Source organism: Flavobacterium sp., assembly GCF_044341185.1.
Classification (GTDB): domain Bacteria; phylum Bacteroidota; class Bacteroidia; order Flavobacteriales; family Flavobacteriaceae; genus Flavobacterium.
The window spans coordinates 57,672-115,342 of the sequence record NZ_JBIISE010000001.1 but is presented as its reverse complement, the minus strand read 5'-3'; the positions used below and the strand labels follow the sequence as shown (position 1 = coordinate 115,342).

54 protein-coding genes and 1 tRNA gene (2 of these 55 cut by a window edge) are annotated in these 57,671 nt (G+C 31.6%); 24 read left to right on the top strand and 31 right to left on the bottom strand.

The features are described 5' to 3' along the window. Positions 1-2,740 carry the 3' portion of a PD-(D/E)XK nuclease family protein gene (locus tag ACIQZ1_RS00490; protein WP_396158011.1) on the top strand. 47 nt of this gene lie to the left of the window's left edge, so the window shows 2,740 of its 2,787 coding nt (coding positions 48-2,787); the start codon falls outside the window, past its left edge; it ends in the stop codon at positions 2,738-2,740. A gap of 26 nt (positions 2,741-2,766) precedes the next feature. On the opposite strand, the gene ACIQZ1_RS00485 is transcribed toward ACIQZ1_RS00490, so the two are convergent. The 3 genes from ACIQZ1_RS00485 to ACIQZ1_RS00475 all read right to left on the bottom strand — a co-directional run bounded on the left by ACIQZ1_RS00485 (position 2,767) and on the right by ACIQZ1_RS00475 (position 5,715). Then, positions 2,767-3,579, bottom strand: a complete 813-nt coding sequence (locus tag ACIQZ1_RS00485; protein WP_396158009.1) for an alpha/beta fold hydrolase — start codon at positions 3,577-3,579, stop codon at positions 2,767-2,769. Between the two features lie 250 nt (positions 3,580-3,829). Next, positions 3,830-5,122 carry an aminopeptidase P family protein gene (locus tag ACIQZ1_RS00480; RefSeq protein ID WP_396158007.1) on the bottom strand — a complete coding sequence of 431 codons (1,293 nt, stop codon included), beginning with the start codon at positions 5,120-5,122 and terminating at the stop codon, positions 3,830-3,832. A 65-nt stretch (positions 5,123-5,187) separates the two neighbouring features. After that, positions 5,188-5,715 (bottom strand): Crp/Fnr family transcriptional regulator, encoded by a 528-nt coding sequence (locus tag ACIQZ1_RS00475; protein ID WP_396158005.1) that lies wholly within the window; start codon positions 5,713-5,715, stop codon positions 5,188-5,190. A 95-nt stretch (positions 5,716-5,810) separates the two neighbouring features. On the opposite strand from ACIQZ1_RS00475, the gene ACIQZ1_RS00470 reads away from it, so the two are divergent. The 4 genes from ACIQZ1_RS00470 to ACIQZ1_RS00455 all read left to right on the top strand — a co-directional run bounded on the left by ACIQZ1_RS00470 (position 5,811) and on the right by ACIQZ1_RS00455 (position 12,287). Continuing rightward, positions 5,811-8,429 carry a WD40/YVTN/BNR-like repeat-containing protein gene (locus tag ACIQZ1_RS00470; RefSeq protein ID WP_396158003.1) on the top strand — a complete coding sequence of 873 codons (2,619 nt, stop codon included), beginning with the start codon at positions 5,811-5,813 and terminating at the stop codon, positions 8,427-8,429. 156 nt (positions 8,430-8,585) lie between these two features. Beyond that, a complete protein-coding gene (locus tag ACIQZ1_RS00465) occupies positions 8,586-9,503 on the top strand; it encodes a succinate dehydrogenase cytochrome b subunit (RefSeq protein WP_396158000.1) in 918 nt (305 codons plus the stop codon). A gap of 6 nt (positions 9,504-9,509) precedes the next feature. Continuing rightward, positions 9,510-11,519 carry a fumarate reductase/succinate dehydrogenase flavoprotein subunit gene (locus tag ACIQZ1_RS00460; RefSeq protein ID WP_396157998.1) on the top strand — a complete coding sequence of 670 codons (2,010 nt, stop codon included), beginning with the start codon at positions 9,510-9,512 and terminating at the stop codon, positions 11,517-11,519. 6 nt (positions 11,520-11,525) lie between these two features. After that, entirely contained in the window at positions 11,526-12,287 is a 762-nt protein-coding gene (locus ACIQZ1_RS00455; RefSeq protein ID WP_396157995.1) for a succinate dehydrogenase/fumarate reductase iron-sulfur subunit, read from the top strand. A 59-nt stretch (positions 12,288-12,346) separates the two neighbouring features. Here ACIQZ1_RS00455 and ACIQZ1_RS00450 read toward each other — a convergent pair whose 3' ends face one another. Continuing rightward, positions 12,347-13,945 (bottom strand): Ig-like domain-containing protein, encoded by a 1,599-nt coding sequence (locus tag ACIQZ1_RS00450; RefSeq protein ID WP_396157993.1) that lies wholly within the window; start codon positions 13,943-13,945, stop codon positions 12,347-12,349. A gap of 70 nt (positions 13,946-14,015) precedes the next feature. Beyond that, on the bottom strand, positions 14,016-14,720 hold the full coding sequence (locus ACIQZ1_RS00445; protein WP_396157990.1) for a ComF family protein: 705 nt from the start codon (positions 14,718-14,720) through the stop codon (positions 14,016-14,018). Positions 14,721-14,758: 38 nt separating this feature from the next. Between ACIQZ1_RS00445 and ACIQZ1_RS00440 the strand changes: the two genes are divergently transcribed. Together ACIQZ1_RS00440 and ACIQZ1_RS00435 are read left to right on the top strand one after the other, a co-directional pair. After that, positions 14,759-15,574 (top strand): hypothetical protein, encoded by an 816-nt coding sequence (locus tag ACIQZ1_RS00440; RefSeq protein ID WP_396157987.1) that lies wholly within the window; start codon positions 14,759-14,761, stop codon positions 15,572-15,574. Positions 15,575-15,617: 43 nt separating this feature from the next. Beyond that, entirely contained in the window at positions 15,618-17,159 is a 1,542-nt protein-coding gene (locus ACIQZ1_RS00435; protein ID WP_396157985.1) for a glycine--tRNA ligase, read from the top strand. A 51-nt stretch (positions 17,160-17,210) separates the two neighbouring features. On the opposite strand, the gene ACIQZ1_RS00430 is transcribed toward ACIQZ1_RS00435, so the two are convergent. The 3 genes from ACIQZ1_RS00430 to ACIQZ1_RS00420 are packed head-to-tail and all read right to left on the bottom strand — an operon-like array spanning position 17,211 to position 19,609. After that, positions 17,211-17,540 (bottom strand): DUF4296 domain-containing protein, encoded by a 330-nt coding sequence (locus tag ACIQZ1_RS00430; protein ID WP_396157983.1) that lies wholly within the window; start codon positions 17,538-17,540, stop codon positions 17,211-17,213. Positions 17,541-17,542: 2 nt separating this feature from the next. Beyond that, positions 17,543-18,886 carry a dihydroorotase gene (locus tag ACIQZ1_RS00425; RefSeq protein WP_396157981.1) on the bottom strand — a complete coding sequence of 448 codons (1,344 nt, stop codon included), beginning with the start codon at positions 18,884-18,886 and terminating at the stop codon, positions 17,543-17,545. Continuing rightward, positions 18,887-19,609, bottom strand: coding sequence for a polyprenol monophosphomannose synthase (locus ACIQZ1_RS00420; protein WP_396157979.1), 723 nt, complete (start codon positions 19,607-19,609; stop codon positions 18,887-18,889). A gap of 106 nt (positions 19,610-19,715) precedes the next feature. Between ACIQZ1_RS00420 and ACIQZ1_RS00415 the strand changes: the two genes are divergently transcribed. The 3 genes from ACIQZ1_RS00415 to ACIQZ1_RS00405 are packed head-to-tail and all read left to right on the top strand — an operon-like array spanning position 19,716 to position 21,112. Further along, positions 19,716-20,147, top strand: coding sequence for a DUF4271 domain-containing protein (locus ACIQZ1_RS00415; RefSeq protein ID WP_396157977.1), 432 nt, complete (start codon positions 19,716-19,718; stop codon positions 20,145-20,147). A 10-nt stretch (positions 20,148-20,157) separates the two neighbouring features. Next, a complete protein-coding gene (locus ACIQZ1_RS00410; protein ID WP_396158039.1) occupies positions 20,158-20,340 on the top strand; it encodes a DUF4271 domain-containing protein in 183 nt (60 codons plus the stop codon). 22 nt (positions 20,341-20,362) lie between these two features. Further along, positions 20,363-21,112: a uroporphyrinogen-III synthase gene (locus ACIQZ1_RS00405; protein WP_396158037.1), complete on the top strand. Its 750-nt coding sequence runs from the start codon at positions 20,363-20,365 to the stop codon at positions 21,110-21,112. Positions 21,113-21,224: 112 nt separating this feature from the next. Here the strand turns inward: ACIQZ1_RS00405 and pckA are convergent, their stop codons facing one another. Together pckA and ACIQZ1_RS00395 are read right to left on the bottom strand one after the other, a co-directional pair. Continuing rightward, the gene (pckA, locus tag ACIQZ1_RS00400) at positions 21,225-22,850 is read right to left on the bottom strand and encodes a phosphoenolpyruvate carboxykinase (ATP) (protein WP_396157975.1); all 1,626 of its coding nucleotides are present in this window, start codon (positions 22,848-22,850) and stop codon (positions 21,225-21,227) included. 72 nt (positions 22,851-22,922) lie between these two features. Continuing rightward, a complete protein-coding gene (locus ACIQZ1_RS00395; RefSeq protein WP_396157973.1) occupies positions 22,923-23,306 on the bottom strand; it encodes a DUF423 domain-containing protein in 384 nt (127 codons plus the stop codon). Between the two features lie 120 nt (positions 23,307-23,426). Here ACIQZ1_RS00395 and ACIQZ1_RS00390 point away from each other — a divergent pair, with 120 nt between their 5' ends. Then, positions 23,427-24,788, top strand: coding sequence for a saccharopine dehydrogenase family protein (locus ACIQZ1_RS00390; protein WP_396157971.1), 1,362 nt, complete (start codon positions 23,427-23,429; stop codon positions 24,786-24,788). Between the two features lie 63 nt (positions 24,789-24,851). Here ACIQZ1_RS00390 and ACIQZ1_RS00385 read toward each other — a convergent pair whose 3' ends face one another. Both ACIQZ1_RS00385 and leuS read right to left on the bottom strand, forming a co-directional pair. Continuing rightward, on the bottom strand, positions 24,852-25,553 hold the full coding sequence (locus ACIQZ1_RS00385) for a zinc metallopeptidase (protein ID WP_396157969.1): 702 nt from the start codon (positions 25,551-25,553) through the stop codon (positions 24,852-24,854). A gap of 99 nt (positions 25,554-25,652) precedes the next feature. Next, entirely contained in the window at positions 25,653-28,520 is a 2,868-nt protein-coding gene (gene leuS, locus ACIQZ1_RS00380; protein ID WP_396157967.1) for a leucine--tRNA ligase, read from the bottom strand. 158 nt (positions 28,521-28,678) lie between these two features. On the opposite strand from leuS, the gene ACIQZ1_RS00375 reads away from it, so the two are divergent. The 4 genes from ACIQZ1_RS00375 (at position 28,679) to truB (ending at position 31,425) form a co-directional block, all read left to right on the top strand. Further along, positions 28,679-29,554 (top strand): cell division protein FtsX, encoded by an 876-nt coding sequence (locus ACIQZ1_RS00375; RefSeq protein WP_396157965.1) that lies wholly within the window; start codon positions 28,679-28,681, stop codon positions 29,552-29,554. A gap of 50 nt (positions 29,555-29,604) precedes the next feature. After that, the gene (locus tag ACIQZ1_RS00370) at positions 29,605-29,841 is read left to right on the top strand and encodes a DUF3098 domain-containing protein (RefSeq protein ID WP_396157964.1); all 237 of its coding nucleotides are present in this window, start codon (positions 29,605-29,607) and stop codon (positions 29,839-29,841) included. Between the two features lie 70 nt (positions 29,842-29,911). Continuing rightward, positions 29,912-30,721 carry an undecaprenyl-diphosphate phosphatase gene (locus ACIQZ1_RS00365; protein ID WP_396157963.1) on the top strand — a complete coding sequence of 270 codons (810 nt, stop codon included), beginning with the start codon at positions 29,912-29,914 and terminating at the stop codon, positions 30,719-30,721. Beyond that, positions 30,721-31,425, top strand: coding sequence for a tRNA pseudouridine(55) synthase TruB (gene truB, locus ACIQZ1_RS00360; RefSeq protein ID WP_396157961.1), 705 nt, complete (start codon positions 30,721-30,723; stop codon positions 31,423-31,425). The genes ACIQZ1_RS00365 and truB overlap by 1 nt, the downstream gene beginning before the upstream one ends. Here truB and ACIQZ1_RS00355 read toward each other — a convergent pair. After that, positions 31,391-31,981: a thioredoxin family protein gene (locus ACIQZ1_RS00355; RefSeq protein ID WP_396157959.1), complete on the bottom strand. Its 591-nt coding sequence runs from the start codon at positions 31,979-31,981 to the stop codon at positions 31,391-31,393. The two genes, truB and ACIQZ1_RS00355, sit on opposite strands and share 35 nt — an antisense overlap. A 141-nt stretch (positions 31,982-32,122) precedes the next feature. On the opposite strand from ACIQZ1_RS00355, the gene pyrH reads away from it, so the two are divergent. Both pyrH and frr read left to right on the top strand, forming a co-directional pair. Beyond that, on the top strand, positions 32,123-32,830 hold the full coding sequence (gene pyrH / locus ACIQZ1_RS00350) for a UMP kinase (protein WP_396157957.1): 708 nt from the start codon (positions 32,123-32,125) through the stop codon (positions 32,828-32,830). 45 nt (positions 32,831-32,875) lie between these two features. After that, a complete protein-coding gene (gene frr, locus ACIQZ1_RS00345) occupies positions 32,876-33,439 on the top strand; it encodes a ribosome recycling factor (protein WP_396157955.1) in 564 nt (187 codons plus the stop codon). A gap of 62 nt (positions 33,440-33,501) precedes the next feature. Here the strand turns inward: frr and ACIQZ1_RS00340 are convergent, their stop codons facing one another. Next, a complete protein-coding gene (locus tag ACIQZ1_RS00340) occupies positions 33,502-34,518 on the bottom strand; it encodes an NAD-dependent epimerase/dehydratase family protein (RefSeq protein ID WP_396157953.1) in 1,017 nt (338 codons plus the stop codon). Positions 34,519-34,654: 136 nt separating this feature from the next. On the opposite strand from ACIQZ1_RS00340, the gene asnS reads away from it, so the two are divergent. The 3 genes from asnS to ACIQZ1_RS00325 all read left to right on the top strand — a co-directional run bounded on the left by asnS (position 34,655) and on the right by ACIQZ1_RS00325 (position 38,315). After that, the gene (asnS, locus tag ACIQZ1_RS00335) at positions 34,655-36,103 is read left to right on the top strand and encodes an asparagine--tRNA ligase (RefSeq protein WP_396157951.1); all 1,449 of its coding nucleotides are present in this window, start codon (positions 34,655-34,657) and stop codon (positions 36,101-36,103) included. 99 nt (positions 36,104-36,202) lie between these two features. Next, a complete protein-coding gene (gene rpoN, locus ACIQZ1_RS00330) occupies positions 36,203-37,675 on the top strand; it encodes an RNA polymerase factor sigma-54 (protein WP_396157949.1) in 1,473 nt (490 codons plus the stop codon). Between the two features lie 145 nt (positions 37,676-37,820). After that, a complete protein-coding gene (locus tag ACIQZ1_RS00325; protein ID WP_396157946.1) occupies positions 37,821-38,315 on the top strand; it encodes a hypothetical protein in 495 nt (164 codons plus the stop codon). On the opposite strand, the gene ACIQZ1_RS00320 is transcribed toward ACIQZ1_RS00325, so the two are convergent. The 8 genes from ACIQZ1_RS00320 to ACIQZ1_RS00285 all read right to left on the bottom strand — a co-directional run bounded on the left by ACIQZ1_RS00320 (position 38,303) and on the right by ACIQZ1_RS00285 (position 45,501). Continuing rightward, positions 38,303-38,947: a porin family protein gene (locus tag ACIQZ1_RS00320; protein ID WP_396157943.1), complete on the bottom strand. Its 645-nt coding sequence runs from the start codon at positions 38,945-38,947 to the stop codon at positions 38,303-38,305. The genes ACIQZ1_RS00325 and ACIQZ1_RS00320 overlap by 13 nt on opposite strands. A gap of 47 nt (positions 38,948-38,994) precedes the next feature. Beyond that, a tRNA-Ser gene (locus tag ACIQZ1_RS00315) sits at positions 38,995-39,079 on the bottom strand. Between the two features lie 4 nt (positions 39,080-39,083). Next, positions 39,084-40,064 (bottom strand): asparaginase, encoded by a 981-nt coding sequence (locus ACIQZ1_RS00310; RefSeq protein ID WP_396158035.1) that lies wholly within the window; start codon positions 40,062-40,064, stop codon positions 39,084-39,086. 58 nt (positions 40,065-40,122) lie between these two features. Further along, complete coding sequence (locus ACIQZ1_RS00305) at positions 40,123-41,250, bottom strand: 1-acyl-sn-glycerol-3-phosphate acyltransferase (RefSeq protein ID WP_396157941.1); 1,128 nt, start codon at positions 41,248-41,250, stop codon at positions 40,123-40,125. 57 nt (positions 41,251-41,307) lie between these two features. Further along, entirely contained in the window at positions 41,308-42,075 is a 768-nt protein-coding gene (locus ACIQZ1_RS00300) for a TatD family hydrolase (RefSeq protein ID WP_396157939.1), read from the bottom strand. 8 nt (positions 42,076-42,083) lie between these two features. Beyond that, entirely contained in the window at positions 42,084-43,064 is a 981-nt protein-coding gene (locus ACIQZ1_RS00295; RefSeq protein WP_396157937.1) for an acyl transferase, read from the bottom strand. A 109-nt stretch (positions 43,065-43,173) separates the two neighbouring features. After that, the gene (locus ACIQZ1_RS00290; RefSeq protein WP_396157934.1) at positions 43,174-45,060 is read right to left on the bottom strand and encodes a T9SS type A sorting domain-containing protein; all 1,887 of its coding nucleotides are present in this window, start codon (positions 45,058-45,060) and stop codon (positions 43,174-43,176) included. Positions 45,061-45,162: 102 nt separating this feature from the next. Further along, positions 45,163-45,501: a T9SS type A sorting domain-containing protein gene (locus tag ACIQZ1_RS00285; RefSeq protein WP_396157932.1), complete on the bottom strand. Its 339-nt coding sequence runs from the start codon at positions 45,499-45,501 to the stop codon at positions 45,163-45,165. A 254-nt stretch (positions 45,502-45,755) separates the two neighbouring features. On the opposite strand from ACIQZ1_RS00285, the gene gdhA reads away from it, so the two are divergent. Further along, positions 45,756-47,099: an NADP-specific glutamate dehydrogenase gene (gdhA, locus tag ACIQZ1_RS00280; RefSeq protein ID WP_396157930.1), complete on the top strand. Its 1,344-nt coding sequence runs from the start codon at positions 45,756-45,758 to the stop codon at positions 47,097-47,099. A gap of 120 nt (positions 47,100-47,219) precedes the next feature. Here the strand turns inward: gdhA and ACIQZ1_RS00275 are convergent, their stop codons facing one another. The 4 genes from ACIQZ1_RS00275 to ACIQZ1_RS00260 form a co-directional block, all read right to left on the bottom strand. Next, positions 47,220-47,864, bottom strand: a complete 645-nt coding sequence (locus tag ACIQZ1_RS00275) for an HD domain-containing protein (RefSeq protein WP_396157927.1) — start codon at positions 47,862-47,864, stop codon at positions 47,220-47,222. 67 nt (positions 47,865-47,931) lie between these two features. Then, entirely contained in the window at positions 47,932-48,921 is a 990-nt protein-coding gene (locus tag ACIQZ1_RS00270) for an acyl-ACP desaturase (protein ID WP_396157925.1), read from the bottom strand. Positions 48,922-48,926: 5 nt separating this feature from the next. Beyond that, positions 48,927-49,658, bottom strand: coding sequence for a lysophospholipid acyltransferase family protein (locus ACIQZ1_RS00265; RefSeq protein ID WP_396157923.1), 732 nt, complete (start codon positions 49,656-49,658; stop codon positions 48,927-48,929). 91 nt (positions 49,659-49,749) lie between these two features. After that, positions 49,750-50,160: a BrxA/BrxB family bacilliredoxin gene (locus ACIQZ1_RS00260; protein ID WP_396157921.1), complete on the bottom strand. Its 411-nt coding sequence runs from the start codon at positions 50,158-50,160 to the stop codon at positions 49,750-49,752. 151 nt (positions 50,161-50,311) lie between these two features. Here ACIQZ1_RS00260 and ACIQZ1_RS00255 point away from each other — a divergent pair, with 151 nt between their 5' ends. Then, a complete protein-coding gene (locus ACIQZ1_RS00255; RefSeq protein ID WP_396157919.1) occupies positions 50,312-51,136 on the top strand; it encodes a hypothetical protein in 825 nt (274 codons plus the stop codon). Here the strand turns inward: ACIQZ1_RS00255 and ACIQZ1_RS00250 are convergent, their stop codons facing one another. Both ACIQZ1_RS00250 and ACIQZ1_RS00245 read right to left on the bottom strand, forming a co-directional pair. Further along, positions 51,137-52,273, bottom strand: coding sequence for a lycopene cyclase family protein (locus ACIQZ1_RS00250; RefSeq protein WP_396157917.1), 1,137 nt, complete (start codon positions 52,271-52,273; stop codon positions 51,137-51,139). A gap of 3 nt (positions 52,274-52,276) precedes the next feature. Next, the gene (locus ACIQZ1_RS00245; RefSeq protein WP_396157915.1) at positions 52,277-53,017 is read right to left on the bottom strand and encodes a transporter; all 741 of its coding nucleotides are present in this window, start codon (positions 53,015-53,017) and stop codon (positions 52,277-52,279) included. Between the two features lie 77 nt (positions 53,018-53,094). Between ACIQZ1_RS00245 and ACIQZ1_RS00240 the strand changes: the two genes are divergently transcribed. Both ACIQZ1_RS00240 and ACIQZ1_RS00235 read left to right on the top strand, forming a co-directional pair. Further along, positions 53,095-53,742: a metal-dependent transcriptional regulator gene (locus ACIQZ1_RS00240; protein ID WP_396157913.1), complete on the top strand. Its 648-nt coding sequence runs from the start codon at positions 53,095-53,097 to the stop codon at positions 53,740-53,742. A gap of 5 nt (positions 53,743-53,747) precedes the next feature. Then, positions 53,748-54,566 carry a ZIP family metal transporter gene (locus ACIQZ1_RS00235; protein ID WP_396157911.1) on the top strand — a complete coding sequence of 273 codons (819 nt, stop codon included), beginning with the start codon at positions 53,748-53,750 and terminating at the stop codon, positions 54,564-54,566. A 62-nt stretch (positions 54,567-54,628) separates the two neighbouring features. On the opposite strand, the gene ACIQZ1_RS00230 is transcribed toward ACIQZ1_RS00235, so the two are convergent. The 3 genes from ACIQZ1_RS00230 to feoB all read right to left on the bottom strand — a co-directional run. Beyond that, entirely contained in the window at positions 54,629-56,860 is a 2,232-nt protein-coding gene (locus ACIQZ1_RS00230) for a TonB-dependent receptor family protein (RefSeq protein WP_396157910.1), read from the bottom strand. A 231-nt stretch (positions 56,861-57,091) separates the two neighbouring features. Then, positions 57,092-57,217 (bottom strand): FeoB-associated Cys-rich membrane protein, encoded by a 126-nt coding sequence (locus ACIQZ1_RS00225; protein ID WP_396157908.1) that lies wholly within the window; start codon positions 57,215-57,217, stop codon positions 57,092-57,094. 44 nt (positions 57,218-57,261) lie between these two features. After that, positions 57,262-57,671 carry the 3' portion of a ferrous iron transport protein B gene (gene feoB / locus ACIQZ1_RS00220; protein WP_396157906.1) on the bottom strand. It continues 1,693 nt past the right edge of the window, so only the last 410 of its 2,103 coding nucleotides appear in the window; its start codon lies beyond the right edge, outside the window; the stop codon is at positions 57,262-57,264.

Below are 57,671 nucleotides of genomic sequence, written 5' to 3'. Positions count from 1 at the left end.
TAATTCTTTATCATTACACCTAACCAATATTGTTTTACCAAACAAAAGAGCCAAAATATTTTTAATTGAAGAATTAAAAAGACAATCTTCTACTACTTTTTTAGCGCCAAAAATTATTAGTATTGAAATGCTAATTGAGGAAATTTCGCAATTAAGAACTCTCGATAATATTGAGCTTTTGTTTGAGTTTTATATTGTTTATTTAGAAAATACCGAAAAATCAAAACAACAAGATTTTGAAAAATTTTCAAGCTGGGCGGTAACGTTGATTCAAGATTTTAATGAAATTGATAGGTATCTAATCAAACAGACTGAAATTTTTTCTTATTTATTAGATATTGAACGCATTAAACATTGGACTCCAAATGTAAATAATCAATCTAAATTAATTGAAAACCATTTAGATTTTTGGAAATTAATGCCATTCTATTATCAAAAGTTTACGGAACATTTACTAAATAAAAAAGTAGGTTATCAAGGTTTATTATATAGAAAAGCATCTGAAAATTGTTTAGCTTTTGCAAAAAAAACAGAAGTTACAACTTTTGTATTTGCTGGGTTTAATGCATTAAATGCTTCTGAAGAAACTATAATTAAATATTTAGTAGAACATAATAAAGCTTCTGTGTTTTGGGATATTGACGCTGTTTTTTTAAAAGATGAATTCCATGATGCCGGTTTGTTTTTACGAAGAATTAAAAACTCCTGGAAACATTTTGAAACCCATCCTTTTAATTGGATTACTGATGCTTTTTCAAGTGATAAAAACATTGAAGTTATCGGCACACCAAAATCTATTGGTCAGGCAAAAATTGCTGGAAAAATTATAGAAAAAATTGTATTTGAAAACAAATCATTAGAAAATACTGCGATTGTAATAAGTGAAGAAAATATCTTAATACCTGTTTTAAATGCTTTACCTGTTGAGGTTGAGAATTTAAATATTACAATGGGTTATCCGAGTAAGAACAATCCAGCGCAAATACTAATTTACAAATTATTTCAATTGCATTTAAATGCTCAAAATAGAAATAAAAAGCAAAGTGTATTTTACTATAAAGAAGTTTTAGAAATATTAAATAATCCACTAATTGTATCAAGTATTCAAGCGAATGAAGTTGTCAAAATTATAAAAAATTCTAATTTAACCTTTATTACCAGTAATCGACTAAGTGAATTATTTTTTAAATACGATTTATTAAATAATGAATTGGTGCAACATTTGTTTTTCGATTGGAATGTATCTGTAAATGAAATTTTAGAGAAATTAAAGTCCATTCTAATTTACATTAAAACACATTTAAGCAATCAAAACGAGCAGGACAAAGTTACCAAAGCATTCGTCTTTTCAATATATAATGTAGTTTTAAAAATCACAAATTATTATGAATCGTATAAAAATATTGAAAATTTAGAGATTTTATTTACCATTTATAAGCAAGTTATTGACCAAGCTCAAGTTTCCTTTGAAGGTGAACCACTCAAAGGTCTCCAAATTATGGGGATTTTAGAAAGTCGCGTTTTGGATTTCGAAAATGTAATTATTACTTCGTTAAATGAAGGTAAATTGCCAGGTGGAAAATCGAACAATTCCTTTATTCCATACGATGTAAAATTAGAAAAAGGTCTGCCAACCTATAAAGAACGTGATGCTATTTTTACCTATCATTTTTATCGTTTATTGCAACGTGCTAAAAATATTTATTTACTTTATAACACCCATTCAGAAGGCATCGACGCAGGCGAAAAAAGTCGATTTATTACTCAATTAGAAATTGAACATTTGCCAAATCATAATTTTAAAAAGGTATTTTATAATGCGATTAAACCCGATACAATTTATCAACCAATTGAGGTAATAAAAACACAACCAATTTTAGATAGATTAGAAGAAATTGCAACGGGCAAGGGATTTTCGCCTTCATCATTAACCAATTATTTACGAAATCCTATTCAGTTTTATTACCAACGAATATTAGGTGTTAGCGATAATGAAGAAGTGGAAGAAAATGTTGCTCTTAATACTTTAGGAACCATCATTCACGAAGTGTTAGAGAAAATGTATGCTCCTTTTGAAGGCAAAAATATTCAAATTCAAGTTTCAGATATTGATGTGATGATTCAAAATATTGAAGTCATTACAATAGAAAAATTTAAAGATGTATACAAAGAAGGCGAGATCAAAAAAGGTAAAAATTTAATTGCTTTTGAAGTAGCTAAACGTAATATTTATAACTTTTTAATTCAAGAAAAACAAAATATTGAAATCGGTGACGAACTTTTTATTTTGTCTTTAGAAAAAGAACATTCGGCTGAAATTGTTCATCCAAATTTACCATTTCCAATACGTATTGCTGGAAAAGTAGATAGAATTGAATTGCGAAATAACACCATTCGTATAATCGATTATAAAACTGGAAAGGTAGAAGGCAATAAACTTAAAATAGATACTTTTGAAGGTGTAACACTTGATTTAGCTAATGATAAAATCATTCAATTATTGTGTTATGCATTAATGTTTCAAGAAAATTCTTTAAAAGAAAATTATAATGTGGAAGTTGGAATTTTTTCTTTTAAGAATATGAAAGCTGGATTTTTACCTTTTACATTTGGTAAAGGCAGAGGTGTAATTGGTGAAACCGTAATTACAACTGATTTTTTAGAAAAATTTAAAGAAGAATTAGTCATTTTAATTCAAGAAATTTTAAATCCTGCGGTTCCTTTTAAAGAAGTAATATAATTTTGCCACGAATTATCGAATTTTAATTAATTTGTGGAATTAGTGAAATTCGTATTAAGCGATACTTTCAAAAATTTAATCAATACGTGCTCCAATTCTGTTTGATTTTCGAGATGACTCATATGTCCGTCATTGAAAGAAATTAGTTTTACATTTGTACCTTCAATTTGCTCTACATTTTCTTCGTAATTTAATACAGGATCTTTTTTTCCTAAAATTAATAAAATTGGATAGGTTGCAAAATGTAAAATTACTTCTCGGTCTTTTCTTAATTTCATGCCTTCCTGAGCGGCAATAATTCCTTGTAATGGCGTTTGAAGCGCTTCCTCTCGAACCCATTCAATTTGTTCAGAAAGTTTTGTTCTGTTTTCCTCTGAAAATAAATTGGCAATACTCATTCTAACAGCAGCTATGTAATTTTGTTTCACTGCTTTTATCGCACGGGTTCTATTAGCAATACGTTCATCGCTATCGGCTCGCGAAGTGGAATTTAACAACACTACACCTTTCATGAATTCTGGATATAATTCGGCAACAGCCAAAGCTACATAACCGCCCATAGAATGCCCAACAAAAACCGCTTTTCTGATTTTTAATTCGGATATTACATGATGAACAGCATCTGCCATATCTTCCATACTATGAATATATCCTAAACAATCCGTTTGCCCGTGACCTAATAAATCAATACAAATCACCCGGTTTTTTTTAGCTAAAACAGGCGCCAAATACTTCCACATGGTACTATTTTCCAAAAAACCATGTAACAAAATAACTACCGAGCCTTTTCCTTGGTCGGTATAACTGATTTTAGTATTTTTGAAATGGGTGGTTTTCATAAATACAAATGTAGAATTTAATCGCAAAGAGCGCAAAGTTTTTCCGTTTAGTTTGTCATGCTGAAAGCATCTCTAGGATTACTTTGGGAGTACAATATTGTCAGTAAATTAAAAACACACACATCAAGTTCTATAAAACACAGATTCGAGAAATTTTAGAAATTAATATAATTTCAGAAATCTTTGTTAAAAAAAACGGCCCACTATCGTAAACCGTCTATTTTCTATATTCTATTCTCTTTTTTCTAAACTAAGAATTCATTATCGATTCAATTTCATCTGCTTCGATAGGAATATTCTTCATTAAGTTGAAAGGTTCTCCATTTGATTGAATAACCACATCATCTTCTAAACGTATTCCAAAACCTTCTGCAGGAATATAAATTCCTGGTTCCACAGTGAAAACCATATTTGCTTGCATTGGTTCGTGTAATAAACCATAATCGTGTGTGTCTAAACCTAAATGGTGCGACGTTCCGTGCATGAAATATTTTTTATACGCTGGCCATTCTGGATTCTCATTCTGTACATCAGCTTTTGTAATTAAGCCCAAACCTAATAATTCTGAAGTCATTACTTTACCAACTTCTATGTGATATTGTTTCCATAAAGTTCCAGGTAAAAGCATTTTTGTAGCTTCGTTTTTTACATTTAAAACGGCGTTGTAAACTGCTTTTTGTCTGTCAGTAAATTTACCAGAAACAGGAATCATACGAGTCAAATCGGAAGAATAATTAGCATATTCTGCTCCAACATCTAATAAAATTAAATCGCCAGCATTACAAACCTGGTTGTTTTCAATATAATGTAAGACATTTGCGTTATTTCCTGAAGCAATAATTGGTGTATAAGCAAAACCTTTCGAACGATTGCGTAAAAATTCATGTGCCAATTCCGCTTCAATCTCATACTCGGTTACTCCCGGTTTTACAAAGTTTAATAATCTTCGCACGCCTTTTTCTGTGATATTACACGCATTTTGAATTAAATCTAATTCAATCTGGTCTTTTACTGAACGTAAACGCTGTAAAATTGGATTTGATTTTTCTACTTTATGCGCAGGATATTCGTTTTTCCACCATTTTATAAAACGATCTTCACGTGTTTCTGTTTCTACTGCTGCTCTATAATGTTCATTGGTATTTATGTACATCGTATCGGCATACATCATCACTTCTTTTAGTACTTTATGAAAATCTTGTAGCCAATATACCGATTTGATTCCTGCTACTTCAAAAGCACGTTCTTTAGTTAGTTTTTCGCCCTCCCAAATGGCTATGTGCTCGTTAGTTTCTTTTAAAAATAAAACTTCTTTCAGATGTTCGTATGGTGCACTTGGGAATAACATTAAAATACTTTCCTCTTGATCTACACCTGATAAGTAAAAAATATCTCGATGTTGTGCAAATGGCAATGTACTATCTGCAGAAACAGGATAAATATCATTAGAATTGAAAACCGCTACTCCGTTTGGCTTCATTTGTGCCATAAAGTTTTTGCGATTTTTAATAAAAAGTTCTCGATTAATTGGTAAATATTTCATCAGTGATAAATTTAAATTTTATCAAAATTAAGTATTACGAAATAAATAAAAGTAGCCAAATGGCGTTATTTTATATTTTTTCGAATTCTGCTCATATGACGAGACGAAATTCCTAAAAAAGAAGACAAATAATGTAGCGGTACTTCGTTTAATAATTTTGGTTCGTTTTCCAATAGCTTTTTGTAGCGTTCTTCTGGAGTTAATGTCAATAAATCGATACGATAATCGTCAATTAAACAAATTTGTTTTTCAATTAAAGAGTAATAAAACTCGTAAAAGGTTTTGTTTTCCTTCAATAATTTTTGAAAAGAATGTTGATCAATTATCCATAATTTGCAATCATGAATGGCTTTTACATGTTTTCGAGATGGAACACCTAATAAAAAACTCTTTAAGGAGGAAGTGAACGAATTTTTTAAAGATAAATAGGTGGTTTTTTCTTCATCATCCACTAATAAAGCATGTTGTAAAATACCTTCTTCAATGAAACAAAAGTATTTACACACTTCTTTTTCTCGCACTAAAAACTCATTTTTTTTTAATGTTAATGGTGTAAAAAACGATTTAAAATCTTCAAATGAGGTGGTATTCATTAGCTAATATGGTTATGAATTCAAAAATAATAACTTTCAAACAAATAGTTGTCAAATAATTCTATTAATTTTGAAACAAATCAAATTAAATAAAAATGAAAAAAGTTATATTTTTACTTTCTCTTCTTAACACGTTCGTTTCTTTGTCTCAAGACAATAGTTTTCAATCGGTAACTTTTCAGAATATTGGACCCACAATAATGAGTGGTAGGGTAGTTGATTTAGCTGTAAATCCTCAAAATCCTACTGAATTTTATGCGGCATACGCTTCTGGAGGTTTGTGGTATACTAATAATAACGGAACCAGTTTTGAACCTGTTATGGATACCGCGCCAACTCAGAACATAGGATGTGTTGTGGTGGATTGGAATTCGGGATTAATTTTGGTAGGAACAGGTGAAGTAAATTCTTCTCGTTCTTCTTATGCGGGAATTGGAGTTTTAAAATCTACAGATAAAGGTAAAACGTGGACTAATATTGGTTTGCCAGATAGTCATCATATTTCTAAAATTTGGATTAATCCGAAAGATAACAATGAAATTGTCGTAGGTGTTTTAGGACATTTGTATTCAAAAAACGAAGAACGAGGCGTTTTTAAAACTACAAATGGCGGAAAAAACTGGACTAAAACATTATATATAAATGATGAAACAGGAATTGTAGATATTAGTTTTGCACCAAACAATCCAAAAATTATGTTTGCTTCGGCATGGGAACGTGAGCGTAAAGCCTATAATTTTAAAGGAAATGGAATCCATTCAGGAATTTATAAAAGTGAAGACGCGGGAACAACTTGGACAAAAATCAATGCCAATTCTGGTTTTCCATCAAACATTGGTATTGGTAGAATTGGTTTAACTTCTTTTAATGAAAATATTGCTTATGCAATTGTAGATAATCAAAATTTACGACCAAATGCTTCAAGCGAAAAACCTAAAGATGCCAATGCGGCTTTGTTTGAAGTGGAAGTAATAGGTGCAGAAATTTATAAAACCGACGATTCTGGAAAAACGTGGACTAAAACAAATGACAAATTTATTGATGATGCCTTTTATTCTTACGGATATTATTTTGCAGATATTACTGTTGATGCCTCTAATGAAAATCGTTTATATATTTCTGCGGTTCCTTTATTATTCTCTAATGATGGAGGAAAATCTTTCGAATCAATTAGTAAAGATAATGTTCATGCTGATCATCATGTTTGTTGGGTGAATCCAAAAAATTCAAATCACCTAATAAACGGAAATGATGGTGGTGTGAATATTACATTCGACAATGGAAAGCATTGGGTAAAATGCAACAACCAGGCTGTTGGGCAATTTTATTCTGTAAACGTAGATGAAAAAGAAAATTACGAAGTGTATGGAGGTTTGCAAGATAACGGAGTTTGGGCGGGTCCAAATAATTATGAACATAATGTAGAATGGTTACAAGACGGTAAATATCCGTACGAATTTTTAAGCGGTGGAGATGGAATGCAAGTTCAAATTGATACTAGAACTAATAATTTGGTTTATACTGGATATCAATTTGGAAATTATACTAAAATAGATAGGATTTCAGGAGAAAGAAAATACATTACTCCACAAGCAGATAAAAAAGAAGAACCTTATAGATTTAACTGGCAAGCACCTATTTTGTTATCTTCTCATAATCAGGATGTTGTTTATTTTGGCGGACAATATGTGTTTCGTTCGATGAATCAAGGTAAAAACTGGGAAAAAATTTCTACCGATTTAACCAATGGAAAAGTGGAAGGAAATGTGCCTTTTGGGACTATAACATCTATAGCTGAAAGTAAATTTAAATTCGGAAAATTAGTTGTTGGAACAGATGATGGGAATGTATATTTAACTAAGGATAGTGGTGAAAATTGGACGAAAATTTCAAGTAGTTTGCCACAAAATTTATGGGTGTCTCGTGTGCGATTTTCTTATTTTAAATCCGACAGAATTTACATTACATTAAATGGTTATAGAAATGATAATTTTACTACTTATGCTTATGTTTCTGAAGATTTAGGTGCAAATTGGAAATTGTTAACAGAGAATTTCAATCAAAATGCCGCGAATGTAATTTTAGAAGATTCTGAAGATGAAAATATTTTATATTTAGGAACAGATAACGGTTTATTTATATCTATTGATAAAGGAATGAATTGGCAAGATTTTTCAACCGACATTCCAAATGTTGCTGTTCACGATTTGGTTATTCAAAAAAGAGAAAAAGATTTAATTGTAGCCACTCACGGTCGTTCATTGTACAAGGTAAATCTTTCGAACATTCAAAAAATTAATGAGAAAACACAGACAAACGGCCTAGCATTATTTCCTGTAAAGAACATTTCTTATTCTAAAAATTGGGGAAATAAGCGTTTTGCTTGGGGAACCGAAAACACACCAAACGTATTAATTTGGTATTATGTAAAAGAACTTTTAAATACAGGAATAACCATAAAAAATAAAGATGGAATTGTAGTTTTTAATCGTCAAAATAAATCAGAAAAAGGGCTACTTAAGGTAGATTATGATTTAAGTATTGATGAAAAAATAAAATTGGCAATTGAAAAGAAAGATAGTAAAGTAAAAATTAATCAATCAAGCAACAAAAAATACTATTTACCTGCGGGGAAATATACAATTGAATTAGAAAATAACGGAAAGAAGGAAACGCAATATTTAGATATTATAGAAAAAAATCAAATGAGATAGAATTTGTTTGTAAATTCTAGACTTAATATGTTGATATTCAACAAATGTTAAACTCATTTAAAATGATTATAAATTAACTTTCAAAGGTTGTAAGTCTTACTTATAACCTTTATTTTTGCTAACATTAAAATATTCAAATTAACATTAACTATAATTATGGCAAAATCAGCATTTTTAAAGTCATCTATTGCAAAAAAATATTGGATGGCACTTACGGGATTGTTCTTGTGCTTGTTTTTAGTTGGGCATTTATTAGGTAACTTACAATTGTTAGCTGGCGACACTATTGAAGCGGCGTTACAATTTAACAAGTATGCCCTTTTTATGACTACTAATCCAGCAGTAAAATTACTTTCTTATTTAACGTACATTTCTATTATTTTCCATGCTATTGATGGAATTTATTTAGCTATTCAAAACAAGAAAGCTCGTCCAGTAGCTTATGCGATGAGTAATCCTTCTAAAAATAGTAGTTTTTCTTCAAGAAATATGGCGGTTTTAGGAACAATTGTTTTGGTTTTTATCTCTACACATATGATTAACTTTTGGGCAAAAATGCATTTTGATGCTAATATGCCTTTAGTTACGAAAACACAAGGAAATCAAGGGCAATCTCAATCCATGCTTATTGGAACTCCAGATTCTAAAATTCAATCGATTCCTTTGCCTCCAGGCGGTTCTTTAAAATCATTAGTAGAACAAAATAACAATCAACCTGGAAATACAACAAAATTAGTTATTGAAGGTTCAAATGTTGTTAAAGATGCTAAAACAGGTGAAGTTTTATTTATTGGATTCAAAGATTTACACAAATTAACATATACTTTCTTTAAAAGTAAAGGAAAATTATTCAATGCAATTCCAAACGAAGGATTGTTTTTTGTAATATTTTACGTGTTATCTATGATGGCATTAGGTTTCCATTTATGGCATGGCTTTCAAAGTGCTTTCCAATCGTTAGGAGCAAATGGAAAATTTACACCAGCTATTAAATCATTTGGAAAAGCTTTTTCAGTATTAGTTGCTGTATTATTTGCTATTATTCCAATTTACATTCACTTTTTCACAAAATAAAAACATATGGCATTAGATTCTAAAATTCCTCAAGGTCATATTTCAGAAAAATGGACCAACCATAAGAATAATCTTAAATTGGTGGCTCCAAATAATAGACCAAAAATTGATGTAATCGTAGTAGGAACAGGTTTAGCAGGCGCTTCGGCAGCTGCTTCATTTGGAGAGATGGGTTACAATGTAAAAGCATTTTGCTTTCAAGATTCACCGCGTAGAGCACACTCAATTGCGGCGCAAGGTGGTATTAACGCTGCAAAAAACTATCAGAATGATGGTGACAGTACCTACAGATTATTTTATGATACGATTAAAGGTGGTGACTACCGAGCTCGTGAAGCAAACGTGCACCGTTTAGCAGAAGTATCTTCAAATATTATCGACCAATGTGTAGCACAAGGTGTTCCTTTTGCTAGAGATTATGGTGGATTATTAGATAACCGTTCGTTTGGTGGAACACAAGTACAACGTACTTTTTATGCCGCTGGACAAACAGGTCAACAACTATTATTAGGAGCGTATTCTGCATTATCTAGACAAATTGGTTTAGGGAATGTAAAAATGTATAACCGTCACGAAATGCTTGATATTGTAAAAGTTGATGGCAAAGCTCGTGGAATAATTGCTCGTAATTTAATTACTGGTGAGTTAGAACGTCATTCAGCTCACGCAGTTATTATTGCATCTGGAGGTTATGGAAATGTATATTTCTTATCTACTAATGCAATGGGAAGTAACGTTACAGCTTCTTGGAAAGTACACAAAAAAGGAGCACATTTTGCGAATCCTTGTTTTGTACAAATTCACCCAACATGTATTCCAGTTCATGGAACCAATCAAGCTAAATTAACGTTAATGTCAGAATCATTACGTAATTCAGGTCGTATTTGGGTACCTGCTAAAAAAGAAGATGCTGAAGCAATTAGAGCTGGTAAATTAAAACCAACTCAAATTGCAGAATCAGATAGAGATTATTTCTTAGAGAGAAAATACCCTGCTTTTGGTAACTTAGTACCTCGAGATGTAGCGTCTCGCGCAGCGAAAGATGTTTGTGATGCTGGTCACGGAATCGAATCTAACGATACTAACGAAGGTGTTTATTTAGATTTTGCTTCTGAAATTATTACTAAAGGAAAGCAAGCTGCCTTTACACAAGGAGATCATAACCCATCTGATGAAAAAATTCAAGAATTAGGAAAAAAATGGGTAGAATCTAAATATGGTAACCTTTTCACGATGTATGAAAAAATTACAGATGAAAATCCATACGAAACCCCTATGAAAATATATCCAGCCGTGCATTATACGATGGGTGGTGTTTGGGTTGACTATAACTTAATGTCATCAATTCCAGGATGTTTCGTAGCTGGTGAAGCCAATTTCTCAGACCACGGAGCAAACAGATTAGGAGCATCTGCTTTAATGCAAGGTTTAGCGGATGGTTATTTTGTATTGCCTTATACGGTTTCTAATTATTTAGCAGACGAAATTAGAACAGGTAAAATTGCAACGGATACTCCTGAATTTATTGAAGCTGAAAATGCAGTCCGTCAGTCTATTGAGCAATTAATTAATAATAACGGGACTAAATCTGTTGACTATTTCCACAAAAAATTAGGATTAATTATGTGGAATAAAGTTGGTATGGCAAGAAACGAAAAAGGATTAACGGAAGCAATAGAAGAAATTAGACAATTAAGAGAAGATTTCTATGCTGATGTTAGAGTTCCAGGTGCAGCAAACGAATTAAATCAAGAATTAGAAAAAGCACTTCGTGTAGCTGATTTTATCGAATTAGGCCAATTAATGGCAAAAGATGCTTTATTACGTAAAGAATCTTGTGGCGGACATTTCCGTGAAGAATATCAAGACGCTGAAGGAGAAACACTTCGTGACGATGAAAATTTCGCATATGTTGCAGCTTGGGAATATAACGGAAGCGATGCAAGTAAATCCGTACTTCATAAAGAAGAATTGAAATATGAGTTTATCAAAATTGCAGCTAGAAACTATAAATAAGATATTATGAGTGCTAAAAAAAATATAAATATTAACCTTAAAATTTGGCGTCAAAAAAATGCCGGAACTAAAGGTAAAATGGAAACATATAAATTAGATAATGTTTCTACAGACAGTTCTTTTTTAGAAATGTTAGACCAATTAAATGAGCAATTAATCAATAACCAACAAGAGCCAGTAGCTTTTGATCACGATTGTCGTGAAGGAATTTGCGGAATGTGTTCGTTATATATTAATGGTCGTGCACACGGGCCAGATACAGGAACAACTACGTGTCAATTACACATGCGTAAATTTAAAGATGGCGAAACTATTTTTATTGAACCATGGAGAAGTAAAGCGTTCCCAGTTGTAAAAGACTTAATGGTAGATAGAAGTGCTTTTGACAGAATTCAACAAGCGGGTGGATTCGTATCTGTAAATACTTCGGGTAGAACTATTGACGCTAATGCAACGCCAATTAACAAACAAGATGCAGACAAAGCTTTTATGGCAGCTGCATGTATCGGTTGTGGTGCTTGTGTGGCAACTTGTAAAAATGGTTCAGCAATGTTGTTTGTTGGAGCAAAAGTTTCTCAATATGCATTGTTACCACAAGGAAAAGTAGAAGCTACAGAAAGAGTATTAAATATGGTACGCCAAATGGACGAAGAAGGTTTCGGAAATTGTACCAATACAGGTGCGTGTGAAGTAGAATGTCCGAAAGGAATTTCTTTAGAAAACATCGCTCGTATGAATAGAGAATATTTAAAAGCAAGTGTGCTTTAATTAGAACACAACTTTTTTAAAATAAAAAACGCATTCAAATTTGAATGCGTTTTTTTATATTATTTTAACTCCAATTCCTGATCCACATCCCAATTGGCTCTTACGTCAATTAAACCGGGAAAATAAACCATTTCTTCGGGTTGTAATTTGGTTTTAAAGTTTCCTGAATCCCAAATTCTATTTTTGTTGTCATCGTAAAACAATCGCACTTGATAGTTGCTTGGCTGAATGGCTTCGAAATACAAATCGTTTTCTTTAGTACAGTATTTTTCGCTAACAATATCTCCAGAAGTATTTAAAATTTGTACTATATACGGAAATCTATTAATGTTTTTCAATCGCAATTTTAAATTTCCAAAGTCACTTATCGCACCTTTATCGAATGCAAATTTCAAACTGTCAGACTTAGTGTCGTATTCATCTTCTATAGCACCAGGCAGAAGTTCTAATTCGTATTTTTCGTTTTCTTCTTGCTTGAAATCAAAAGAAATCAATTGCTCAAAATCGTTAATTTCTGTTGTGAAGGAGACTAAAGTACTATCTTTTTTTCTCAAAAATATTTTTTCAGCATTTATTTTTTTAATCGGTGTGGTAGTTTCTAAACTAAGTTTTTCGCTAAAATGGAATTTTTTATTAGCAAAAAGTGTGACTTTTAATGAATCTGCTTCTTTTAGCTTTTTTAATTTTACCAAATAGTTTTTCACATAGTTTTCAGATTTCACAAGGATTTGTATAGAATCTTTAGCTTCTTTAGGCATAAAAACTTGTAAAGTATCCGATTTTCCATTTGCTGATTTCGCAAATCGTAAAGGCGTTTCAATGTTATTCTTTTTATAAAATAGTTTTACATTATTTGCATTGCCTTCGTACCCTAAAAACAATTTGTTGTTACTTTCTAATGTAGGTGTATATGTTTTAATTTCGTTTTTCTCTGCAAATAGTTTTAAGGTATAACTGCTATCTGAAGGGATTTTTATTTTTTCCTTTTTAAAGGCAATTTTTTCCGATTTTGCTTGATAATTGTAATTGTTGTTTTTGTCTTTTAAAGCCACTAAATAATAATTGCCTTCTTTTATATTTTCAATAGTAAACTTCGTATTTTTTTCTAACGTATTGGTAATATAAATGGGTTTGTTTTTGTATACTAATGAATCATTATACGTTTCAGCGTCATACAACATTACGGTTACAAATTCATCGGTTTCTTTTTCAAATGCGTCTACAATTTCACCAGAAACTTTTAAAGAATCAACATACGCTCCTGTTGAAAACACATATTTAAATTGCGAATACGGAATGCCTTCGTTATAATCTGCAATACTTTGGCCAAAATTAAAACTGTATGTGGTATTTGGTTTTAAATCTTCATTTAAAGTAATTGATATATATTTACTTGCACTTCCTTGTGGCACAATTGTTGGGTTTTTTGCCATTGGTGGCGACACAATCAATTGTTTGTTAATGTCTTTTACTTTTATGTATTCGCTAAAATCAATTTTAATAGTTTTCCCAGAAAAATTGGTTTCATAATTTTTTGGGCTACTTTTAACAATAACAGGAGCAACACTGTCTTTTGGACCGCCAGAAACCATACCTCTTTTAGCGCAACTGATGAATACAAGAGAAATTAGGGTAAAAAGTAATATGATTTTTTTCATTAATTATTTTGCTTTTTAATCCTGCAAAGTAACAATTATATTCACTTGCATCATAATATTTAAATAAATTTTATGATTGTGTATACGCCATAGTTACGATACTAATTTTAGTTTTTTTTATTTTTAATATTTCTTTAGCGCAGGCTTCAATAGTCGCGCCAGTTGTAAAAATATCATCTACAAGTAGAATGTGCTTCCCTTCAATTTTGTGAGCGTTTTCAATAGAAAATACATTTTTATTGGTTTCTAACCGATTTTCTTTTGATTTTTGAATTTGAGATTTTAAGTTTTTAGATTTAATTAATACATCATCAATAATCGGAATAGCTAAGTTTTTTTCAAGCGATTCACAAAAAGTTGTAACTTGATTGTATCCTCTCTCGTGAAGACGTTTTTTATGTAAAGGCACAGGAATTATTCCATCAACATCATTAAAAACAGGCAAATCTATTACGTTTTTTGAAAAAATATCTCCTAAAAAAGTGCCGATTTCTTGCTGGTTTTTATATTTTAAATTGTGCATTAATTGTTGTGCAATCCCTTTTTTTCTAAAATATAATAATGAGCCTCCAAATTCAAACGGGACTAAACCATAAAAAACTTTATGAATTTCAGTTTCTTTTAAAAGATGATGATGGGTAAGGGGTAAATTATGTATACACTGTGTGCAAATTATTTTTTCATTTTTTAAAAGTAATTTCGAACAGCCATTACAAAATGCAGGAAACACCACGTTTAACAGATTTTTATGTATTTTGTCGAAAAATTTTATCATATTAAAACATTAGCTTTACTTTAGTAAAAATATTAAGAATGTCTTCAAAAAGAAACAACAATTATAAAATCGCTATACTTCTATTATCGTTTTTTTTACTGATAGTATTATTTAAAAGTTATAAAGATAATAAATCTGCAAAAGAACTACAAGATACTTTGAAGCAAGAAACTTTGATTACTCAAAATCAGCTATCTGAAATTCTAACTAAGTATGATTCTGTTTCTAATTTATATAATAATTTTGAAGAAAGTTTTCAAGAATTATCTTTAAAAGTAACTGATTTAAAAGATCCAAAGAAAAATATTAAGTTTAAGAATTTATCAGAATTAAACAAAGAAATTGATCAAATTAAAGATTCAATTAAATTGTTGAAAGAAAAATTAAAACAAATTGAAAAACTTAGAACGATTATTAAACCAGAAGTTAAAACTCCAAAAATTACTGAAAATACAGTTTTAAAAGATGCTAAGTTTGAAGTTACTAATTTACAAGTAAAAGGGGTTAAGTTTCTTACAGATAATAAAACACCAAATAAAGTAAAGCCAATTGAACAAATTAGAGTTTGCTTTACAGTTGACAGAAATAAATTAATTTCTACTGGCGAAAAAGAATTTTTTGTACAAGTTGTAAATCCAAAAAATGATATCGTTTCTGTGGAAGAATTAACGTTTGAAAATAATAATATTACTTTAAAATACAGTAAATTAGTGAAGTTTGAATACCAACAACAAGTCACAGATGTTTGCAGTTATGTGGATTTAGAAAAAAACAAAACTGTAAAAGGAAGATATATTGTAAACTTATATTCAGGAACTACTAAAATTAGTTCAACCATTTTCAATTATAATTAAAAAATTACTTTTTTAATTCCTTTCCTATTTTTACTTTTGCAACATGGCAAAACAAGAAGACTTATTTAAGAATGTAGTTTCGCATGCAAAAGAATACGGATTTATTTTCCCTTCTAGCGAAATTTACGATGGTTTAAGTGCGGTATATGATTACGCACAAAACGGTGTAGAACTAAAAAAAAATATTAGAGAATATTGGTGGAAATCCATGGTTCAAATGCATGAAAATATTGTAGGTTTAGACGCAGCAATATTAATGCACCCAACTACTTGGAAAGCATCAGGGCATGTTGATGCGTTTAACGACCCATTAATTGACAACAAAGATTCTAAAAAAAGATATCGAGCAGATGTTTTAATTGAGGATTATGCCGAAAAATTAAACATCAAAGCACAAAAAGAAATTGAAAAAGCAAAAGCGCGTTTTGGCGATGCTTTTAACGAACAAGAATTTATTACTACAAATCCTAGAGTTGTAGAATATCTATCTAAAAAGAACGAAATTTTAGCCAGAATGGCGAAAAGTTTAGATGCTGGAGATTTAGACGATGTAAAACTTTTAATTGAAGAATTAGAAATCGCTTGTCCAGATTCTGGATCTCGTAATTGGACAGAAGTACGCCAGTTCAACTTAATGTTTGGCACTAAATTAGGCGCTTCAGCTGACACGGCGATGGATTTATACTTACGCCCAGAAACAGCTCAAGGAATTTTCGTTAACTTTTTAAATGTGCAAAAAACAGGCCGAATGAAAATTCCTTTTGGAATTGCACAAACGGGTAAAGCGTTTAGAAATGAAATCGTCGCAAGACAATTTATTTTCCGAATGCGCGAATTTGAACAAATGGAAATGCAGTTTTTCGTGAAGCCAGGTGAAGAAATGAAATGGTACGAATACTGGAAAACTACGCGATTAAATTGGCACAAATCATTAGGATTAGGTGCTGAAAATTATCGTTTTCACGACCATGAAAAATTAGCACACTACGCAAATGCAGCTGCAGATATTGAATTTAATTTTCCTTTCGGATTTAAAGAATTAGAAGGAATTCATTCTCGTACAGATTTCGATTTAAAAGCACACGAGCAATTTTCGGGTAAAAAATTACAATATTTTGATACTGAAGAAAATAAAAACTACGTGCCTTATGTAGTGGAAACATCCGTTGGTTTAGACAGAATGTTTTTGGCGGTATTTTCAAAAGCATTACAAGAAGAAACATTAGAGGATGGCTCTACCCGAACAGTGTTGCGTTTGCCTTCTGTTTTAGCACCTACAAAAGCAGCTGTATTACCTTTGGTTAAAAAAGATGGGTTACCAGAAATTGCCAAGGAAATTATGGAAGAATTAAAATGGGATTTCAATGTGGCATACGATGAAAAAGATGCTGTTGGTCGTCGTTACAGACGTCAAGATGCTTTGGGTACGCCATTTTGTGTTACTGTAGATCATAAAACGTTGGAAGACAAAACGGTTACTATTCGTTATAGAGATACGATGGTTCAAGAACGTGTAGCAATTGCCGATTTAAAAAACATTATTGATAAAGAAGTTTCGGTAAGAAATTGGTTAATGAAAATGTAATATGTTCAGTATAAATAAAAAAACGCCAAATTCATTGAATTTGGCGTTTTTTTATTTTTTAACATTTTGGTGTTTTTCTAATCTGGCTAAAATTCGTTTGTGCATGTGTTTGTAATTGTTTACCTCTGCAGCATAATATCTGTTATTTTGATGATACGTAGCACTATCAATTTTGTATTTTTTATAAATGTAGTCTTTGGCTTCTATTTTATTAGCTTGTAAAATATCTGGTGCATTTATATTAGCAGCTTGTAATATTGCTATATCATATAAAATATTTTCCATTGTTTCTTCATCCAAAAGTATTTTCGGACGTTTTACAGGATTTTCGTTACAAGCAAAAAATCCAAAAACAAAAACGAATAAAACTATTTTTTTCATTGTTATTCTCTATCAAAAGTTAACCTTTGTCCAGCTATAATATCCTTTACCTTCCCATTGGCATAAGCCAGTTTTCCATTTACAAAAGTGTGTGTCACTCTAGATTTAAAATTAATTCCTTCAAATGGCGACCAGCCACATTTTGCAATAATATTTTCTTTTTTTACATTCCAAGGCATATGTGGATTCACTATAACTAAATCGGCAAAATAACCTTCTTTAATAAAACCACGATTTTCTATTTTGAAAATTTTCGCTGGATTATGACACATTTTTTCAACAATCTTTTCTATAGAAATTTTACCATTAAAGTAGGACTCCATCATGGCTACTAATGCATGTTGTACTAATGGACCTCCAGATGGGCAAGTTGTATATGGATTTGATTTTTCTTCTAAAGTATGAGGCGCATGGTCTGTAGCAATTACATCTATTCTATCATCTAAAAGTGCTTTCCAAAGCGCGTCTTTATCTTCTTGCGTTTTAACAGCCGGATTCCATTTAATTAATGAACCTTTAGTTTCATAATCGGCATCTGTAAACCACAAATGATGAATACAAACTTCAGCTGTAATTTGTTTCTTTTCAAGCGGAATTTTATTTGTAAATAAGTCTAATTCTTTAGCCGTTGAAATATGAAAAACATGCAATCTTGCTCCGGTTTTTTTAGCCAATTCAATAACTCTAACAGTAGATTCGTAACATGCTGCTACAGATCTAATTTCTGGGTGTTTTTCTACAGGAATGTCATCACCGTAGATTTCTTTGTATTTCGCTAAATTATTTTTTACAATGGTTTCGTCTTCACTATGAACGGCTATTAAAAGTTTCGTATTAGAAAATATTTTTTCTAACGATGCTGAACTATCAACTAACATGTCACCTGTAGACGAACCTAAAAACAGTTTTAGACCGGCTACATTTTTAGGATTGGTTTTTAAAATTTCTTCTAAATTATCGTTTGTGCCGCCCATCATAAATGAATAGTTGGCGTGTGATGTTTTGGAAGCAATTTGATATTTTTCTTCTAAAAGCTCCTGAGTTACTGCATTCGGTACCGTGTTGGGTTGTTCAATATAAGAAGTGATTCCCCCAGCAACGGCAGCTTTACTTTCTGAGGCGATGTCGCCTTTGTGCGTAAGTCCTGGCTCTCTAAAATGTACTTGATCATCAATAACGCCAGGAATTAAAAAACTTCCTTCTGCATCAATAATTATACACTCAGAGGATTTTGCACTTATATTATCTGCAATCTGACGGATAATTTCATTCTCAATTAATACATCTCCTTCAAAGACGCTCCCTTCATTTACAATTCTTGCATTTTTAATTAAAAATGTACTCATTTATAGTTTGTTAAATATTTTTCTAATTCGTAACATAATCACCCCAATTACAGCTTCACGAATAATAGCACCGCTCATTTTTGATTCGCCTAATGTTCTGTCTGTAAAAATAATTGGCACTTCTTCAATCTTAAATTTATTTACAAAAGCACGATATTTCATTTCTATTTGAAATGCATATCCTACAAATTTAATTTTATCAATATTTATAGTTTCTAAAACATTTCGTTTATAACATATAAAACCTGCTGTGGCATCATGAATTTGCATGCCAGTAATAAATTTCACATAAACCGAAGCAAAATAAGACATTAAAACACGGTTTAAAGGCCAATTAACTACATTTACCCCTTTAGAATATCTTGAGCCAATTGCTACATCAGCGCCGTTTTGACAAGCCAAATATAATTTTTCTAAATCATTTGGATTGTGAGAAAAATCGGCATCCATTTCATATATATATTGATAGTGATGTGAAAGTGCCCATTTAAAACCATGCACATAGGCGGTTCCTAATCCTGATTTTTTTGTTCTAATTTCTAAAAATAATTTTTCCGAATACTGTTTTTGTAATTCAGACACTTTATTAAACGTTCCATCCGGTGAATTATCATCTACAATTAAGACATGGAAGTTTGAAGGTAATTGAAAAACAGCATGAATAATCCGTTCTATATTTTCAATTTCGTTATATGTAGGTATAATTACTATTCCTGCTGACATATTGTTTTATTTTCTCTACAAAATTAAGTTATTTTTATATTTATTTTCTTAATAATTATATAATTTATTTGAGTTAATTTTTTGTTACTTTTGCAGTATGAACATTATGTTATCAATAGAACGAATTTTAGTCAATAAAGATTGGGCAACTGTATTATTTGTGTTGGCAATTGCAGTTATTGCTCTTAATAAAACTGTTTTTTCTATCAGATTTAATGAGTTTATAAAATTAGGCTATTCAGATAAATATAATAAAGTGTATAAAGACACAAATAATTTATTGAGTTGGTTTACGATTTCTATGTTTGTCATTCAGTTAATTTCATTCTCGTTTTTTATTTTGTTGATGTTGAGTTACTTTAATTATACAAAAATTGATAATTACATTACGTATATTCAAATAGTAACTTTTTTATTTGTTTTTATTTTATCAAAGTTTTTAATAGAAAAAATTATTGGTACAGCGATAAATTCTGAAAGTTTAGTGGATCAGTTTAATCTTATTAAAGTAAATTATAGAGCTTTTTTAGGATTATAATTCTTGGCCAATAAAAGAAGTTTTTTATATTATTCTGAGTGTTTTTTTAATTTATAACGTTTTCACTTATTATTTTCTTGTTAAAACGTATCAAAAGACAATATTAAGCAAATTGTTTTATTTTATTTTATATCTTTGCACCCTTGAAATAGCACCGTATTATTTCATGTATTATTGGGTAACGAAAAATTAGGAATTTTTTAGGTATGTCAAATTTGAAAGTAAAAACGATTTTGGTTTCGCAACCAGAACCTAAAGTGGACAATTCTCCATATCACGATTTGCAAAATAAATTTAAGGTAAAAATTGATTTTAGACCTTTTATTCATATTGAAGGCGTTTCAGCTAAAGAAGTAAGAGCGCAAAAGATTGATTTAAATAATTTTACAGCAATAATATTTACTAGTAAAAATGCTATAGATCATTATTTTAGAGTTGCCGAAGAAATGAGATATAAAATCCCTGAAGATTTAAAATATTTTTGTCAATCGGAAGCAGTTGCGTTTTACTTACAAAAATATGTTGTGTACAGAAAACGAAAAATTTATGTAGGTCAGAAGGATTTTGCGGACTTAGCACCACTTATAAAAAAATATAAAGACGAAAAGTTTTTATTGCCGAATACAGATCAACTGAATCATGATGTACCACAAACCCTTGATGGTTTAAAAGTAGATTGGAAACAAGGAATTTTTTATAAAACTGTAATGAGCGATTTATCTGATCTTAAAGATGTTTATTATGATGTATTGGCATTTTTTAGTCCAACAGGAATAAAATCGTTGTTTAAAAATTTCCCAAATTTTGAGCAAAACAACACTAGAATTGCTGTATTTGGACCAACCACTCAAAAAGAAGCTTTAGATCATGGATTACGAGTTGATATATTAGCGCCAGCTCCTGGAACTCCATCTATGACAGGTGCTTTGGAAAAATATGTTGCGGAAGCAAATAAAGGTAAATAATATTATTATTTATATATTTAAAAAGCGTTCAATTCTGAACGCTTTTTTTGTGATATAAAAAAACGCCTTGATTTACATGACGTTTTAAAAGTAGGTTATTTTTGGTAGTATATTATAATTTAGGACCTGCTTCTACTAAAGCAGCACCTTCTTCATTGTCTGTATATTGTACAAAATTCTTAATAAAACGACTCGCTAAATCTTTAGCTTTTGTATCCCATTCTGAAGCATCGGTATAAGTGTTTCTTGGATCTAAAATTGATGCATCAACATCATGTAAAGCAGTAGGTACTTCAAAATTAAAAACAGGTACAGTAGTAGTGGCTGCTTTTTCAATTGAACCATCTAAAATGGCATCAATTATAGCTCTTGTGTCTTTAATAGATATTCGTTTACCAGTTCCATTCCAACCGGTATTTACCATGTATGCAGTAGCTTTATTTTCCTCCATCTTTTTAACTAACTCTTCCCCGTATTTTGTTGGATGTAAAGTTAAAAAAGCTTTTCCAAAACAAGCTGAAAACGTTGGTTCTGGTTGCGTAACCCCCCTCTCAGTTCCTGCTAATTTTGCTGTAAACCCGGATAAAAAATAATATTTAGTTTGTTCAGGCGTTAATTTTGAAACTGGTGGCATCACCCCAAAAGCATCTGCAGTTAAAAAGATAACTTTATTAGCATGACCTGCTTTTGAAATTGGTTTTACAATATTGTCTATATGATAAATAGGATAAGAAACACGGGTGTTTTGAGTCACAGAACCATCTTTGAAATCTATTTTACCATGGATATCAACGGTAACATTTTCTAGTAAAGCATCTTTTTTTATGGCTTTAAAAATATCAGGTTCGTTTGCTGCACTTAAATCAATAGTTTTTGCATAGCAGCCACCTTCAAAATTAAATACGCCATCATTATCCCAACCATGTTCGTCATCACCAATTAATTCGCGTTTTGGATCCGTTGATAAGGTTGTTTTTCCTGTTCCAGAAAGTCCGAAGAAAACAGCTACATCACCATTTGCACCTTTATTTGCAGAACAATGCATTGATGAAATTCCTTGTAAAGGTAAATAGTAATTCATTAAGGCGAAAAGTCCTTTCTTCATTTCTCCACCATACCAAGTCCCACCAATTAATTGAATTTTTTCAGATAAGTTAAAGGCAACGTACACTTCCGAATTTAATCCGTGTGCAGCGTAGTCTTTAAAAGATGTTTTAGAACCATTCATCACTACAAAATCTGGTTCGCCAAAATTTGCTAATTCTTCTTTGGTTGGTCTGATGAACATATTTGTTACAAAATGCGCTTGCCAAGCCACTTCCATAATGAAACGAACTTTTAATCGCGTATTTTCATTTGCACCACAAAATGCATCTACAACAAAAAGTCTTTTTTCAGATAATTGAGAAGCGGTAGTTTCTTTTAAGGCATTCCAAGTTTCAGTTGAAATAGGTTTATTATCGTTCACAGCTTTTTCAGAATTCCACCAAATGGTATTTTCTGTAGTGCTATCTTTTACTATATATTTGTCTTTAGGAGAACGACCTGTAAATTCACCCGTCATTACATTAACAGCTCCAAGTTCTGTTAATTGTCCTTTTTCATAACCTTTTAGGTTGTCATTTAACTCTTCGTTATAAAGTAAATCGTATGAGGGGTTATATACGATTTCAGTAACATTTTTGATTCCATATTTTTCTAACGAAATCGATTTCGTAAATTGAGCGTAGGTATCCATAAAATTATTAGTTATGTTGCTTTTATTTAAAGTGCAAAATTAAACAATAATTTGACAATTACGCGGTTTCTGTTATTTTTTCGTCAAAATAGCGTAAAATAAATACCCCCAAGAAAGGATAAGAAGTATACCTCCTATTGGTGTTATAGGCCCAATTAGTTTTGTTTTAATTCCAGTTAAGCCATTAGTTGTTAGTACATAAATGGAACCTGAAAAAAATAATACACCCGTTAAAGTTAAATAAAACACAATTGTTTTTTCCTTTAATGTAATAATTTGTGTCGCTCCAATAAATAATAAAAACAACGCGTGATACATTTGATATTTCACACCCGTTTCAAAAGAATTTAATTGTTCAACAGTAAGTGTTTTTTTTAAGGCATGCGCTCCAAAAGCTCCAAATATAATAGCTAAAAAGCCCAAAGTACAAGCTACAAGTAGAATTTTCTTTTCCATAGATAGTGTTTTATCTCTTCACAAATATAATAAACTTAAAACCAAGTTTTTTTATAAATGCTTGTTTTTATTTTTTAGAAATACAACATTTCATTACCTTCGTGTGATATACATAGTAAAATGAGAAAGATATTAATTATAGGAGCAGGTCGATCTGCCTCTTCACTTATAAAATATTTATTAGATAAATCAGAAGCTGAAAATTTGATACTTACAATAGCTGATTTATCCAAAGCATTAGCCAATAAGAAAACGGAAAATCATAAAAATGCGCGTGCCATTTCTTTTGATGTTTGTAATGACGAACAGCGTAAAAAAGAAATTCAACAAGCGGATATTGTAATTTCTATGTTGCCAGCTCATCTTCATGTTGAGGTAGCCAAAGACTGTGTTTTCTATAAAAAAAATATGATTACGGCTTCGTACATTAGTGAAGAAATGAAAAGTTTAGATTCTCAAGCTAAAGAAAACCAAATTGTATTGATGAATGAAATTGGTTTAGATCCAGGAATAGACCACATGAGTGCCATGAAAATTATGGACGAAATTAAAAGTAAAGGCGGAAAAATTATTCTTTTCGAATCTTTTTGTGGAGGATTAGTGGCTCCTGAAAGCGATACCAATTTGTGGAATTATAAATTCACATGGAATCCAAGAAATGTCGTTTTAGCGGGTCAAGGCGGAGCGGCAAAATTCATACAAGAAGGCACTTATAAATACATTCCTTATCATAAATTATTTAGAAGAACCGAATTTTTAGAAGTAGAAGAATTTGGACGATTTGAAGCTTACGCAAACAGAGATTCTTTGAAATATAGAGAGATTTATGGTTTAGAGGCAATAGATACTTGTTATCGTGGAACCATAAGAAGAGTAGGTTTTTCAAAAGCTTGGGACGTTTTTGTGCAATTAGGAATGACAGATGACACCTATATTATTGATGATTCTGAACAAATGAGTAACCGAGATTTTGTGAATTTATTCTTACCTTATCACCCAACGGACTCTGTTGAAATTAAATTCAGACATCAATTAAAAATTGATCAAGACGATGTAATTTGGGACAAACTTTTAGAGTTAGATTTATTTAGTAAATCTGTAGTTACGGGTTTAAAAAATGCCACTCCAGCGCAAATGTTAGAAAAAATACTATCGTATAAATGGACCTTGCAACCAGAAGATAAAGATATGATTGTGATGTATCATAAAATAGGTTACGAAATTAATGGTGAGCAGAAACAAATTGATTCCACGATGGTGTGTTTAGGAGACGATCAAACGTATACTGCGATGGCAAAAACTGTGGGATTACCCGTAGCTATTGCCACGTTAAAAATATTAAATGGCGAGATACAAACAACTGGCGTGCAATTACCAACTGCGAAAGAAGTATATCTTCCAATTTTAGAAGAATTAGAACAGTATGGCGTTGTTTTTAAAGAATTTGACGTGCCTTACTTTGGATACAATTACTATATTTAAATAAAAAAATCCAAATTCCGAGATTGTTTCGAAATTTGGATTTACTATTTAGGTTTTTAAGAATTAATCTCTGGAACCTAATATTCTATAAGCCCAATATAATAAAGAAGCTAATGCACCCAGAGCGGCAACTAAATAGGTTCTGGCAGCCCATTTTAAAGAATCTTCGGCACCAGCATATTCTTCTTGACCTAACATATTTTTGTTTTTCAACCAAGCCAAAGCACGATTACTTGCATCGTATTCAACAGGTAAAGTAATAAAACTAAATGCCGTTGCCACAGCCATTAAAGCCAAACCAGCAACAGCTACGTAAAATCCAATTCCTGATTTTGATGCAAATCCTAAAATAATTCCACCCATAATTAACCATTGCGACATACTTGACGACACATTAACCATTGGTACCATTTTAGAACGCATGGTCAGCCACTCGTAGGCTTGCGCGTGTTGTACGGCGTGTCCAACTTCGTGAGCCGCTACTGCAGCTGCAGCTGCATTTCGTTGATTATATACGGCTTCTGATAAGTTCACTGTTTTGTCAACTGGATTATAATGGTCTGTTAATCTTCCCGGAGTAGAAATAACTTTTACATCACTAATTCCATGATCAGCAAGCATTTTTTCTGCAATTTCGGCACCAGACATACCATTTCTTAAGGTAAGTTTCGAGTAATGTTCAAATTTGCTTTTTAAACGAGAACTCACCAACCAACTAAAAAGAGTAATTGCTCCAATTAAAATCATATAAGGTAAATCAAACATAGTATTTAATTTTAAAAATTTAAAGTTACTAAATAAATATCAAATTATGAGCCAAATTTAAAAAATGACAGTTTGACATTGTTAATTAAAGCACAAAATTTACCCAACCAAATTAATAATTTTGCCTGGAACAATAATCACTTTATTTGGTGTTCTGCCTTGTAATTGTGCTTGTGTGCGTTCGTCTGCCATTACAATTTCTTCAATTTGAGTGGCGGTTAAATCCAAAGGTAACTTAATCGTAAATCGCATTTTTCCATTAAACGAAACTGGATATTCTTTTTCAGATTCAACCAAATATTTTTCTTCAAATTTTGGAAATGCAACTGTTGCAATTGAACCTTCGTGACCTAAACCACTCCATAATTCTTCTGCAATATGTGGCGCATACGGCGAAACTAAAATAGCTAAAGGCTCTAATATAGCACGATGATTACATTTTAATTGTTGCAATTCGTTTACGCAAATCATAAATTGAGATACCGAGGTGTTAAATGAGAAATTCTCGATGTCTTCGGTTACTTTTTTAATGGTTTTATGTAACGATTTATACATTTCTGCCGTAGGTTCATCGTTTATAATAACCGAACCGTTGTCATCAAAATACAAACGCCATAATTTTTTCAAGAATCCAGAAACACCTGTAATTCCTGCCGTGTTCCAAGGTTTAGATTGCTCTAAAGGTCCTAAAAACATTTCGTATAAACGCAGTGTATCGGCTCCGTATTCTTCACAAATATCATCTGGCGAAACTACATTGTATTTTGATTTCGACATTTTTTCGACTTCTCGACCAACAATGTATTTGCCGTCTTCTAAAACGAATTCAGCATTTGCATAATCAACATATAAGGGATGTGCTTTGAATTTTTCTATATTTAATTCGTTCGTAATATCATTAATACAAGATAGATCAACGTGGATTGGATTTACATTTTTACCTTGAATTAATCCTTTTGAATAAAAGGATTTAGAATCTTCACTTCTATACACAAACGCACTCATCCCCAAAATCATTCCCTGATTGATCAGTTTTTTGAATGGTTCTTCGGTTGGCGCATAGCCTCTGTCTTTTAAGAATTTATTCCAAAAACGGGAGTACAATAAATGTCCTGTAGCGTGTTCGCTTCCACCAATGTATAAATCTACGCTTTCCCAATATTTTAAGGCATTTTCGTCAGCAAATGTTTCGGTGTTATACGCATCCATATAACGCATCCAATACCAAGAAGAGCCTGCCCAACCCGGCATCGTGTTCAATTCTAATGGGAAAACTTTTATATTATCTATTAACTGATTACTAACCACTGAACACTGAACACTATCCCAAGCCCAAACCGTTGCGTTTCCTAATGGCGGTTGCCCGTCCTCCGTTGGTAAATACTTTTCTACTTCTGGTAATACAATTGGCAAGTGTTTTTTGTCAATCATTTGTGGCAAGCCATTCACATAATACACTGGAAAAGGTTCGCCCCAATAACGTTGACGAGAGAAAACAGCATCGCGTAAACGGTAATTTACTTTAGCATTTCCTGCTCCTATTTCTTCTAAAGCTTCGATGGCTTTTTTCGTTCCGTTTTTGTAATCTAATCCGTTTAAGAAATCAGAATTTACCAATTCGAATCCGCCTTTTTCACCGTATGCGGCTTCTGAAATATCTTGGTTGAAAATATTTTTTATTTCTGGCATTCCGTGTGTTCCTTTGAAGAAATTCGCGAAAGCATAATCACGTTCATCGCCACAAGGAACCGCCATAACAGCACCTGTTCCATAACCCGCCAAGACATAATCGCCAATCCAAATTGGAATAGGTTCTTTTGTGAAAGGATGTTCGGCATATGTGCCTGTAAATACTCCTGAAATGGTTTTTACATCGGCCATTCTTTCTCTTTCTGAACGTTTTGCTGTGGCTTCTACATAAGCTTCCACCGCTGCTTTTTGTTCTGGAGTAGTAATTTGTGCCACCAATTCGTGTTCGGGTGCTAATGTCATAAATGTTACTCCGAAAATTGTATCGGGTCTTGTCGTAAACACTTCAACTTGAAACTTGGAACCTGAAACTTGAAACTTAACAGTCGCTCCGACTGATTTTCCAATCCAATTTCGTTGTGATTCTTTAATGGATTCACTCCAATCGATATCGTTTAAACCTTGTAATAATCGTTCCGCGTAAGCAGAAATTCGCATACTCCATTGTGTCATTTTCTTACGAACTACGGGATGTCCACCACGTTCTGAAACCCCGTTTACAATTTCGTCATTCGCTAAAACGGTTCCTAATGCAGCACACCAGTTTACTTCGGTTTCGGCTAAATAGGTTAATCTATATTGTAATAAGATTTTTTGTTGTTGTTCGGATGAAAATGAGTTCCATTCTGCTGCTGAAAACGACACGATATTTTCATCGCAAACGGCATTAACTTGCGTATTTCCGTTTTTCTCAAATTCTTGCATTAAGGTGCAAATGCTTTCTGCTTTATCAGAGTTTTTATTGTACCAAGATTCGAATAATTGTATGAAAATCCACTGTGTATGCTTGTAATAGTCTGCATTTGACGTACGAACTTCTCTGCTCCAATCAAACGAAAATCCAATTCTGTCTAATTGTTTTCTATATCCATGAATAACATTTCCCGATTTATCGACACCACCTTCAATATTCATTCGCGTTGTATCTGCAGGATGTTGCCCAGTTTGAATCGCATATTGTTCTGCAGGTAAACCAAATGAATCGTACCCTTGCGGATGCAATACATTAAAACCTTGATGTCTTTTATAACGCGCTACAATATCAGAAGCAATATACCCCAGCGGATGCCCCACGTGTAACCCCGCTCCCGATGGATAAGGGAACATATCTAATACATAGTATTTAGGTTTTTCCGAAGTGTTACTTGCTGCAAAAGTGTTATTTTTTGCCCAATATTGTTGCCATTTGGCTTCGATTTTTTCGTGGAAATATTTCATTTCTATTTTCTATAGTCTATTTTCAGATTTACATTATCGGTTTTAACCGAAAAATAAGGTGCAAATTTACATTTTTATATACTAATGTTAAAACTTTGTTGTTATATTCTGTGTAAACAAAATTTCTTTACTATTTTTACAGCATAATTAGTAAACTTATGGCACAATCATTTGAACAATATCAACGTAGAAGATTAATATCTTCCTATTTTTCAGTAGTTTTTAGTATTTTTTTAGTACTGTTTTTATTAGGAGCATTAGGTTTGTTTGTAATAAATTCTGAAAAAATTTCGAACGATTTTAAAGAAAACATTCCAATGAGTGTTTATTTTAAAGACGAAGCGAATGATACGATTCTAAATGCATTTGATACCGAATTGAAAAATTCAAAATTTATCAAATCGTACGATTTTGTAACCAAAGCCGAAGCGGCTAAAAACAATCCAGATATTGTTGGGAAAGATTTTATGGAGTTTTTAGGATTTAATCCGTTACAAAATTCTTTTGATATTCATTTAAAAAGTGATTATGTAACCAAAGAAGAAATTAAAAAAATTGAAAATAATTTTAAAAGAAATGGCAATATTTCTGACATTATTTACGATAAAGAATTAGTAGAATTGGTTAACGAAAATGTTTCTGAAATTAGCTTTTGGATATTAATTATAAGTACGGTTTTAACTTTTGTGGCAATGCTATTAATTAACGGTTCGATTCGTTTGTCGGTTTACTCACATCGATTTACCATAAAAACGATGCAAATGGTTGGTGCCACAAAAACATTTATCAGAAAGCCATTTATTAAAACAAGTATTTTATTAGGGATAATTGGTGCCGTTTTAGCGATTATTGGATTGTTGTTTTTAGCTTTTTACATTGATGGTTTATTTCCAACTTTAGGAATTGCAAAAGACTATGCATCTATTGCTATCGTTGCTTTTGGTGTATTGTTAATTGGGATTATTATTACTTGGTTGAGTACCTATTTTGCAACCACTCGTTTCTTGAATTTAAGAACGGACGATTTGTATTAATCTAGAGAAAAGGAATTAGTAAATAGTGAATAGCATTTTATAAAATTTATATGAAAGAAAATACTAAAAAGCCAGAATTTTTATTCAGTGCTACCAATTATAAAATATTAATTATCGGATTAGTGGTTATTGCTTTAGGATTCATTTTAATGAGTGGTGGTGCCAACGAAAATCCAAATGTATTTAATGAAGACGTATATAGCTTCAGAAGAATAAGATTAGCACCAACGGTTGTATTAATCGGATTCGGAATTACAATTTATTCTATTCTTAAAAAAAGTAAATAGTAAGTAGTGATAAGTAATTAGCTAAACCTATTTTACTAATCACTATTAACTTTTCACTAGTCACTTTCAAATGGATTTACTTCAAGCTATAATTATTGCCATTATTGAAGGCATAACAGAATATTTACCAGTTTCTTCTACAGGACATATGATTTTTGCCAGTTCTTATTTCGGAATTGAAAAAGAAGAATTTGTAAAATTATTTCAGGTTTCTATACAATTTGGAGCCATTTTGGCAGTTGTAGTTTTATATTGGAAAAAGTTTTTTGATTTTTCGAAGTTGCAATTCTTCATCAAATTGGCTTGTGCAGTTGTTCCTGCTTTAATTTTAGGAAAATTATTTGATGATAAAATTGAAGACGTTTTAGAACATCCTACACCTATTGCGATTGTATTAATTATTGGAGGAATAATTTTATTATTCGTAGATAGATTTTTTCAAAATCCAACCATTCATAAAGAAGAAGATATTACCATAAAAAAAGCAGTTACTATTGGCTTTTGGCAATGTCTGGCTATGATGCCAGGCACAAGCAGAAGTGCAGCAAGTATCATTGGAGGCATGCAACAAGGGCTTAGTCGTCAAGCGGCTGCGGAATTTTCTTTCTTTTTAGCCGTGCCAACAATGTTAGCGGTTACTTGTTATTCGGTGTTTTTGAAAACGTATGATAAAAGTGGTTTAAAAGGTTTTGAGTTAATTCTGAAAACAGAAGACAATACTAAAATGTTTATAATTGGAAATTTAGTTGCCTTTGTAGTAGCAGTTTTAGCTATTAAATTTTTCATTGAAATCATTAAAAAATACGGATTTAAACCTTGGGGTTGGTACAGAATTATAGCAGGAATTCTATTGTTAGCTTACTTTAATTTATACAAATAATGAAAGCAGAAGACTACCAAGAAGGACAAATTTTATTGATTGATAAACCACTTAAATGGTCGTCTTTTCAAGCCGTAAATAAATTAAAATTCGGTCTAATAAAAGAATTAAAATTACCCAAAAAATTCAAAATTGGTCACGCGGGAACTTTAGATCCATTGGCTTCTGGATTATTACTAATTTGTACAGGAAAATTCACAAAAAGAATAGAAGAATTACAAGGTCAAGCTAAAGAATATACTGGAACTATTACGGTTGGCTCCACAACACCTTCATACGATTTAGAAACAGAAATTAACGCCACGTTTCCAACGGAACATATTACAGAAGCTTTAATTAACGAAACGTTACCGCAATTTATAGGTGAAATAGATCAAAAACCTCCTGTTTTTTCAGCCATTAAAAAAGACGGAAAAAGGTTGTACGAATCAGCTCGTGCGGGTATAGAAGTGGAAATAAAAACCAGAAAAGTATCAGTTTCTGAATTTGAAATTACCAGAATTGCCTTACCCGAAATAGATTTCAGAATTGTATGTAGTAAAGGAACGTACATTCGCTCCATCGCATACGATTTTGGTTTGGCTCTTAATTCTGGAGGCCATTTAACGGCACTTCGTAGAACAAAAATCGGTGATTATTCGGTGGGAAACGCCACGGAACCGGAGGCTTTTATTGAAGGATTGCAACAATCTCTTTCATTGTAGAAATTCCTTTATCATCTAAATACCATTTTTGTAACGCCGTTTTTGCAGCTTCATCCACAATTCCGTGGTTTGCTTTATACTCGATAATTAAATTTTTTGCGCCTTCTGGTCTTGGTCCCCAATGATTTATTAAGTTAAATGATTCATCTAAAACTAATAATTTTGGTATGGATTTAGCCCCATTGGTTAAAAACAGATGGATTAATTCTTCATTTTCATCACGAAAAACTAATTTCAAATCTATATTTTCAGAAGCTTCAGATATTAATTTGATAATTGGTAAAATCTGAGCGGCATCGCCACACCAGCCTTCTGAAATCACTAACCAAGTTTGTTTAGATTTTAAATTTTGTAGCGTTTTTTCTACTTCGGGATCTAATTTTAGTGTTTTTTCTAAACGTTTCATGCGAACTTCATTCAATTCCGAATAGTGTAATAAATCGGCACTTTGTTCCTTTCCTGTCGATTTCCCTTCGCTAATTAATTTCGAAACAATAATTCGATATTCAGTATATGAATGACTATTTTGTAAAGCAGATTGGATGATAGATTTCATAACGGATGAATTGTTTTTACAAATTTAAAAATAAATTATGAGCAATTGTGTATTATATGTTACACAGAATTGGAGTTTCTAAATTAAATTGTTTTTTTGATTGCAGATAATAATTATATTTGCATCACTAAAAACAACACCATGAGTTACAAAAGAATCCTTCTTAAATTAAGCGGAGAAGCCTTAATGGGCGAAAGACAGTACGGAATTGATCCGAAAACTTTAGCAGATTATGCTTCAGAAATCAAGCAAATTCACGATCAAGGTGTAGAAATTGCCATTGTTATTGGCGGTGGAAATATTTTTAGAGGTGTAGCAGGTGCAAGTAACGGAATGGATAGAGTACAAGGCGATTATATGGGAATGTTAGCTACAGTTATTAACGGAATGGCATTACAAGGCGCTTTAGAAGATGCTGGAATGCCAACACGATTACAAACTGCATTAAAAATTGAAGCTATTGCAGAACCTTACATCAAAAGAAGAGCTACAAGACACTTAGAAAAAGGCAGAATTGTAATTTTTGGTGCAGGAACTGGAAATCCATATTTTACGACTGATACAGCTGCCGTTTTAAGAGGAATTGAAGTAAATTGCGATGTTATTTTAAAAGGAACTCGCGTGGATGGGGTGTATACAGCCGATCCTGAAAAAGACCCGAGCGCCGTGAAATATGACACCATTACTTTTGATGATGTGTTAGCAAAAGGATTAAATGTAATGGATACGACAGCTTTCACATTGAGCCAAGAAAATAAATTGCCAATTATTGTTTTTGATATGAATAAGAAAGGCAATTTGGCAAAAATTTGTAACGGAGAAACAGTAGGAACAACAGTGACAATTTAATTACGAATTTGGAATTTATTATATTGGAATTTTAAAATAAATAAAATGACAGAAGAAATTAACTTTATTATTGATAGCGCAAAAGAATCTATGAATGGATCGGTAGCGCATTTAGAAAAAGAATTTTTAAACATTAGAGCAGGAAAAGCATCTCCGCAAATGTTAGGAAGTGTTTTTGTAGATTATTATGGGGCACAAACGGCATTGGCACAAGTGGCAAATGTTGTAGCTGTGGATGCCAGAACTTTAACAGTAACACCCTGGGAAAAAGCGATGTTACAACCTATTGAAAAAGCGATTATGATTGCTAATTTAGGGTTAAATCCAATGAATAATGGAGATAATATTATCATTAGTATTCCCGCTTTAACAGAAGACAGAAGACGCGAATTAGTAAAACAAGCTAAAGCAGAAGCAGAAGATGCCAAAGTAGGTATTAGAAATGCCAGAAAAGATGCCAATAGCGATATCAAAAAAGAAGAAAAAGACGGAACATCTGAAGACATCTGTAAAGTTGCGGAAGATTCCGTACAAAAACTAACAGATGCTTTTATTAAGAAAATTGATGAAATTTTTGTAGCTAAAGAAGCTGAAATAATGAAAGTTTAATAATAAATAACTTTCAATATTTAAAAATCCAAATTCCAATATGTAATAGGAATTTGGATTTTTTATTTCATTTTCTCTATCAGAGTTTTCAAATAAACCTTCATATCTAAAAACTCAAAATCAATAGCGGTTTTAATTTTATTTGTATCGTGAATTTCTATATTATATAATGCGTTTATGGCTGCTTTTGTAAGCATTCGTTTTCTGAAAAATAAGGTTGTAAAAATAAACTCAAAGATTCGAATAATTTGTAATTGCCATTTCTTTATTTCAAATTTTGGTTTTTTTATTTTATTGGCTGAGGTGTTCGTAGCCAAACTATCTGCAATGCTATCAAATAATTCTTTGTAAGTTACATCTTCGGCAACTAAAATAAAGCGTTCGCCAGAAATGGTGCTTTTCATTAAAGTCGTCATCGCTTTTACAACATCTTCTACAGCTACAATTCCAAGTTTACCTTGCGTATAAAATAATTGTCCGTCTTTAACATTTTTGATAAATAAAGAACTGCCTTCTGTTGGAAATCCGTACCCAAAAATTACACCCGGATTAACAATTACTACTTCCAAACCTTCTTGAAACCCACGCCAAACTTCCATTTCTGCGCCAAATTTCGAAATAGAATAATCGCTTCTTACGACTTCATTGTTTCTTTCAGTTTCTTCATTTAGTATTAAATTATATTCTGTTCCGTTTCCTAAAGCCGAAATTGAACTTACATAGCACAATTTTTTTACATCTGAATATAAGCAACAATTCACAACATTTGCGGTTCCAATTATATTATTTTGATAAAGTTTCTCTTCGTCTTTCGGATTAAAAGAAACCAACGCCGCACAATGATATACATAAGAAACGTTAGTAAAAGCAGTTTCAAGAGCAGGAATATCTAAAATATCGGCATTAACCCAATCGATTTTTTCAAATTCCGAAAGCTTATTTTCTTTTTCGAATAATTTTTTAACGTGCAGAAGTCTTTTCTCCGATCTAAATATTGCACGAATGGTATTCTCTTCTTGAGAAAGTTGCAATAATAAATGAAAACCAACTAAACCTGTTCCGCCTGTGACTAATATCATTTTGTAAAATTAGTGAAAAATTGAAATAATCTGTAGCTTCTAATAAAGAAAAGCCATTAAAATTTATCTAAAATTCGCATTTCTAAAACTCAAAAATTCGCCCTATATTTGCATTTTAAATGAATATTTGGAGATTATGAAGCACATTAGAATTATAGATTTATTAGAAAACACAAAAACGTTACAAGAAGTAAACGCAAAAGGTTGGGTAAGAACGTTTAGAAACAATCAGTTTGTAGCGTTAAATGATGGCTCTACGCTTAATAATATTCAGTGTGTGGTTGATTTTGAAAACACACCTGAAGAAACCTTAAAACGTATTACTACAGGTGCAGCAATTTCTGTGACTGGAACTTTGGTGGAAAGTCAAGGTGCTGGACAAAAAGTAGAAATCCAAGTAACTAAGCTTGAAATTTTAGGCGATTCTGATGCGGAAAAATTCCCAATACAACCCAAAAATAAACCAAGTTTAGACTTTTTAAGAGAAAATGCACACTTGCGTACCCGAACAAATATGTTTGGTGCAATAATGCGTGTACGTTCTACATTGTCTTTCGCGGTGCATAAGTATTTTCAAGAAAAAGGATTTGTGTATGTAAATACGCCAATTATTACAGGTTCTGATGCAGAAGGTGCTGGAGAAATGTTTCAAGTTTCGGCTTTGCCTTTTGATAACACACCAAGAACAGAAGACGGTAAAGTAAATTATAAAGAAGACTTTTTTGGGAAACAAACCAATCTTACGGTTTCTGGGCAATTAGAGGCAGAAACGTATGCCATGTCTTTAGGGCAAGTGTATACTTTCGGACCTACTTTTCGTGCGGAAAATTCAAATACATCACGTCATTTAGCCGAATTTTGGATGATTGAGCCAGAAGTAGCTTTCAATGATTTGGCTGCAAATATGGATTTAGCTGAAGATTTTATTCAAAATGTAATTAAATACACGTTAGATAAATGTCCTGAAGATTTAAAGTTTTTAGAAAATCGTTTATTAGAAGAAGAAAAAAACAAACCACAAGCGGAACGTAGCGAAATGGCTTTGTTAGAAAAATTAAATTTTGTTTTAGAGAATAATTTCAAACGTGTTTCATATACTGAAGCTATTGATATTCTTAAAAATTCGAAACCAAATAAAAATAAAAAATTCCAATATTTAATTGACGAATGGGGTGCCGATTTACAATCAGAACACGAACGTTTCTTAGTAGAAAAACATTTTAAATGTCCTGTGATTTTATTCGATTATCCTGCTAAAATTAAAGCATTTTATATGCGATTAAATGACGGAACCGAACCAGGAAAAGAAACTGTTCGCGCTATGGATATTTTATTTCCAGGCATTGGCGAAATTGTTGGAGGTTCTCAACGTGAAGAACGTTTAGACGTTTTAATTGAAAAAATGAAAGCATTAGGTATTGACGAAGAAGAATTATGGTGGTATTTAGACACCAGAAGATTCGGTTCAGCGGTGCATTCAGGTTTCGGATTAGGTTTTGAAAGATTGGTGTTGTTTGTTACGGGTATGACTAACATTCGCGACGTAATTCCTTTTCCACGAACACCAGATAACGCTGAATTTTAAAAATAGTTTAGAAGTTTAAAAATTTTATAAGTTTAGAAGGTTTATACACAATGCCTTTTAAACTTATAAACGATTAAACACATAAACCAAAAAGACAATATGCTTAAACACAGTTTAAATTTCAAATTATCGCAAAAATTATCGCCTCAACAAATTCAGTTGATGAAGTTGATTCAATTGCCTACGCAAGCTTTTGAACAACGTTTGCAAGAGGAAATGGTTGAAAACCCAGCTTTAGAAGGAAGTTTAGATGACAATAACGAATCATTAGATGATTATAATGATTCTTCAAATGATGAGGATGGTTATGATGATTACGATAACGACCAAATTGATACTGGCGATATTAATATTGATGAATATTTAAGCAACGACGATACGCCAGATTATAAATATCAAAGTAATAATTATAGCGATGATGACGAAGATAGGACATTGCCTATGGCGGCACAAATTAGTTTTCATCAAGATTTAATTAATCAATTAAACACCTTTATTCTTTCAGAAAACGATAGAGAAATTGCTGAATTTTTAGTAGGAAGCATTGAAGATTCTGGTTATATTAGAAGAACCATTCAGGATATCGTTGACGATATGGCGTTTACGCAAGGGATCTATACTGACGAGAAATCAGTTGAAAAAGTATTACATATCGTACAACAATTAGAGCCTTCTGGAGTTGGTGCAAGAGATTTACAAGAATGTTTATTGATCCAATTAAAACACAAAACACCTACAGAATCGGTAAATTTAGCTATTGCTTTAATTGACAAACAATTTGACGCGTTTACTAAAAAACATTACGATAAACTATTGCAAAAATTCGATTGTTCTAAAGACCAATTAAAGAAAGCGATTGAAGAAATTGAAAAATTAAATCCAAAACCGGGTGGAAGTTACGATAGCAATAGTAGGATTGTTGAACACGTAGTGCCTGATTTTACCATTCGTATTGTAGATGGCGAATTAGAATTGCTTTTGAACGGAAGAAACGCGCCTGAATTACATGTGTCAAAAGACTATCAAGAAATGCTCCAAACGTATAAAGTTTCCAGCGACAAGTCTAATTCACAGAAAGACGCAGTACAGTTTATTAAACAAAAATTAGATTCTGCTAAATGGTTTATTGACGCCATAAAACAACGTCAGGAAACCTTATTTGTTACGATGAATGCGATTATGTATTTTCAACAAGAATACTTTTTAGAAGGCGAAGAATCTAAGTTAAAACCGATGATTCTAAAAGATATTGCTGATATGATTGGTTTGGATATTTCTACAATTTCACGAGTGGCAAATAGTAAATATGTTGACACCCCTTACGGAACGAAACTAATTAAAGAATTCTTTTCTGAAGCGATGAAAAACGATCAAGGGGAAGATGTTTCTACCATTGAAATCAAAAATATTTTAGAACGTGTAATCGCTGAAGAAGATAAAAGTAAACCCTTACCTGATGAAGATTTAGCAGCAATTCTTAAAGAAAAAGGATTTCCTATAGCAAGAAGAACTATTGCTAAATACCGAGAACAATTAGATATTCCGGTAGCCAGATTGAGAAAAAAAATGTAACTTTTCTAAACTTTCAAAACCGCTTCCATTGCATATAAAATATCTTTTAAAACCATTTTCATATATTTTTCATCCCATTTTTATTTCTATCTATGGGGCAATTTTATATTTCTTTTTCATAAATAACATCAATTATTTGGCAGAAATGTACTTGTCACTCATTCAGATTTTTATTCTAACACTACTTTTACCTATTAGCTTTTATTCGGTATTAAAAATTTTTAAAAAAATAAAATCATTCACAGAAGCCACACTTGAAGAACGAAGATTGCCTATTTTTATTCAATTGGTGCTATTGTATTTGCTTTTGAAATTTACAGTTTTAGAAACGCATTTCCCCGAATTATTTAAGTTTTTTCAAGCCGGATTTATTAGTGCTTTTTTGGTGTTTGTTTCTGTAATCTTTCGATTTAAAGCCAGTTTGCATATGATAGGCTGTACTTCTTTAACTGTTTTTATATTAATTTTTACCAGTTATTTAGAAATAGCCGCGATTAATACTGTAGCACTTTTAATACTGTGTATGGGATTTGTTGCCTCGTCAAGATTATATATGAAGGCTCATACACCAATAGAATTAATAGCAGGAATAGCTATTGGCATTTTGCCACAAATTTTGGTTTGGTTTTATAATATATAAAAGATAAAACCAACATTAAAATTACTCATTTTAGAGCCTTCTTTAAAGATTGGATTTAAACCATAATAAATGTATGGATTCCAAGTATTAAAGCCAACAGAAATATAGGCACCATATTGCCAACGATTTATTTCGTCTGAAATAGATTCTTTAGAACTTTCTGTTGTGGACTCTAATTTTAATTTTGAATTAAATACATAACTGGTTTTTATTCCAGTATAAATTCTCCAAAAGCTGTGACTATTTTGGGTGGAATTTCGCCATCTAATTTCTAAAGGAAAATCAACGCTATGAGTAGTAATTATGGTTCTAATATTTTCTGAAGTGGTGTTTTCTGTAGCGCCAACAATTTCTTCAGAATTTATAAATTGTTTGATGTTATTGTACGAATACCCAATTCCTGGTGCAATTGCCCAATGTCTATTTTTTGAAATGGGAAAATCTCTCAAAAATCCAAATGTAATTCCTGGTGAAAATGAAAATTGCTTAAATCCATCAGGACGATTTTGTATTAAATTGTAACTTAAAGAGGCGTAAAATTGGTCTTCTCTGTAAAGTGAATCCATTTCAATTGGTTTTATTTCTTGTGAGAAACAAAAAAAAGGAATCCATAAAAAAAATAATATTCTCATTTGTAATAGTTATTGTTTTTTAATTGTCTAAAACCACTACAGTTTTGCAGAGAGGAAGGGATTCGAACCCTCGATATGTTGCCATATACACGCTTTCCAAGCGTGCGCCTTCAGCCACTCGGCCACCTCTCTAGTTTTAATCATTCATTTCCCCTCGCAAAGGGGTTTCAAAAATAGTCTTAAAAACCGAGTTAGCCACGTTTTGACCTAACAAATACATTAATTTTGTAATAGCGGCCTCTGTAGTAATATTTTTACCTGAAATTAAACCAATTTCTTTTAAGCGAGTACTGGTTTCATAAGCTCCCATTAAAACGGTTCCGCCACTACATTGTGTCACGTTAATAATATGGATGCCACGTTGTATAGCGTTTTCAATTTCATCAATAAACCAATTTTCCATTGGTGCATTTCCTGAGCCATAGGTTTCCAAAACTACCCCTTTTAAATTTGGTGTGTGTAAAATAGCGTGTAAAATGCTTTTATTTAAACCTGGAAATAATTTTAAAATTAAAACATTGTCATCAAAACAGGTATTCACTTTTAACTTTTTAGAAACTTTTTCTTTTAAAAGCACTTCATTATTTACATTCAAATGCACGCCTGACTCTACAAGTTCAGGAAAATTTGGCGATGTAAATGCATTAAAATGTTCGGCACTTATTTTTGTAGTTCGGTTTCCTCTGTATAATTTATATTCAAAATAAAGCGAAACTTCTTGAATAACTGGTTTTCCTTTTTCTTGTAAAGAAGCAATTTGAATTGCGGTAATTAAGTTTTCTTTTGCATCTGTACGTAAATCGCCAATAGGTAATTGAGAGCCCGTAAACACAATTGGTTTGTTTAAATTTTCAAACATAAAACTCAAGGCAGAAGCACTATAAGACATTGTGTCCGAACCGTGGAGTACCACAAAACCATCAAAATTAGTGTAATTTTCTTCAATAATTTCAGCTGTTTTTTGCCAATCTGAAATTTGCATATTTGACGAATCAATAGGTTTTTCAAATGAAACAGTTTCAATATTGCAATCTAATAATTTTAGTTCTGGGATGCCTTTTATTAGTTTTTTGAAATTAAAAGCCTTTAGCGCGCCACTATCAGCATCCTTAATCATACCAATAGTTCCACCGGTATAAATTAATAAAATAGTTGGCTTATGATTTGCTTTCAATTTATTGGTATTTTAATTTATTAATCACTGGATTGGCATACATTGCCAGGAAACTTTCTTTCATTTTTATGTCATCCGCATTTATTCTTAATTCTAATCTACGTTCAAAAAGTTGTTTTTCTTTTTCTGTATAACAATCAGAATAAGTAGTAGTCTGATGTAATATATCGTAGGCAATATAATTTGTAGGCCAAATTTTATAAGATTGTAAAATAGAATCGTCAATTACTTGTGCCAATGCAAACATTTGTTTGTTGGAGTTTGTTGTTTCTGCAGAAATCGTATCTAATTCCGCATCTAAAACATCGCCAACATGAATATGAATACGTTTTTTCTGCCCGATAATGCCACTTAATAGCGTGATAAAATCTTCGTTTTTTTCTTTTGTATAAATTTCGTCATTGGCTTCAGCCATTAATTGCGGAATTTTTAACGCATCCGTTGGATCATATTCGTAAGAAATGGAAACGGGAACAATTTTTATTTTCTTAAAGAAATCCATATTGTTTTTTTCGTCCGAAGCCATCGCAATCATCTTTAATACTCCAGAATGTGTAGCGTCATTTCCGTCTTTCGTTCTTCCTTCTCGTTGTGCTATCCATACGGAACGATTTTCTTTCGAAACCAATCGATACATGTATTCTGAAAGTAATTTAGAACTTTCTAATAACTCTCTTGGCGAAAGATTTCTTTGCACTAAAAAATTTCTATTAAGTTTAGAAAGCATTAGTAAAAAATCTTTTTTCACTAAATTATCTCCTATGGCAGATGCCGTCATAACTAAACCATGTTCGTGTAAACAAACGTTTAATAATGAGGTGTCTAAAATAATATCTCTATGATTTGAAATAAAAAAATAAGCGGTATTTGGTTCTAATTTTTCAAAGCCAGATGTAGTAAGTCCGTCGGAACTTTTTTCTAATATTTTTTTTATAGCGTGGTACGCAAAATTAATTTGAAAATCTCTTATAGAATGTGTACGAAGCAATTGCTCTTTCCAGACTGATTCTTCAGTATTTGGATACGCAAAATCTACCAATGCTTTCATCATAGGATGATTTATGGAAGCACGAATAGCATCGTTAACTTCCGCATCATAAAAAGGGCGTATTTTATCAAATTTCGACATACTTTATTTTATATCTACAAAAAAACGAAAAAAATAGGAATTATACGTCATCAAAATTTAAAATCCGAAGACATCTTTGCTGTTTTGTGTTGTAATTGCAGCTATATCTTCTATTGGCAGCTGATAAATTTCCGATAATTTTTCTGCAACTAATTTAACATAACTGCTTTCATTACGTTTCCCTCTGTATGGCACAGGTGCCAAATAGGGGGCGTCAGTTTCTAAAACTATATGTTTGAGATCAATTTCATTTAAATACTGATCAATTTTACCATTTTTAAAAGTAGCCACACCACCAATTCCTAATTTCATTCCGCAAGAAATGGCTTGTTGCGCCTGATTGAAATCTCCAGTAAAACAATGAAAAATTCCCCATAATTCTGCTGATTTTTCTTGTTCTAAAATTTCAAAAACTTCGTTAAAAGCTTCTCTACAATGAATATTTATCGGTAGTTTATATTGTTTAGCGAGTTGAATTTGCTTTACAAAAACCTCTTGTTGTTGTTTTAAAAACGATTTGTCCCAAAATAAATCAATACCAATTTCGCCTATTGCTGCAAATTTTCTATTGGTTAATTCGGTAATTACGTGTGCCAATTCTTCTTCGTAATTTTCTTTTACATAACAAGGATGTAGCCCCATCATTAAAAACACATTTTCTGGATATTGTGCTTCTAAAGCATACATTTTTTGAGTATAACTACTATCTATTGAAGGCACAAAAAGTCGCGAAACGCCTGAATCAATTGCGTTCTGAATCATTTTATCTCTGTCTTCATAAAATTCTTCAGAATATAAATGGGTATGTGTATCTGTTAATATCATTTTATTTTTTAATAAACCATTAAATTACAACCTCTTATGTCAGAATTATCAAATCTTCCTAATACTTCAAAAGTCATATTATGGTATTTTTTTCCTAAATCTTGCGTTGCTATAAACGAACAGGAATTAATATTCGCTAAATCAATCACATTGATGCCACCGGTTTTTCCGTTTGCTACATATTGTAACGCGTCTTCTGTATCTCTTATTAGTACATCCATCCATAAGGGACATTCAAAAATACCGTTTCCTAACGAATAGGCTTGCGATAAGAGTTCGGTCATCCCGTATTCTGAATGTATGGTATTCACTCCAAATCCATCGCAAAGTGTTTGGTGTAATTCTTCTCGTATGATTTCTTTTCGTTTGCCCTTCATACCGCCAGTTTCCATTACGATAGTATTCTTTAAGTTAAATTTTTTATATTCAATTAAATCTAACAAAGCATATGTAACGCCTATTAATAGAATATTCTGACTTTCATTTTCTAGTTCGATAATTTTATTGGCAAGTTGTTCTAAATTATTTAAATAGAAACCACTGTCTTTATGATTGCTTTTTGCGATTAAATCGCTTACCATATAAATTAAAGAAGAACCATCTCTTTCTAAATAGGACGGAAGTAACGCTAATACACAATATTCTTGAATATTTCCATAAAATTGAGCGAAAGCTAGGCTATAGCTATTTTCGTAAATTGAAACATCTGAAACAAAATGCTGACTTGTAATAGCGCCTGTTGTGCCACTGCTGGTAAAAATAGCTTGAACTTGGTTTGAATTAGAAACTATTGTTTCCGATTTAAAAAATTGTATAGGTAAAAATGGAATCGTATTTACTTGTTTGACATTACTTGGGCTTTTTCCTAAATGATTACAAAACGCTTGATACACTTTGTTGTTTTCGTATTGATGACGAAAAACTTTTAAAGTAATTTTTTCAAATTCTTTTTTGGAGGAAATAGCAAAAATGTCTTCTTGTGAAATCATAGTACAAAAGTAGAAAAAGAATATTAGTTGCAAGTATCTTTTCTGGTTTTTGGGCATAAAAAAAGCACCAACATTATTTGGTGCTTTTTTGAATATTTGTTAAAACTAATTATTCAATAATTAATTTTTTAGTTGACGTTTTTCCTTCTTCAGTAATTTTTACAATATACATACCTGGAGTTAAACCAGAAATAGTTACAGCATTATTACTTACTTTCGAATTGATTACTTCTTTCCCTAAAACATTGATTATTGATACATTAATATCGCTATTTAAAGCCGTTTCAATAAATAAATTATTTTTCGCAGGGTTTGGATACATTTTCAATCCGTCTATTTGTGAGAAAGATTGGTTTGATAAAGTGAAGTTTAGCGCAGTATCTATTGTTAACTCGTCCACAGTGATTGCTGTTGGCGTTAAAGTGGCTGAGTCTTGTCTAAATACAAATCCACCAACACCTGTAATTGCAGCAGTTGGAGTATAAGTAGCTGTCGGTGCTGTAGTTCCTCCAATTGTAGGATTTACACATAAAAACACAGTATTATTACTAAAATCATATCCAAGCACTAAATATTGTGTGGTACCTGTAGCGTATAAAGTGGCGTCCCAAACAACATCTGTTGTAGCAGCTCCAATTCCATATTGAATTTGTGTCCCGTTTTTTCTAACCCATAATCTGGCATTAGTTAAACTACTTGCGTTATCAGTAAGAATTGCAAAATAAGCACCTGTTAAATCTGCTGTAATTCCAGAAATATCAGTTACAGAAACTAACATTCTTGCATTAATACTACCAGTTGTAGTATTTGTAAATAAAGTTTTTGATTCAGCTCCAGCACCACCAAATGAAATTGAATTTCCACCAGATGTAATTCCTGTATAATTTAAGTTACCAGTTGAAGCAACAATATTATCACCCGTATTTAAAATACTCCATTTTTGCTCATTATTTAATGAGTTCCCAACGGTATAAGGGAATGAATCTGTAAAAGGCAATGTGTTTATTGGCTTACATTCTGGTGCAGTAATTGTTTTCACAATGTTACAACCACCTGAAATTGTTAAAGTGTTATTTGTGCCTTCAGATACTCCAGAAATGATAATATTTCCTGTTGCTGCTGTTGAAGGATTATCACCACTTATAGTTCCAGATGTAGCGCTCATAGTATAAGTTGCAGTTCCACCACCTGTAAAAGGAATTGTCGTTGTGTAAGTGTCTAATGATAAAGTTGTAGCTTCACAAACTCTTGTTTCAGCATTTAATACAAGACTACAAGGAGCAGCATTAAACCAAGTTGAGTAGATTCTTATTCCATCAATTGTTATATTTTGAGCTGTAGCATATTGTCTTAAAAAGAATCCTGATGCAGTTGCAGGAACAGTTCCTGATACGGTTACTTCAGGAGTGCCAGCTGCTGCTTCTGTAGCTGGTATCCCTGTTGCTTTTATCCACATACTTGCATTACCAGTAGTAGTAACGTCGTATTTTACAATAATTAAATAAGTTGTATTTAAATCAAAATCTGTTGGAGTAGTTGCGTATATTGCTGTGCTAGTGTTTGATAATCCAAAGTTTATTTTTCCTGTTACTGTTGAAGGCTTTACAAATACTCTGTTACTAAAAGTGGTACCTGAAGATAAAAGACCTGCAAAGTAACCAGCGTCACCAGAGGCTATATTTACTAAAAAGGTGTAATATAAACTTCCAGAAGTAACGCTTGATGCAAAGTTTTTATTTACATCTTCACCTGTAGTGTCTAATCTAGCTGCATTTCCAACAGCTGAAGCTGTAAAGCCAGTTGTTCCTGAATAACCAGTATAATTTAAACCATTAGACGCTCCAACATCAACAGGTGCAGTACCTGCACCACTAAAAGCCGTCCAGCCATTAGCAGATAATAATGCGTTATCAGCATAGTTAAAATCTTCTGTAAATACTTGTCCAAAACTAGAAATAGTTAATAAACAAGAAAGTAAAAAGTAAAGTTTTTTCATTTTTTAGAATTTAAATTGAGTACAAATATAGAAACAAAATTAATTTAAAGACGTATGGGTCTCATAAAATTAATGTAAATTTAATAGGGTTAAAACAAGTAACTAGTTAACAATCAGTTTTCTAGTAGCAGAAGCTTCGCCTTCCTTGATTTTAATAATGTAAACACCAGGGTTTAAATTAGAGATGTTTAATTCTTTAGTGTATAAAGTAGCATCAATAACTTTTTTACCTAACACATCAAAAATTTCGACTTTTTTGTCTAAATTTAATCTCGATATAATGTAAACTTTCCCAGTATTGTTGGGGTTTGGATACAAACTTAGTCCTTCAATAGTAGGCTCTTGTGATCTAGATGTGCCACTGATTCTGCTTTCTTGAGCTACAGCGCCAATACTAAATGATAAGAAAAATAGGATGATATAAATGTAATTTTTTGCCATAATTTGTATATATGAGGTAAATTTATAAAATAATTATCAATTAGCATACCAAAAGTGGAAAAAATTAATTTTTTAGTGTAGAGAAATTTTAATTTTAAAAATGTAACATAATGTTGTTTTTTTGATGATTTCTTATTTTTTTCTTTACTGCTTTCTTTTTTCTTAAAAAAACACTATTTTTTTTATCAAATTCTTCAAACTATTTTTTTTAAGATGTATATTTGCAACTGAAAATTATCAAAAAAAATATAATTATGAGTCAAAGTGTTACAGCATTTTTAGGCGAAGTAGCTAAAAGAAATGCAAACGAACCAGAATTTATGCAAGCCGTAAGAGAAGTGGCTGAAACCGTAATTCCTTTTATCGAGGCAAATCCAAAATACCAAGGCAAAATGTTATTGGAAAGAATGGTGGAACCAGAAAGAGTAATTATGTTTCGTGTAGCTTGGATAGACGACAAAGGTGCTACTCAAGTAAACAGAGGTTTCAGAATTCAAATGAATTCGGCAATTGGACCATATAAAGGAGGAATTCGTTTTCATCCATCTGTAAACTTAAGTATATTAAAATTCTTAGCGTTTGAACAAGTTTTCAAAAATTCATTAACGACATTACCAATGGGTGGTGGAAAAGGTGGTGCAGATTTCGATCCAAAAGGAAAGTCAGATGTAGAAATCATGAGATTTTGTCAAGCGTTTATGACAGAATTATCAAAACATATTGGTGCTGATACGGATGTTCCTGCTGGAGATATTGGTGTTGGAGGTCGTGAAGTAGGTTATATGTTTGGTCAATACAAAAGATTAAGAAATGAATTTACAGGTGTATTAACCGGTAAAGGAATTTCTTTTGGAGGTTCACTTATTCGTCCTGAAGCAACAGGTTACGGTGATGTGTATTTCGCAGATAGCATGTTAAAAACAAAAGGTAAAAGTTTTGCAGGTCAAACCGTTGTGGTTTCTGGTTCTGGAAACGTAGCGCAATATGCTGCAGAAAAAGCAACACAATTGGGTGGTAAAGTAGTAACTATGTCAGATTCTTCTGGATATATTTATGACGAAGCTGGAATTGATGCTGAAAAATTAGCGTATGTAATGGAAATTAAAAACGTAAATTACGGAAGAATTTCAGATTACGTTAAAAAATATCCATCAGCAAAATTTGTTGAAGGAAAACGTCCTTGGGAAGTAAAATGTGATATCGCATTACCATGTGCTACTCAAAACGAATTAAATGAAGACGAAGCAAAAACATTAGTTGCAAACGGATGTTTCTGTGTGGCAGAAGGTGCAAATATGCCATCTACTCCAGAAGCGGTAACCGTATTTCAAAATGCAAAAATATTATTTGCTCCAGGAAAAGCATCTAATGCGGGTGGTGTAGCTACTTCAGGTTTAGAAATGTCTCAAAATTCTTTACGTTTAAGCTGGTCTTCAGAAGAAGTAGACGAAAGATTAAAAGGAATTATGAAAAACATTCACGAAGCATGTGTAAAATATGGTTCAGACGGAAATGGTTATGTAGATTACGTTAAAGGTGCTAATATTGCTGGTTTCGTAAAAGTTGCAGACGCTATGTTAGGTCAAGGTGTAGTTTAATAAGTGTTCAGATTGCAGTAATTAGTAAACAGAATATTTAAAATAAAAAAGCAGTTTTCAGAAATGAAAACTGTTTTTTTTATACTTATATCTGAATACTAAAATCTGAAACACTGAATACTAAACAATTCCATTCCATTCGTTATAAAACTGTTCTAAATACAATTCCATAAAATTATGCCGTTTTTGGGCAATTTTTTTTCCTGTTTTAGTGTTCATTTTGTCTTTTAAAAGCAATAATTTTTCGTAAAAATGATTAATTGTGGGTGCGGTAGAATTTTTATATTCTTCCTTAGTCATTGATAAATTTGGTAAAATTTCAGGGTTATAAATTGCTCTATTTTTAAATCCACCATAATTAAACGTTCTGGCAATTCCAATAGCGCCAATCGCATCTAGTCTGTCGGCATCTTGTACAATATCCAATTCTTTAGAACTAAACTTTTTTTCGAAATTACCACCTTTAAATGAAATGTTTTCAATTATAGCTACCACGTGAGAAATAGTTGCCTCCGCAACATTTTCTTTTGTTAAAAAATCACGTGCAACTTTTGGACCAATGCTTTCATCTCCATCGTGAAATTTACTATCGGCAATATCGTGCAATAAAGCCGCTAATTGGACTACTTCCAAATTGCAAGTTTCTTCTTTAGCTATTAGCAAAGCATTTTTATATACACGCTCTATATGAAACCAATCATGACCACTTTCAGCATTTTCTAGTTGCTTTTTTACAAAGTTTACTGTGTTTTCTAGTATTGACATTTTAGTATGGATAAAAAATTCCAAACTCTTTAGGAATTTGGAATTTATATTTTTAGAAGTTAAAAAATTATTTAATTAAAGCAGGTTCTACCCATTTAAAAATCTGACCTTCTTCTGGAATGATTATTCTTTCAGAAATTTTCTTCATTCTTTCTGGTAATTTCATTAGGTAATCTCTTGCTTTTTCTGCTTCGGCGGTTAGTCCGTTGATGTTGGCAATATCCCATTTTACGTTTAATTTCTCTAAAATTTCAACATAATCAGCAGCTGTATATACACCAATTCTTTGTGCGGAATCAGAAAACGCTTCAAAAGCACTTCCAATTTTCTCGCCAGATTCACGTAAGAAAACAGCAGGCATAGTAATTTTTTGTTTCATCATGTATTGAAACGCTAACATCATTTCGCTAGGATCTACTTTAAATATTTGATTAACAAATTCGCTATAGGCTAAATGATGACGCATTTCATCCCCGGCAATTAAATTACACATTTTGAATAATTTTTTTTCACCGTATTTTTTAGCAATTAGCGCTACTCTGTTGTGAGAAACAAATGTTGCTAATTCCTGAAAACTAGTATATACAAAGTTTTTGTATGGATCTCTTCCCGTTCCAATATCAAAACCATCATTAATTAAATGTTGTGTAGTTTGTTCAATTTCTCTCATATTTACTCTTCCAGAAAGATATAAATATTTGTTTAATGCATCTCCATGACGGTTTTCTTCACCTGTCCAATGACGTACCCATTTGCTCCATCCATTTCTTTCTACGTTATCTACTCCTTCCACATCCATTAACCAAGATTCGTAGGTTGGTAAAGCTTCTTCTGTAATGGTGTCTCCAACTAATGTTACCCAAAAATCATAAGGTAAATCTTTTGAAATTTCTCTTAATTCTTTAACTTCTTCTAAAAAATTTTCTTGATTAGAATCAGGTAATAAATCGGTTGGTTGCCATATTTTTTCTACAGGAATTAAAAATTCTTCCATAAAAGAATCAATTTTCTTTTCCAATAATTGCATGACTTCAAGTCGTATGTTTTGTATTGACATGGTTACTAATTTATATGTTTTTTTATAGTTTTTTCTGTTTTTTCAAAAATTTCGTCAAACGAATATTCAGAACTTTTTAAAGGCTCATGAATTTGAAATGTTATTTTTGTTCCTAATCCTAGAGGGAATTGTCCAAATCTGTTCATTTTCCAAGAATTATTTATACTAATAGGAACAAAATAAGCATTTGGAGCAAATTTGTATAACATTTTTAATCCATTCGTAGCAAATTCTTTAGGTTTGCCAGTTTTGCTTCTCGTACCTTCTGGAAAAATTACCATCGAACGATTTGTACTATTAATGTATTCTCCTGCTTTTTTTATTTCTGCTAAAGCCTGTTTTCCGTCTTTTCTATCTATTAATGCAGAACCCCCAATTCTTAGATTTAAAGAAACACTCGGAATGCCTTTTCCTAGCTCTTTTTTACTGATAAATTTCGGATGCACATGTCTTAAAAACCAAATAATTGGAATAATATCGTGCATGCTTTGATGGTTACAAACTAAAATTAGAGGTTTGTTTTCTGGTAAATTTTCTCGTCCAGATAAGGAATACGTTGTGCCTAAAATATGAGCAGTTCTTAATAAAAAAAAGTTTAGAACCGCTACAGACATTCTATGTGCATCGTAGCCAAAAATGTGGTAACAAACTAATTGAATAGGATGAAAAATAAGCAACCAAAATAAAAAAACTATTGCATATAGTACCGATAATGGGTACGAAATAATTTTTTGCATACCTTTTTTTTGTTATAACGTTGTCAAAGATATGTGTTATAAATAAAAAAAACCACCAATTAGGTGGTTTTTATAGTATGCTTGCATAGTATTAGCAAAATTCGTTGTAGGCGTCTTTTAAGTTTTCTGCGATTAGTTCAGCAGGACGGCCTTCAATATGATGGCGTTCTAACATATGAACCAATTCGCCGTCTTTAAATAAAGCCATACAAGGCGAAGATGGAGGAAAAGGAAACATATGTTCTCTTGCTTTGTCAACGGCTTCTTTGTCAACTCCTGCAAAAACAGTTACTAAATTACTTGGTTTTTTCACATTTTCTAAACTCATTTTTGCACCTGGACGAGCATTTCTTGCAGCGCAACCACAAACTGAATTTACAACTACTAAAGTTGTTCCTGTTTTGTTGATAGCTTGTTCTACTGTTTCAGCTGAATATAAATCTTGAAAACCTGCATCAGATAATTCTGCACGCATTGGTTTTACCATTTCTTCTGGATACATATTTTATTTTTTAATTATCATTTATAATGTACAAATTTACAAAGTTTTTACTTCTACACATATAAACTTTTCATAAAGATTTGTTATCGTTCAATAAATTAAAACAAATCTTTAAGATTGTATGCTATATTTGTAATAATTAAATTAGTTTATGAAATATTACATTTTACTTTTTTTAAGTATTGCTACATTCAGTTTTGCACAAGAACTCAAAGATTCAGAAATTGAAACGGTCAATGTAAAAAGCAAACCGAAAATTGCAACTATCTTAAAAAAATTGAACAAGCAATTGTTAAAAAAAACCGATACTACAAGTTTTGTATTCGATTTATCACAAATTAATTTAAAAAATTCGGATACAATTATTAATAGAAACGAAGAGCAAATTATAAAAATCACAAATTTTAACAATGTCTTTTCTAAAAAAAATCTGATAGAAAATAAAAACAATTGGTTTTCTAATTTTAAAGAAATTTTTAAAGTATATTCTTCAGAAGAATCACCAATTGGATGGCTTTCTGGTTTTCCAATTCGAAAAAATTTAACTACTGCCGAATTAGACTTTTTTATTCATCCAAACGGATATGAATTTACAAGAGAATGGTTAGATAATGATGAGTTATTGGTAACTTTTGAATCAAAAGGATTTTATAAAGGCAATTTTATTGTGGATAAAAATTACAATTTATTGCAATTAAATTATGAAACTCAAGAGCCTTATCCGTTCTTTTATTCCAGTGAAGAAAATATTGGTAAAAATCATAAATTCACCTCAAACTGGATATATCAAAGGGAAAAAGTTGCAATGAATTTTGAAATTGTGAAAAATAAAATGATTCTAAAATCGTTATTTATTGAAGAAAAATTACGAGATTTTACATTTAAACGATTTGATGAAAAAGGCGTTATTTTTACAGATGTAAATCAGTTTTACACGAATATAAAATTGGTAAACAAGAAGTTTTCGAAAGAATAATTAAAAAATTCGTTTAAATAAAGCTTTAATAAATAGCCCTTTTGGGCACATCCAAATAACTTGTAAATCTTCCCAAATAGATGTTTCTTCATCTAAGAATTTGAAAATTAATGGCGCTCTCCCTGTTTTAAACATACTCGAAAAAATGGTGCTTCCATATTGATTGGTTTGATATAAAATGTCAATTAATAACAAATCGTAAAACCAAAATTTGTTGATTTTATGAAACTTTGTAAAATCTTGTTTTGTTTGTAAAAATCTAACCAATTCTCTTGATTTTTTTACCGAATTTTTAAACGTATAACCCGTGCTGGCTTTGCTCCATCCACCAGCCGAACCAATATTTATTATGTTTTTGCTGTTATTTTTCCAAAAAGGAAAACAAGTCATTGGAATATTACCTTGTTCTTTTTCTACGATTTCAAATTCGGTAATACCTAGTTTTTTAATGTAGTTTTCAATTTCAGTTTCGTATGCTTCTTTTGAAAGTACATCTTTCGAAAATAAAGTATATTCTAATAATGCTTCGGTTGAAGAAGTAGGTAATACATACATAAATCGTGTATTTCCTTTTTGATCTACTGAAAAATCCATAAAAGTTGGACAATCTTCTGTAAAAATAGCTTCCTTGCTTTTGATAAACCAACCGATAAAATGTTGCTGAACTAATGGAAATTTAGCTTGAGATTTTACAAATTCAGGATTGTAGATACTATTGAAAATTTGATTACAGGTAAATGATTTCGTTTTAGTTTGAACCACACAATGATGGTCTAATTCTGAAAAATCAAGTACCTCATCTTGAAAAATTTCGATGTTTTTATGTTGTAAAATCGTATCAAACATCAATTTATAAAAATCCGCACTTCTTATCATTTTATATGAGTACGGAAATAATTCTAATTTATTGGTGAAGTTTTCGTTTTTAAACCAAGCGCGTTGCCATTTTTTGGTACTAATTTCATCAAATAAATTTTCGGAATCCCAAAAACACCAGGTTCTGTCATTTTTGTTTTTCGCATCGGAATCTATCAACAATATTTTTTTATCTGAAAATCGACCAGATTGAATCATTTCAAAAAGGGTTAACAAAGCCGATAAGCCGTTTCCAGTAAATATGTAATGATAGTGTTTCATTTGTTACATTCTGAAAGAAAAACCAAAAGCTGCGTAATAGCTTGGCGCATTTTTAGTAACTCCGAATCCTGATGACAAATCTAACATAAAATTATCATTAATCAAATAAGTTATTCCTCCATCAATTGAATGATTTGCAGTTGCATTTTCAGGTAAAAAGCCAAAAACTTCAATATAACTTCCTATTTTTTCCGAAATAGAATAACCTGTTGCAATGGTATAAATAAATGTAGCTTCGGGCGAGTTTCCGTCCCATTCGCTTCCTAAATTATAACTAAATGACATTTTTTCTGATAGGGTGTGTTGCATTACAAATCGAAATTCGGCTGCTGTAAATTCATTTTTATATTTTGATGACGCTACATTTGATAGTCCAACGTGTCCTATAAATGAAGTTTTAGGAAAAATTCCTTTTTCTTCCGAAATTTTAATTTTACATCCAACAAGCACCGGGTTTAATCCTGAAATTTCAGAATCAAAATTTTTGTCGATTAAAAATTCAGTGATTAATCGCAATTCAAAATTATCGTTGACTCCATATTTCCACAAAGAAGACGGCAAAGTCAACGTCTTACTATTGGCGTTATTTTTTTGAAAACTGAACCCGTTTTCCACTTGAAACATTTTCTTTGGAACTAAATAGGGCGTTTCTGTTTGGTCGGGTCTATCCGTTTGTATGGGTTCAATTTCTTGACCAAACGCTATAAAAGGAATCCAAGTTAGTACTAGAATTATTTTTTTCATATATTTTTTTAGACAAATCTAAATTTTTTTTTTAAAATCCGTAAATTTATTTTACATTTGTTTTTCAAAAATACAAAATGACCACTTCTGAAGAAAATTATTTGAAAGTTATTTATCATTTATCAAACCTTTCTCCAAAAGGCGTGAATACGAATGCTATTGCTGCGATGTTAGATACAAAAGCTTCGTCTGTAACAGATATGCTTAAAAAATTATCTGAAAAAGATTGGATAAATTATCAAAAATACCAGGGCGTTTCATTAACAGATAAAGGAAAATTTAATGCCAAAATAATTGTAAGAAAACACCGTTTATGGGAAGTTTTTTTAGTAGAAAAGTTAGGATTCGCTTGGGATGAGGTGCACGAAGTTGCGGAAGAATTAGAACACATTCAGTCTGAAAAATTAATCAATCAGTTGGATCAATTTTTAAATTTTCCAAGTTTTGATCCGCACGGGGATCCTATTCCGAATGCAAAAGGAGAAATAATAAAAATAGAAAAGCAATTGGTTTCTGAAATCGAAGTTGGTAGAACCATCACCTGTGTGGGCGTAAAAGACACTTCTGTTGATTTTTTACAATATTTAAACAAACAAAACATTTCATTAGGTACAAAAATGAAGGTATTAGACAAAGAACCATTTGATGGAACTCTTAAAATTGAAGTGAATTCAAATATTTTAGTTATTTCAGATAAAATTGCGAATAATTTATATGTAAAATAAAATATATGTATCAAGATTTAATAAACTATTTAGAAGGAATTGATCCTATTTTAGCTGCTTTTTATGCTACTATGTTTACGTGGTTGGTTACTGCTGCCGGGGCATCTTTGGTCTTCTTTTTTAAAACTATGAATCGTGCCGTTTTGGATGGAATGTTGGGTTTTACAGGCGGAGTTATGGTTGCGGCAAGTTATTGGAGTTTGCTGGCGCCAGCTATAGAAATGAGTGAAGGTGAAGGTTTTGCAAAAGTAATTCCAGCCGCTTCTGGGTTTTTAATGGGCGCGTTGTTTTTATTTGCTTTAGATAAAACTTTACCTCATTTGCATATAAATTTTAAAGAAACAGAAGGAATAAAATCGCCTTGGCAACGGACAACTTTATTGGTTTTAGCTATCACTTTACATAATATTCCAGAAGGCTTGGCTGTTGGAGTATTGTTTGGCGGTGTAGCAGCGGGTATTCCAGAAGCGTCTATTGCAGGGGCTGTTACGTTAGCAATAGGTATTGGAATTCAAAATTTTCCGGAAGGAATTGCCGTTTCTATGCCTTTACGAAGAATGGGAATGAGCCGTAAAAAAAGTTTTATGTACGGACAATCGTCTGCAATTGTAGAACCTATTGCAGGTGTTTTAGGAGCACTTGCTGTTACTTTTTTTACACCAATTTTACCTTATGCACTAGCATTTGCTGCAGGTGCGATGATTTTTGTAGTTGTAGAAGAAGTGATACCAGAAACCCAACAAGATAAAAATACCGATATTGCCACCTTAGGATTTATTGCAGGATTTATTGTAATGATGAGTTTAGATGTGGCTTTGGGTTAATATTCACTACAATCTTTAATTTCAATATTGGCTAATTTAAATTAAAAATCTAAATAAGATAGTTATAGTTTTATACCTAAAGAAATATAGAAAGTTCGTCCCTCTCCTGGAAGAATTCCAGGTCCTGGATATCCTCCTGCTCTTCTTGTAGCATAGTTTTTATCCAAAAGATTGTTCACTCCCGCTCTTACATTGTAATGTTTTAGGAATTTATATTCTGACGAAAAATCCATTACTTGATATTGTTCTAATAGGCCCGTTACTCCGTTTGAAGATGGTGCAACAGTGTTGTTAGCATCCGTAAAAATTTTACCTGACATTCTGTATTGTAATGTGGTAGAAAAGTTAGTATTTCCCCAAGAAAGACCAAAATTATGAATGTATCTAGGAGCATTTTCAACTCTATTTCCTGAAAGATTAGTTTCTGTTATTGTTACATTTGGTGCTGAACCTGTAGCACTAAAAATACTAAAATCAGTATAACGGCTATCAATAAAACTAATAGATGCGAAAAGATCAAGGTTGCCGTATGGTTGTTCAATTTGGAAGAAACGAGTTATATTTATATTAAAAAAGCCTTCAATTCCTTTGTTTATGGTTTCTCCTAAATTTGTCCTGAATAAGAAAGTTCCTTTAGTGGGATCATCATTAATAAATTGTTTAACACCACCAATTCTATTATTGTAACTTAAATAAAATAAACTAAAATCAAAATTTAAATAGTTTTTATATGTTCCTCTAAAACCTAAATCAGCATTAAAACCGCTTGCATCTTTTAAATTAGGATCAATTACATCAGTTACTGCTGGTGGGGTAATGTCTGAAAATAAGACGGGTCTAAATGCTTGAGTAATATTGGCATAAATATTAGTAGTAATAAATTTATATTCTAACCCTAATCCAAATAAAGGTTGGTTTCTTGATGTACTTTTAACAGGCATTATAATGTCATTACCACTGCTAATACCAAATCTTCCTTCTCCTGTGTTTTTAATATATTCATAACGAACTCCTGGAGTAAAACTAAATTTTTCAGATACTTTAAATTGATTTTCAGCAAAAACAGCCACATTTTCTGTAGTAAAATTTAAATCTCTTCCAAATCTTCCGTCAATTGACAAATCAAAATCAGCACCAGTTGTTCCTTTGCCATCTTGAACTCGTTGTGTATTGGCTTTGTAAAGTCGCGCTCCGAAAGCAAGATTATTATCTGTTTTACCTAGTTTGTATTTTAAGATATTTCGATTTTCAATACCGAAATTTTTATAATAATCACGGTCAACTCGTCTGTTTGCAAAATCATTATTGCCAGAATTTATTACATCTTCAATATTTGGAGTAGCAGTAAATCCAACGCTATTACGCTCACCTATAAGTCCAAAAAATTTGGTATTGGATGAAAAACGATTGTTGACTTTAGTGTCAAAATTAATAGCAAATACATTCCAAGGTGTGCCAAACCAGTTTCTTTCTCTATAAGATTGTTGTGGGTTATTTTTAAATTGATTATCAGTTAATCCTCCGGCTTGTTGCATTTTGTAATCCATATTCGTATATTCTGCAGTAAGCTTGGTTTTTTCTGTAAAATGGTAAGCTATGAAAGCGTGTGTATTTCTAACGGAATACTCACTGTTGTCTCTCCAGCCATCACCACTTCGGGAATGATTATAGATGTAATAAGAAAATTTTTTGTATTTTCCACCAATGGCATTAAAGCTACTCATTAAACCGTAACTACCTACTGTATTTTGTGATTCAAACGAAAATAGTTTTTTAGTTTCTCTTTTTAAAACGTAGTTTAACATCCCGCCAAATTGAGGTCCAAACTGAAGGGCAGATCCACCTCGAACTAATTCTATTGTTTCCACAGCCTCTAATGGTGGATTATAATACGCTTCTGGATACCCAAATATATCGGATGAAATGTCGTATCCATTTTGTCGGGTATTCAATTCCCAACTTCTATTTGGACTTAGACCGCGAACGCCCACATTAATTTGGATTCCGGACCCTTCATTTTCCCAAATGGTAACTCCTGGGACTCTTGAAAAAATTTCTCTGGCGTTGTTAGTGGTAAAATTTCCATTAATATTAGAAAGTCTTAAAACTTCATTTTTCTTACCTGAAAAAAGAATATTTTCTTTTATTTCTGGCATTCTTTCCGGACTTTGTTGTTTTGTTTTAATCACAACAGGTTCTATTTTATAGATGGTATCGGCGCTTTTAATTTTTTGGTTTTGACTTATTGAAACAACACTAATTAAAGTGGTGATAATTACAAATACTTTTCTCATTTTTATTTAGATTAATTCTAGACAACAAAATTAATTACTTAATTTTATTTAGACAAATTATAAATAAAAACTTTTTAAGGAATTTAAACTTTTAAATATTTATAAATATTTAGGGTAAATTTTAGCATAAAATCAAATTTAATTGTTAATATTTATCAAATTAAATTTAATTAAGAACATTTTTTTAAATATTAAAAATGTAAAAATTCGATTTTTTTTGAATTAGAACTATTAATGACAACTGCAGTCATCTCCACAACCTTTTTTATTGGCTTTTTTCTTCCAAAAGAATTTTTTAAATAAAAAACCAACAGCTAAAGCCAAACAGATATATGTTAAAATTTCTTGCAAATTCATAAATTCCAATTTTATTAATTTCTTAAATCGGTGTTTTTCAAAAACTATTTCAAGCATTGATAAGCAATTAGTGCAACCAAATAAGCAAATCCGCTCATAAAAACCAGTTGAATAATAGGCCATTTCCAGGAGTTGGTTTCTTTTTTTACAATAGCAAGTGTGCTTACGCATTGCATCGCAAATGCATAAAATAAAAGTAATGAAATTCCGGTGGCGAAATTAAATATCTTATTTCCTTTAGCGTCAATGTCTTCTGCCATTTTCATTTTTATAGTAGCTTCTTCTTCGCTCTGATTTCCTACACTATATATGGTGGCAAGTGTTCCAACAAATACTTCTCTGGCTGCAAAAGAACTTACAACAGCAATTCCAATTTTCCAATCGTATCCTAATGGTTTTATGGCTGGCTCAATGGTTTTTCCCATAATCCCAATGTAGGAATTTTCTAATTTGT

Bases quoted from the DNA above. Each gene is read 5' to 3' on its own strand.
- ACIQZ1_RS00485 (WP_396158009.1), bottom strand. From the start codon at position 3,579: ATGAAAACCACCCATTTCAAAAATACTAAAATCAGTTATACCGACCAA.
- ACIQZ1_RS00480 (WP_396158007.1), bottom strand. From the start codon at position 5,122: ATGAAATATTTACCAATTAATCGAGAACTTTTTATTAAAAATCGCAAA.
- ACIQZ1_RS00475 (WP_396158005.1), bottom strand. From the start codon at position 5,715: ATGAATACCACCTCATTTGAAGATTTTAAATCGTTTTTTACACCATTA.
- ACIQZ1_RS00470 (WP_396158003.1), top strand. From the start codon at position 5,811: ATGAAAAAAGTTATATTTTTACTTTCTCTTCTTAACACGTTCGTTTCT.
- ACIQZ1_RS00465 (WP_396158000.1), top strand. From the start codon at position 8,586: ATGGCAAAATCAGCATTTTTAAAGTCATCTATTGCAAAAAAATATTGG.
- ACIQZ1_RS00460 (WP_396157998.1), top strand. From the start codon at position 9,510: ATGGCATTAGATTCTAAAATTCCTCAAGGTCATATTTCAGAAAAATGG.
- ACIQZ1_RS00455 (WP_396157995.1), top strand. From the start codon at position 11,526: ATGAGTGCTAAAAAAAATATAAATATTAACCTTAAAATTTGGCGTCAA.
- ACIQZ1_RS00450 (WP_396157993.1), bottom strand. From the start codon at position 13,945: ATGAAAAAAATCATATTACTTTTTACCCTAATTTCTCTTGTATTCATC.
- ACIQZ1_RS00445 (WP_396157990.1), bottom strand. From the start codon at position 14,720: ATGATAAAATTTTTCGACAAAATACATAAAAATCTGTTAAACGTGGTG.
- ACIQZ1_RS00440 (WP_396157987.1), top strand. From the start codon at position 14,759: ATGTCTTCAAAAAGAAACAACAATTATAAAATCGCTATACTTCTATTA.
- ACIQZ1_RS00435 (WP_396157985.1), top strand. From the start codon at position 15,618: ATGGCAAAACAAGAAGACTTATTTAAGAATGTAGTTTCGCATGCAAAA.
- ACIQZ1_RS00430 (WP_396157983.1), bottom strand. From the start codon at position 17,540: ATGAAAAAAATAGTTTTATTCGTTTTTGTTTTTGGATTTTTTGCTTGT.
- ACIQZ1_RS00425 (WP_396157981.1), bottom strand. From the start codon at position 18,886: ATGAGTACATTTTTAATTAAAAATGCAAGAATTGTAAATGAAGGGAGC.
- ACIQZ1_RS00420 (WP_396157979.1), bottom strand. From the start codon at position 19,609: ATGTCAGCAGGAATAGTAATTATACCTACATATAACGAAATTGAAAAT.
- ACIQZ1_RS00415 (WP_396157977.1), top strand. From the start codon at position 19,716: ATGTTATCAATAGAACGAATTTTAGTCAATAAAGATTGGGCAACTGTA.
- pckA (WP_396157975.1), bottom strand. From the start codon at position 22,850: ATGGATACCTACGCTCAATTTACGAAATCGATTTCGTTAGAAAAATAT.
- ACIQZ1_RS00395 (WP_396157973.1), bottom strand. From the start codon at position 23,306: ATGGAAAAGAAAATTCTACTTGTAGCTTGTACTTTGGGCTTTTTAGCT.
- ACIQZ1_RS00390 (WP_396157971.1), top strand. From the start codon at position 23,427: ATGAGAAAGATATTAATTATAGGAGCAGGTCGATCTGCCTCTTCACTT.
- ACIQZ1_RS00385 (WP_396157969.1), bottom strand. From the start codon at position 25,553: ATGTTTGATTTACCTTATATGATTTTAATTGGAGCAATTACTCTTTTT.
- leuS (WP_396157967.1), bottom strand. From the start codon at position 28,520: ATGAAATATTTCCACGAAAAAATCGAAGCCAAATGGCAACAATATTGG.
- ACIQZ1_RS00375 (WP_396157965.1), top strand. From the start codon at position 28,679: ATGGCACAATCATTTGAACAATATCAACGTAGAAGATTAATATCTTCC.
- ACIQZ1_RS00370 (WP_396157964.1), top strand. From the start codon at position 29,605: ATGAAAGAAAATACTAAAAAGCCAGAATTTTTATTCAGTGCTACCAAT.
- ACIQZ1_RS00365 (WP_396157963.1), top strand. From the start codon at position 29,912: ATGGATTTACTTCAAGCTATAATTATTGCCATTATTGAAGGCATAACA.
- truB (WP_396157961.1), top strand. From the start codon at position 30,721: ATGAAAGCAGAAGACTACCAAGAAGGACAAATTTTATTGATTGATAAA.
- ACIQZ1_RS00355 (WP_396157959.1), bottom strand. From the start codon at position 31,981: ATGAAATCTATCATCCAATCTGCTTTACAAAATAGTCATTCATATACT.
- pyrH (WP_396157957.1), top strand. From the start codon at position 32,123: ATGAGTTACAAAAGAATCCTTCTTAAATTAAGCGGAGAAGCCTTAATG.
- frr (WP_396157955.1), top strand. From the start codon at position 32,876: ATGACAGAAGAAATTAACTTTATTATTGATAGCGCAAAAGAATCTATG.
- ACIQZ1_RS00340 (WP_396157953.1), bottom strand. From the start codon at position 34,518: ATGATATTAGTCACAGGCGGAACAGGTTTAGTTGGTTTTCATTTATTA.
- asnS (WP_396157951.1), top strand. From the start codon at position 34,655: ATGAAGCACATTAGAATTATAGATTTATTAGAAAACACAAAAACGTTA.
- rpoN (WP_396157949.1), top strand. From the start codon at position 36,203: ATGCTTAAACACAGTTTAAATTTCAAATTATCGCAAAAATTATCGCCT.
- ACIQZ1_RS00325 (WP_396157946.1), top strand. From the start codon at position 37,821: ATGTACTTGTCACTCATTCAGATTTTTATTCTAACACTACTTTTACCT.
- ACIQZ1_RS00320 (WP_396157943.1), bottom strand. From the start codon at position 38,947: ATGAGAATATTATTTTTTTTATGGATTCCTTTTTTTTGTTTCTCACAA.
- ACIQZ1_RS00310 (WP_396158035.1), bottom strand. From the start codon at position 40,064: ATGATTAAGGATGCTGATAGTGGCGCGCTAAAGGCTTTTAATTTCAAA.
- ACIQZ1_RS00305 (WP_396157941.1), bottom strand. From the start codon at position 41,250: ATGTCGAAATTTGATAAAATACGCCCTTTTTATGATGCGGAAGTTAAC.
- ACIQZ1_RS00300 (WP_396157939.1), bottom strand. From the start codon at position 42,075: ATGATATTAACAGATACACATACCCATTTATATTCTGAAGAATTTTAT.
- ACIQZ1_RS00295 (WP_396157937.1), bottom strand. From the start codon at position 43,064: ATGATTTCACAAGAAGACATTTTTGCTATTTCCTCCAAAAAAGAATTT.
- ACIQZ1_RS00290 (WP_396157934.1), bottom strand. From the start codon at position 45,060: ATGAAAAAACTTTACTTTTTACTTTCTTGTTTATTAACTATTTCTAGT.
- ACIQZ1_RS00285 (WP_396157932.1), bottom strand. From the start codon at position 45,501: ATGGCAAAAAATTACATTTATATCATCCTATTTTTCTTATCATTTAGT.
- gdhA (WP_396157930.1), top strand. From the start codon at position 45,756: ATGAGTCAAAGTGTTACAGCATTTTTAGGCGAAGTAGCTAAAAGAAAT.
- ACIQZ1_RS00275 (WP_396157927.1), bottom strand. From the start codon at position 47,864: ATGTCAATACTAGAAAACACAGTAAACTTTGTAAAAAAGCAACTAGAA.
- ACIQZ1_RS00270 (WP_396157925.1), bottom strand. From the start codon at position 48,921: ATGTCAATACAAAACATACGACTTGAAGTCATGCAATTATTGGAAAAG.
- ACIQZ1_RS00265 (WP_396157923.1), bottom strand. From the start codon at position 49,658: ATGCAAAAAATTATTTCGTACCCATTATCGGTACTATATGCAATAGTT.
- ACIQZ1_RS00260 (WP_396157921.1), bottom strand. From the start codon at position 50,160: ATGTATCCAGAAGAAATGGTAAAACCAATGCGTGCAGAATTATCTGAT.
- ACIQZ1_RS00255 (WP_396157919.1), top strand. From the start codon at position 50,312: ATGAAATATTACATTTTACTTTTTTTAAGTATTGCTACATTCAGTTTT.
- ACIQZ1_RS00250 (WP_396157917.1), bottom strand. From the start codon at position 52,273: ATGAAACACTATCATTACATATTTACTGGAAACGGCTTATCGGCTTTG.
- ACIQZ1_RS00245 (WP_396157915.1), bottom strand. From the start codon at position 53,017: ATGAAAAAAATAATTCTAGTACTAACTTGGATTCCTTTTATAGCGTTT.
- ACIQZ1_RS00240 (WP_396157913.1), top strand. From the start codon at position 53,095: ATGACCACTTCTGAAGAAAATTATTTGAAAGTTATTTATCATTTATCA.
- ACIQZ1_RS00235 (WP_396157911.1), top strand. From the start codon at position 53,748: ATGTATCAAGATTTAATAAACTATTTAGAAGGAATTGATCCTATTTTA.
- ACIQZ1_RS00230 (WP_396157910.1), bottom strand. From the start codon at position 56,860: ATGAGAAAAGTATTTGTAATTATCACCACTTTAATTAGTGTTGTTTCA.
- ACIQZ1_RS00225 (WP_396157908.1), bottom strand. From the start codon at position 57,217: ATGAATTTGCAAGAAATTTTAACATATATCTGTTTGGCTTTAGCTGTT.